Genomic DNA, 56655 nt, shown 5'->3' on the forward strand with positions numbered 1-56655 from the left:
CTCGCCGGAAGCGTGAAGGCGAGGTTGCTGGGCGCGGTCGGCGCCTGGGTGTCGCCGCTCGTCGGCCCGTAAACCTCGAATTCGGAGATCTGCCCGGCCGGCCACACCGTGTTCGCGGTGATGTTGATCCGCACGTAACGGGTCGTGGTCTGGTTGAAATTGATCGTCACGGTCGGCGCGAAGTTGTAGCCGGCCGACGCGACGATCGTCGTGAACGACGACCCGGTGGTGCTGCCCTGAACCGAAAGCGTCTGGGTCCTGGCACCCCAGCCCGACGGGATCTTCAGCACGACCCGGTTGATGGCCACCGCGGCCCCGAGGTCGACCTGCAGCCACTGCGGGAAGGCGTTGTTGGCGCTCTCCCAGTAGCTGGCCTGGTTGCCGTCATTGGCGTTGCTCGCGACATAGACGTCGGCGTGGCTGCTCTCCGACATTGTCTTGCCCTGAGCCAGGTTCCCCGACGAGCTGGCCACACCGTAGATCTCGAATTCGGAGATCTGCGCCGCGGTCCACCCGGTGTTGGCGGTGATTTCCACCCGTACATAACGGGTGGTCGTCGCCGGGAAGTTGATCGTCGCGGTCGGGTTGAACGTGTAGCCGGTCGACCCGACGATCGTGGAGAAGCCCGTTCCGTCGAGACTGCCTTGCACCGCAAGGGTTTGCACCCGGCTCCCCCAGCCCGCCGGCAACTTGAGGATCACCTGGTCGATCGGGGTTGGGCTGCCGAGATCGACGCGCGCCCACTGCGGGAAGGCGTTGTTCACACTCTCCCAATAGCTGCCCTGGTTGCCATCGTTGAGATTGCCGGCGACGAACCCGCCGTTGGTGCTGCTGACGGCAACCGCTTTGCCGGCTGCGAGATTGGGGCCGCCCGCCGCCGAGGCCGTGACAACCGGCCCCGCGGAGATGAGCAGGCCGGTGGCGGCAAGAGCCGCAACCAGCCGCTGGATTACCTGCCTGGTTCTCATTGCGTTCCTATCTGTGGTCTGGAACGAAGGAGGATCCGGCCAGCGGGCCGAGCGGCCGCCCGCGCAGGCCAATCCCGTGCCTAATTCCTGCAGAAGTTGCGGCTCGATGCACGAAATCAAACGTTCTTATGCAAGAATTTTGCACTGTTGTTCGCCAAAGGTTACCGACGTGCTACCCGCACGTCAACGGTCGATGTCGATTGATAACTCAGTCGATGCCTGCTCTTCCGGGCTCTCGCTCCCGCCGGCGGCATGGCGTTGCACGCAAACTTGGCGACTTATGGTTGCTATAGCAGCCATAAGTCGCCAAGAATAACTTTTTGCGCCGGACCGTCGTGGTTGCTCGCCGCATCTCCCGGCGGCAACGCGAGCTGCGTGCTTGGTTGCGCCCGCCGCCTGCGGCGGCGACCCGCACGCCGCGCCCGCGGCGAGATCCTCGCGGGGCGCGGCGGGGGCGTCAGGCGGCTGGGGCCGGCTTGCGGAAGAAGGCGCGAAGCGCCAGATAGGCGACCAAACCGAAGGGGGACAACAGGATCGTCAGGATGAACAGGGGTGCCACGAGGAGCGGGTGGATGCGGCGCTCTCGGCTGTCCAGGTAGATCCAGCGGCCTATGAACAGGTCGAAGGCGATCAGGTGGGCCCAGACCAGGGCTGTGCCGCGGGGGGTGGACAGGATGGATTGGACTCCGGCCAGGTCGGGTTGGAGCATCTCGGCGGCGAACGTGCCGAAGATGGGCGCGACCACGACGAAGTAGATGGCGAGCGGAGCGAGCACGATCAGCGGGGAGCCGATGATGCGCTTGGTCCAGGCCCAGCCCGGTACCAAGATGATGAGCAACCAGAACGGAAGAGCCATCAGAAACGCGAGGTCGAACAGGCGCTCGGTCATGCGGCCACCGCCGTCTCAACGCGGGCCGGGCGGGTGAAGGACAGCACGAGACCGATCATCGCGGCCGCCGCGATGGCGAGCAAGGCCGACAGCGTGAGCGTGTCGGGCTTGAGCAACGGCTGGCCGCGCAGGGCCTGCCAGATCACCAGCAGGGTGATGGCGGCGTGGGCGCCGGCGAAGATGAGCACGACGCGGGTGCGCAGCAGCTCATCACGCAGGCGGGCGAAGCGGCGGGCGGCCAGCACGAGCAGGAAAGCCAGCAGCGGAAGTGCTTGCAGCGCATGCATTCCCACAAAGTGACCGACGCGCAGGTCGCCACCTTCGGTGCTCCAGCCCAGAATCGGCAGCCCGGCTCCCCCGTCGGGCACGCCGACGCTGTGGGCGCCGACGAGCGTGGGCGGGGCGCTGTCCATTTTGGCCAGCTGGTCGGAGGTGGGGTTGGTCATCAGGAATCCGGTGGCCAGGCCGCCCAGCGCGATCACCACCCCGGAGCGGATGGCCAGCGCGGTCGGCCGGTCGCCGATGCGCTGGATCATCAGGAGCACTCCTATCCAGAGGGTGGCCAGCCAGACCACGACGATGGTGACACCCATCGTGGAGAAGAGGGCGGCATCAAGCGCGGTGGCCACGTTGAAGTGGCTTTGCCGGCCGCGCACGACCTGGCCCACGATGATGGCCATCTCTATGAAGGCGGCCACCGCGATGACCGTGCCCAGCCGGGTGGCGGCTTTTCTGCCGCGGGTCAGCAGCGAGATGAGCCACGCCATGGTGACCGTATAGATGGTCAGCGAGATGCTGAACTTCAATGGTTTCAACCAGATCGGCGCACCGACCAGGGTGCGGTCGTCGACGATCAGGCCGACGCCGCTCACCACGGCAAGAACGAGCATGCCAGCGGCGGTGATCATTAGAACGCGGTGGGATCTCATCACGACCAGCCAATCTTGGATAGCGGCACTTTCTACTATCGGTAAGTTACACTATCCACTTCCCGAATGGAAGCCTTACATTCACCTCGTTGAGTCGACATGGGAGCGTCGTTAGCCTGGAACATGCCTCGAATCCGAGCACTGACAACGACTTTGCTGATCGCGGTGACGCTGCTCACCGCGCCTCTCGCCACCGAGGCCGCAGCGGCGCGCGCCTCGCTGGGCCTCCCCCGGGAGGTGAACGGCCACCGCACCAACGTGGGTTTGCTGATCCTCGGGCACAGCACCAGTGACCAGGGTGACTATCCGCAGAAGCTGGCGCAGGCACTCAACGCCAACGCCGCCGACGGCCGGAACTATCAGGTGTTCGAGCTGATCACCGGCGGCGATGGCGGTTTCCTTTGGAGCCAAGCGAAGTTCACGCCCACGGATCTTCAGTTCAACCGGGTGGCGGGCTCTAATGTGCAGCAGTGGTGCACCGACGCCCAGGGCAACCGCTGGTCGGCCCGGCGGGTCAGGGTGGACCGGGCGCTGAGCGGCTCGGCCGACCCGACCGGCGGCGCGTGCGCCAACACCGCCCCGGCCAACATCTCCTGCACCTATTACGACTCCACCGGCGCGCATTCCACCAGCGGATTCCGTACCTGCTGGCAGCGCATGGACGTGACGCTGGCCCTGATCCAGGACACCACCAACCGCAGCTGGCCCATTGACGACTTCTCCGGCGACGGCCAGGTCACCGCCGCCGACCTGTGGCCCGCTTCGCGCATCAACGACGCGGCGGAGCCGTGCACCAACGGCCGCAGCGGGGTCGTCAACGGATCCATCGACTGGACCTGCGACGGCGCAGTCAACGGGGCCGATGCCGCGCACGTGGTCTACGCCGGGTGGCTGGAGCGCTTCTCCCTCGCGCTGCTCAACAACTACGGCGCCGACAGCGTCGACCATGTCTTCGTCACCCAGAAGCCGCTCGAGTTCGGGGCGAACTGCCCCAACTACCCGGTCTCCGAACAGGCCAACTGCCGCCTGCACAACACGCGAACCCCAACGGCGGCAAGGCCTTTCGACCATTTCTACAATCCTTTGGTGTACTGGGAGTGGCGCAGCGTTCAGCAGCTGACCACCCGGGTCGGCCTCGACGCGCGCATCCATCTCGGCGAGATCGACTATCGAAGGATGCATCTGCGTAGCGACGACTGTTACGACGTCGGCATCACCACGTGGTCCATCCCGGCCTCGGTCGGGCGGCCCGCATCGGTCGCGGCCGACGACACCGAGTTCCAGGGCGGGCAGGAGGTCGACGCGGAGAACGTGGGCTGCATGCGGGCCGATCACATCCACCACAACACCAATGGTGGCTGGCTGATGGCCGACGTCTGGTACGAGGGATTGACGCCCTACCTGGCTTGACGGACATCGATGTATGGGAGTACAACGAGCCCATGCGGAAGTTGGCCGCGGCCCTGACAACGTTGTCCACCGTCGCGCTCATGCTCGTGGGGCTGCCGTCCACCTCGTGGGCGGCACCCTACGTGCCACAGGCCTCGAACCGAGCGGTGCTCAATTTCAACACCAACTGGCTGTTCGCCGGCGAGGTTGCCGCGGGCAACGGCCAGGCCGTCGGCCTGAACGAGTCCACCTTCGTTCCGGTCTCGCTGCCCTACTTCCGTACCCACCCGCACAAGGCGTTCCCCAAGGGCGCGTTCGAGGTCCCGGTCTCCTGGTACCGCCGCCACTTCACCCTGCCCGCCGCGTACAGCGGCCGCCGGATCGCCGTCGAGTTCCAGGGCGTGGCCAAGGTCGCCGATGTCTACGTCAACGGCACCTTCGTCGGCCAGCACCGGGGCGCCTACACCTCGTTCACCTTTGACATCACGCCCTTCGTGAGCTTCGGGGGCGGCGACAACGTGATCGCGGTCAAGGTCGACTCGATGACGCGCAACGACATCCCGCCCGAGGGCGGCTCGATCGACTACTTCGTCTGGGGCGGAATCGTCCGCGACGTGAACATGATCGTCGCCGATCCGGTCCGGGTGGACTGGGCCTTCATCACCACACCCTCGGTCAGTGCCACCAGCGCGACGGTCAACGCCCGCACCCGGGTGCGCAACGACAGCACCGTCGCCAAGTCCGTCACCGTGGTGACCAATGTGGTGGACGCGACCAATAACGTTGTTGCCACCGGTACCGCGACCCAGAGCATCGCCGCCAACTCCGCCTTCGAGTTCGCCTACAACACCTCGGCCGTGGCCAACCCGAACCGCTGGCACCCGGACACGCCTTACCTCTACAACGTTTACACGCAGGTGCGCGACGGCTCGACCTTCGTCGACGAGCACCGCACTCGGCTGGGCATCCGCTCGATCCAGTTCAACGCCACCGACGGCCGTTTCTACCTCAACGGCTCGCCGTTCAAGCTGCGCGGCCTGGACCGCCACGAGTCCTTCCCCTACATCGGCCGGGCCGCGCCAAATCGCTTGCAGGCCAAGGATGCCGACATCCTCAAATTCGAGCTGGGCATCAATATCGTGCGCACCTCGCACTATCCCCAGGACCCCGAGTTCCTCGACCGTGCCGACGAGATCGGGCTGATGGTGCTGGAGGAGATCCCGGGCTGGCAGTTCATCGGCAACACCGCCTGGCAGGACCTCGCCGTGGAGAACGTGCGCGAGATGGTGACCCGGGACCGCAACCACCCCGCGATCGTGCTGTGGGGCGTGCGGATCAACGAGTCCGGTGACAACAGCGCCTTCTACACGCGCACCAACAACCTGGCCCGCCAGCTCGACCCGAGCCGGCCGACCGGCGGCATCCGCAACTTCCGCACCAGCCAGTTCCTCGAAGACGTCTACACCTACAACGATTTTTCCGGTGGCGCACAGGACCCGGCGGTGTTGCCGTGGCTCATCACCGAAGCCGTCGGCCATACCGACCCGGACCGCAGCTGGGACCCGGAACGGGTGCTGCTGCAGACCATGCGCACCCACCTCAACGTGCAGAACCAGGCCAACGCGAAGGCCAACATCGCCGGGGCGCTGGACTGGGTCTCCTTCGACTACAACACCACCTTCGACTCACCGTCGTGTTTGGACTTCACCTGCTACCACGGGGTCTCCGACATCTTCCGGATCCCGAAGTTCGCCGCTTCCGTGTTCTCCTCCCAACGCGACCCGGCCCTTTACGGCGCCTACGTGTCCATCAACAGCCACTGGACGGCCGGCTCCTCGCCGACCATCTACGTCGCGGGCAACTGCCAGCAGGTCGAGCTGTTCGCCAACGGCACGTCGCGGGGGCGGATCAGCCCCAACGCGTACACGTCACTGCCGCACCCGTTCTTCCAGTTCAACAACGTGACCCCGGTCGCCGGGAGCCTGCGCGCGGACTGCTATATCGGCGGAACCATCGTCGCGACCGATACCCAGTTCACCCCGGGCGCGGCCACCCGGCTCACCCTCACCGCCGACGACTCCTCGATCCAGGCCGACGGCGCTGACATGACCCGCGTGGTGGTACGGGCTCTGGACGCCAACAACCAGGTCGTGCCCACCAGCAACGCGCCGGTCAGCTTCACGGTCAGCGGCCCCGGCGCCGTGGTCGGCGAGAACCCGCTCACGCTCGAGGCGGGAGTCGGCGCGGTCTATGTGAAGAGCGCCCTCGGCCAGACCGGCACGATCGGTCTCTCCGCCAGCGCACCCGGCCTGACCTCGGCCCCCGCGGTCAACGTCGCCGTCGCCGCGTTCACCGCCGCCATCGTGCCTACCAGCGGCTCCTACTCGTTCGGCTTCCCGATCGACGTCAACGACCGGGTCACCGGTACCGGCAACCATCAGTTCGCCTACGCCGGAACAGGCTGGTCCAACGGGTCGGACAGCATCGTGTTCAACAAGGACAACACCTGGAGCTCCACCGCCAACGACGCCGCCGCGCTCACCTTCACCGGCAACAGAGTCGTGCTCTATGGCGTGCAGGACCCGACCCACGGCTCCGCCGCCATCTCCATCGACGGCGGTGCCGAACAGACGGTCAGCTTCGCCAACGCCACCAGGCGCGGCAACGTCGCCCTGTGGACCAGCGCCACCCTCGCCCAGGGCAGCCACACGCTGCGGGTCAGGGTCACCGGCAACGGCCCGGTCGCGCTTGACCGCGCCACCGTTGTCTCCGCCGCCCCGGCCACGATCGCCGCGCCGGCCGCCGCGCCCGGCTCCCTGATCCCGCAGAGCCAGTGGTCGCTGCGTTTCGTGGACAGCCAGGAACTCGAAGGCGAGGGCCAAAGTCTCAGCGGCCCGGCCATCAGCGCCTTCGACTCCAGCTCGCAGACGTTCTGGCATTCGCGCTGGCAGGAGGCCACCGATCCGCTGCCGCACGAGATCCAGATCGACCTCGGCGCGAGCTACGGCGTCTCCTCTTTCCGTTATCTGCCAAGGCAGGACAACGCCAACGGCCGCATCGGCCAATATGAGTTCTACGTCAGCGCCGACGGCACGACCTGGGGACCGGCCGTCGCCACCGGCACCTTCCCGAACTCCACCGCCGAGCAGACCGTCAACTTCACCGCCAAGACCGGCCGCTACGTGCGCCTGCGCGCGCTGACCTCGGTCACCGGCGCCGCCTTCACTGCCGTGGCCAACCTCCAGGTCGGCACCGCCACCGGCGGTCCCGTGATCACCACGCTCGACGATCGATCACCGCAGTTCGCCTATACCGGCGCCTGGCAGTCGTGCACCAACTGCGGGGCCGACCTCTTCGCGGGCACCAACACCTGGAACAACGTCGCCAACGACTTTGTCACGCTTACTTTTACCGGTACCCAGATAAGGCTTTATGGGGTTCGTGACCCCAGGCACGGCATCGGGGCGGTGTCCATCGACGGCGGCGCGGAAACCTCGGTCAGCTTCAACGCCACCACCCGGGCCGGCAACGTGCTGCTGTGGACAAGCCCCACCCTCTCCCCCGGCACCCACACCTTCCGCCTGCGCGTCGTCGGCCCAGATTTCGTCGTCCCCGACCGCGTCGATATCGTCAGCTGACGTCCCTATGGCAAGATGCGCGGCGTGACGGGTTCCGGTTGGCTCGAGGTCGGTGCGGCGATAGCGGCCGCCCCCTACCCGGTGCAAACCATCCCACCCGACCCGCGGCGCGCCGAAATGTGCCTGGCCACGTTGGGTGTCACCACGCGTTCATGGCTAGGCGCAGTCATCGCCAACACAGGCGGCCTGCTCGTTGACTACCGCTGGCTGCGGGTGCTCGGCAGCGGCGGAGACGGCCTGCCCGACGTGCTGGTCGAGGCCGGACGGCACGGCCTGGTCGTCGGCTACGACGTGCTGGGTGGCCAGTTCGCCTGGCTGCCCGCCGAGCCCGGCAAGCAGCCCACCATCCACTACTTCGGCCCCGACGACCTCAACTGGCTCGACCTGGAGCAGGGCTACGCCGACTGGCTCTACGCGGTGCTTTCGGGCTCGCTGACCGGCTTCTACAACTATCTACGCTGGCCAGGCTGGGAGTCGGAAGTCCTCCGCCTCCGCCTCGACCAGGGCATCCACACCTCCCCACCGCCATCGAGCCGCGAAGGCCGCGACCTTTCCGCGGTCTCCCGCACCCCGATCCCGATGGCCGAGCTGGTGTCGCTGCACCACGAGATGGCAAGGCAGAAGTCCCCGCGCCAGTAATTCTGGACCTTTCGTCGCAGCCGGTTTCCGTGACGTTCGCAACGGCGATGACGCGACGTCGGCTACGGCGTGGCTCAACGGGTGAAGATCGCTGGAAGCCGAGAGGGAAGCGCAGGTGGGGTGTGTGCCGCTGGCGAAAGCACTGTCCCGGGGGGCGGCGGCGCGGTCGAGCTGAGCTGGCGGCCAGGGCTTGAAGGGTGGCCAAGGCTCGGCGGTGGGTGCGGCCGGAGGGGCTAGACGCCGATTTCGCGCATGGCTGCTGTGTAGCGGTCGCGGGCTCTGCGGGCTTCTCCGTGACGGCCGGCTTGGGCGTAGGAGTCTATGAGGTGGCGGTGGCTTTGTTCGTCGTAGGCGTCCATGGCGAGGATGCGGAGCAGGTAGTGGATTGCTTCGTCGGTCTGGCCGAGGTGGCGGGCGCAATCGGCTAGGGTGCGGCCTACGCGCAGGTAGGTGGCGCGTGCTTGCTCGCGGGGGATGGTGCTCCAGTCATCGTATGGTTCGTCTTCCAGGAAGTCTCCAGTGTAGAGGCGCTCGGCGGAGGCGAGGATGGCCCTGCCCTCGTCGAGGTGGCCGTCGCGGCACAGGCGTAGGCCGTGCTCTGCTTGGCGCATAAAGGTTTCCAGGTCGATGACGGTGCGGGTGACGTCGAGGGCGACGCTGCTGCCGTCTGCGAGCACGACGCTGTCTGTGCAGGATTGCTTTGCGCCATCGAGCATGCCGCGGACGATGGACAGGGCCACCGCCAAGCGATGAGCGCGTTTGTCGGGGCCGGAGCCGCGTTCGTCGGCCCAGAGCAGCTCGATCAGCTCCTCTCGCATGGCGGGGCGGCCGCGTCTGGAGACCAAGAGGCGCAACAGGTCACGGGCTTTGCGCGATTGCCAGGCCGAGGGCGGCATCGGCTTTCCGGCGACCAGCACTTCGAAACGGCCCAGGGTGCGGATGGTGGTGGTCGCTGCGGGCGAACCGGTGGACAGGCCTGCGGCGCTGAGCCTTTGCGCGGCAAGGGTGGCGTCGGTGTAGGTCTCGGTGAGCACCATCGGCAGACGGCCGAGGGCCACGGTGACACGGTCGGCGTCGAAGACTGCGCCGATGTCGCGCCAGATGCTGCGTGCCTCGGTCAGGTAGCGGCCGGAGCGTTCCCATTCGTCGCAGCTTTCCGCTTGCAGCTCCAGCGCTCTGGCCACTCCAATGCGATCGCGGTGTGCCCGCGCCGAGCATTGCGCCTCCTCGGCGAGCTCGGCGGCCCTCTCCCGATCCCCTTCGGCTAGGGTCGCACGGGCCATGGCGAGCAGCGCCACCGTGATGAACGGCCCCACCGCCTCGGCACGGGCACGTTTGGCCACGGCCAGCGCGGCCGCGGAGTCGCTGTCGGCCAGCACCATGGCCAGACCGGCCAGGGCTGGAACCAGTACCTGAAGATGGCCATGCTTTTCGGCTATTGGAATGACTTCCTCATAGGCCGCGCGAGCCAGCGCCGGTTGAGCTCGACGGCGATAGACCTCGCCGAGGCTTTGCAGCGGGAAGCAAATCTTGGTCGATCCAGCTTCCTGGCAGATCTGGATGGCGCGGCGGAACCGTTCCGCTGCCTCGTCCAGGCGGCCGGTGGTGGACAGGGCATCGCCCTCGTTGGTGAGCGAAACCGCCAGCAGCACCGAGTTTCCGAGCCGTTCCGCCTCGGCCACGGCGACCGTCAGGTCTTCCAGCGCCTCGTCGACGCATGCCTCGTCCATGAAGTGGCTGGCGCGGTTCATCCGCACCCGGATCACCTGCACGCTGTCCTGCGCCGCCTCGGCGAACCTGAGAGCCTTGGTGTAGTGGGTGGAGTTACCGGGACGGTCGCCGGTCATCATCGCGCGGAAGGCGAGCGCCACATGCGCGGCGGCGAGGGCGCTGCTGTCGGCGGACCGTTCGGCGGCGGCGAAGGCCCGAAGGGCAAGGGACGCACAGGCTTCCACGTCGCCCAGCGCCCATTGCGCCGACGACATCCAGGCCAGCACGAGCGCTTCGTCGGCGGTGTCCTCTTCGGACAGTTCGGCTTGGCTCAGGCAATCCAGGGCATCTCTGGGCGAGCCGCGCAACAGGTAGTGAACGAGACCGAGGCGCCAGGCCAGACCCGGATGGGTGGCCGGCACCTCGGTGGCAAGGTCCCGATAGGCGGCAAGCGAGGCGTCGATGTCACCAGCCGCGGCCAGTGAGTCTGCCTTCGCCCACGCCCCGCTCATAGCTTGAGTTCACCGTGTCGGGCCAGCGTGGGCTGCCGCCATCCCGACAGTGACACCTTTCACTCAGTCGCAGCGCACCGAGGAGGTGCCCTTGAAGAAGAAGGTTCCCCCGTCGATGAACTGTCCCCAGTACCGGAACTTGTCGCCGTCGTTGTAGCGGCTGCCGATGTAGGTGTAGCTGTTGGAGCCGACGGTGTAGCTGATCACGCCGCACTTGGGGTGGTCGCTGGCGGTCAGCGTCTCCTTGGTCAGATCGGTAAAGCCAAGTTGCTCGTTGGCCGAATTGCACCGCACGGCGGCCCCGCCGGTGTAGTGGGTGCCTCCGCCGTTGTTGGACGTGTAGGTGTAGTGCCAAATTCGATAGACGCTGCCTATCCCGCCGTATTGGCCGACGTAGCTCGCGTTGTGCCAGCCGAGGATCTTGATTTGCCCACCGGCCTCGGCGTAGATGTCGGGCACGGAGTAGTCGGCGGTGTTGCAGCCGATGGCGGGGGCGGCCGAAGCCGGAGCTGCGGCTAGCGTGGTGAGGCCGATCGAGGTGACAGCGATGGCGAGAGCGGCTGCGAGTTTGCGCCTCATCGTCGGTTCCCTTCTGGGTCGCGAGTGGATAGTAGGCACCGTATTGACGCGGGTCACAGTGGTCTCAAGGCTGGTTCAGGGCCTGCTCACACCCGCGCGGGCCAGCGCGAACGCGACAGCTGTGGCAAGATCGGCGGCCATGAGCATGCAGGAACGTCACCCGTTCGTCGCCCGGCTGCCCATCGGCCGGAGGATTCCGTTTCCCGCCGAGGGCATCCCGTTCTGGGAGATCTTTCCGTTCGAGGGGGATCTCCAGATCAAGGTGCTGGACGAGCCGGTGCTGCCGGAGCCGCCACGGTTTGGCGAGGACGGGCCGCAGTCGTGCGGTGGCTGCCAGGATCCGCTGAAGAACGCGGTCTGGTCCGACGACAGGTGGCGGGTGATCCACAGCGGCGGGCCGACCGGGCTTCCGGTGATGGTGCTGTTGTGCCCGCTGGCCCACCACGATCTGGCCGACCTGCCCGCCGATCTGTCGGCGGAGCTGGGGCCGATGCTGCAGCGGGTGGAGCGGGCCATCCTTTCCCTGGGCGGGATCGCCCGCGTACACGTCAATAAATGGGGCGATGGCGGGGCGCATCTACACTTCTGGCTGATCGCCCGGCCGGCCGGCATGGTGCAGATGCGTGGCACCTGCCTTCCGATCTGGGATGACGTGATTCCCAAGGCGCCCGAACAGGAGTGGCGGGCGTCGCTGAGCGCGGTCGCGGCGGCTCTCGCCGCCGAGGGAGGAGAGGCCCAGTTATGAGCAGAGACCAGGCGCTGTCCGTGTGCAGCCTTCTATCAGCTCATCGTGCTGACCCTGTGCGTGTGCGGCGGTGTGTTCGCTTTCCTGGCGCTGCCGTTCCTCGTCGTGCCGGAGGGATTTGAGGACATCAGCCCGGTGCGGGAACCCGCCACGCCTTGGCAGCTGGTCGCTTCGGGTGTGTCCTTTGTGGTCATCGGGGTCGCGCTTTTCGCCACCATGGTGCTGCTATTGGTGCCGCCATCGCACCGCTGGCATGTGTCCGCCGCTCGGCGAACGGGCCAGGGCGATGGCGGCACCGTCGGGCTACGGTAGGCAGCGCCAGACCGCGGCACCGAGATAGTCTCTGTTCACCGCCACGTTGCCGGCGACCGTTCGCCCGTCGTCGCTGAGGTGGTAGGCGCCGACGCCGTCGCTTGACGCAATCGCTCCGGCCGGCAGCGGCAGTTTGATCAGTTGGGTACCGGTGGTGATGGCCGGGGTCTGCCCCTGCCCGGATTCGCGAATCAGCCCGGCCACCCAGCCGTGCGCGTTGACGGCCCCGGCCCCGGCGAGGGCGGGAATCGCGGTGTCGATCCCGGTGCGCAGGTCGCGCCGGACGGTGTTGACTTCATGGGGTTGCTTGCCGGGCTGCTGGTAGTAGCCGACCGCGAATCCGCCGCGCACCAGGCGCAGCGCGCCGCCGGGTCCGTACCCGGCTGGTGGGGACGGCTTGGTGAGCTGCCCGTCGGCTTTCCACACCAGCGTCCTCTCGCCTTCGAACCCTTGACCCACAAGGTAACGCCCGACCACCGTGCCGTCCTCGTCGAGGGCGCTGGCGGTCAGCTCACCGAGGTTGCCCGGGTCGGCCAGAGGGCGGAAGGTGCCCTGACCGGCGGCCGTCCAGATTCCGGGACCTCGGTTGGGATCCACGCCGGTGCGGGGGCGGCTGTCGAGGAGGATGTCGCCACCCGAGTTGATGTCGATGACCTGGATGAAGGTCCCGGGTTTGGTGGCCGGCTCACCCAGCGGGCTCACCCTGCCGTCGCGGTAGACCCAATTGATCTGCTCCACCGTGCCGTTGCCGATCTTGTCGGTGGTCCCGGCGACGATGCCGCGGTCATTGACCTCGATGGCGACCAGGTCGCCGCCGGGCGCCGGGATGATGACGGGATTGCCGTTGTCCCACAGCACCGGGCGATGGCCGGAAGTGTCTGTCGCATAGCCCCCGACGAGGTAGCGGCCACTCGGATCGCCACCGCTTATATAACTGCTGATTGTTTTTCCGGGTACCGGTAAGAGCCTCCCGGTGCAAGAGGTCGGAAACGCCGGCGGCGCAGGCCGGGACCCGGTCGCGGGGGAAGGCGCGGTTGACGTCGCGGTCTGCAGCGCGGCGGCCGGCGGCTGGTTCGGCTGAACGAGCAGCGAGCCCCCGATCAGCGCCACCGCCGTGAGCGCGCCGGCGCCGGAAATCCCGGCCCAGCGCCGAACCCGTACCCGGCTGCGGCCCGCGGCCACCAACCGGGAAACCTCCACTTTGGACGGTGGCACCGTCTCGTCGAGCATCGGCCCCAGCAGCGCCCGGGCACCCACATCATCGGTCTTCACTGTCACTCTCCTCGATTGGCAAGGGCGGCGAGGGCATCGGTGCCCAGAAGCCGGCGTAGTCCGGCAAGTCCGTGGTAGGCCTGGCTTTTGACCGTTCCGTCGGAACAGCCAAGCAGCGCGGCCACCTCGGCCACCGGCAGGTCGTAGACGTAGCGCAGCACGAGCACGGCCCGTTGCCGCGGCGGGAGCTGGGTCAGCGCGTGACGCAACATGGTGCGGTCGTCGGGATCGGCTGCGGTGACTGGGATTTCGGGCAGCGTGTCGGTCAGCCACACCCGTCTGGCCCATCCTCGACGGCGTTCGTTGAGGAAAACCTTGACCAGCATGGCGTTCACGTATCTGTCCGGGTCGTAGGCCGTGCTGGCCCTACGCCAGTGCACGAACAGATTGGTACAGGTCTGCTGAACGATGTCGTCGGCACGGTGCGGGTCACCGGCGAGCAGGTAAGCCTGCTTGTGCCAGCGAGCCAACCGCGCCGACACGAAGTCGACGTAGTCGCGTTCCCACTCTGCGCGCACCTGCGCCCCTTTCGGTCCGGCCGGTCCATCCCGAACACGTCACCGGGTTGGTGATCGGTTGTATGGAGGTGAGGTGAAGATGGCGTGAAGGTGCTTGAGCGATCGCTCAAACGTTGCTAGCCTCACCTTAAGCACTCGCTCAAAGCTGGGGTTGCCGCACCTCGGCGCCACGTTTCGCCAGCTCAGACCCGCTCTCCTTATTCGGGGAGGAGAGCGGGTTGGCTGGCGTTACCTGGCGACGGGGTCCGAGGTGCGGCCGGCAACCGACGACCACCACCAAGCGGCAAGAAGACGCGGCATACCATCGGCGGCGGAGGTAATAGATGAGCGCGGACACCAAACAGCGGCTGCTCGACGGCGCGCTGTCAGCCATCCGGGAACACGGCATGGCCGGGGTGTCCGCACGAACGATCGCCGCCGCCGCCGGGGTGAACCAGGCGCTCATCTTCTACCACTACGGAAGTGTCGACGAGCTGCTCGCCGCGGCCTGTGACGCCGCCACGGCGGGCAGGGTCGCCGCTTACGCCGACCAGCTGGCCAAGGTCAAGTCTCTGCGCGAGCTGCTGGATGTGGGACGCTACCTGCACGCCGAGGAACGCAAGCTGGGCAACGTGATGGTGCTGGCGCAGCTGCTCGCGGGCGCGCAGCGCGATCCCAAACTGGCTGAGCCGACGGCGAAAGCCTTGCAGGCGTGGACCCACGAAATCGAGGGCACGCTGAGCCGGCTGCTGGACTCTTCGCCCTTCGCTGAGGTGGCCGACGTGCCGGGCCTGGCCCGCGCGGTCTCCGCCGCTTTCATCGGGCTTGAGCTTTACGAAGGGGTGGACAAGGCCGGCGCCGAGCAGGCGCTCGCCGCCTTGGAACAGCTGGCCGTGCTGCTGGAAGTGGTGGAAGACCTGGGACCGATCGCGCGACGCGCGCTTCGGGCCCGGGTCAGCAAGGTCACCAAGGTCAGCAAGGTCACCAGGGGCGGCCGCTCACGCGGCTAGCTGTCGCTGCGCACCTTGCGCCGCCGCTTGCGCTGGCGGTAGTTGTCGGAGATGACGGTGTTGGTCAGCGCCGCCGCCACAGCCACCCCGATCACCGCGAGCCCGACCTGGATGCCCAGCTCGGCCCAGCTCCAGCTGAGGCTCCAGCCGGCCCAATCCCAGTCCCACCGGGCCGGAGCTTTCTGTTCCACCCCGAGCATCTTGGCCACATAGGTGCCAAGCAACGCGGCCGCGACACCCACGGCCACCGTGGCGATCGCGCCGATGCTCTGCCTGCCGGGCAGGATCAAGCGGCCGAGGGTGCCGACGAGAACGCCGATGAGGATCGCACTCAGAATTCCAGTCGCCGTCATGGACCCGCGTTTACCCCTGGCGCGCCAAGGCAAAACATCAACGCGCGCGGTAAAAGTCGCGCATCAGGGCAATCTCCGCGCCGTGGTGAATGAACTCACGGCTGATGTGGACGATCAGGCCCGCCATCGGGTCCTGGGCGAAGCGCGCCCCTCTAGGCCCGAGCGGCGCGCTCAGACCGGCCTCGTCGAGCGCCGAGATGCCGGCATGCCAAGCCAGGTAATGCTTTTCGAGAAAAGCCACCGCGTCGTCGGCCGTGCCCGGCAGCTGCGCGGGCTCACGCCGGATGTCCCACATGGACACCTCGTCGGGCAGATCCGAGTCGCTGAAAAACGCGCTGGTGCGGGTGGCGAGGCACTCCACCGCGAGATGCATCATCCGCCACGCGATCGTGGTCAGCGTCGGTGGCGGTGCCCCGGGGACCCGGCCGTCCATGAGGAACAGGCCATCACTGCCGGGCCGGACACTCCAGCAGCCCTCGACCGGCTCCCAGAAATATTCCTCGTCGGTCAGCCCCGCCAGCCGTGGCCGCAGGTGGAACTCCCAATAGAACTCCAGCTGATCGACGAGCAGCCTGCCCCAGCTGATCTCCACAGCGTTTCCCCCGCTCAGCGCATAAGGCGCTCCTGACGTTCCTGGCAGCCTACGCAACAGGTGGCGTGCGGCATAGCCTTGAGCCGGGGAGCGGCGATCTGCTCGCCGCACTCCTGGCAAACCCCATAGGTTCCGGCTTCCAGCCGGGCAAGAGCCTCGGTGAGCTGGTCGGCCTGGCGCATCAGCCGGCTCGCCACAAGATCGTCCTGTTCGGACTCCGAGGCCATGGCACCGTCCTCGGCGAAGTCGGTGACGCTGGTCGCATCGGCCCGGATCAGCTGTGCCTCGGCAACGATCTGCCGATGCTCCCGTGAGATCTCGGCAAGGCGCTGCCGAAGTGCGGTTCCTATGCCGGCCACGTCAAACTTCGCCGCAACAGTCATCGTCGTTTCTCCAACCTTGGTGAGAACACGACAGTGCCCGTGCCGAGCGAAGCTAAAACCTAGACTTTGTGGGTAAGGAGAGCGCCATGCCGTTGCTGATCGAGGACTACGCGGTCATCGGGGACACCCAGACCGCGGCTCTGGTGGGCCGGGACGGGTCCATTGACTGGTTGTGCCTGCCTCGGTTCGACTCCGGCGCCGTCTTCGCTGCCCTGCTGGGCGACGAGAGCAACGGCCGGTGGCTGATCGCTCCCGCGGGTGAAGTCCGGGCCACCCGAAGGAGGTACCGGGGAGACACCATGGTGTTGGAGACCGAGTTCGACACCGACGAAGGTACGGTGCGGCTGATCGACTTCATGCCACCGCGCGGGGTGGCGGCCGACGTGGTGCGCATCGTCGAGGGGGTGCGCGGCCGGGTTCAGATGCGCATGGATCTGAGGATGCGGTTCGGCTACGGCAGCATCGTGCCATGGGTGCGCAGAGTGGACGGTGACACCGTCGCGGTGGCCGGGCCCGACGCGGCCTGGTTGCGCACACCCATTGCGGTGCATGGAGAAAACATGACCACCGTCGCCGCGTTCAGCGTCGGCGAAGGCGGCCGCGCCCCGTTCGTGCTGACCTGGCGCGAGTCGCATCTGCCCACCCCGGAGCCGGTGGATCCGGCGGCGGCGCTGGAGGACACGGTCTGCTACTGGGGCGAGTGGGTCGGCCAGTGCACCTACACCGGTCCTTGGCGTGAGGCGGTGGTGCGCTCCCTGCTAACGCTCAAGACGCTGACGTATGCGCCGACCGGCGGGATAGTGGCCGCGGTGACCACTTCGCTGCCTGAAGCGCTTGGCGGCGTTCGCAATTGGGACTACCGCTACTGCTGGCTGCGCGACGCCACCATCACTCTGCAGTCGCTTATGTACGCCGGTTTCGTCGACGAGGCGCGGGCCTGGCGCAGCTGGCTGCTGCGCGCCATCGCAGGCGATCCGGCCCAGATGCAGATCATGTATGGCGTCGCCGGGGAACGCACGCTGAATGAGCGAATCGCTGATTGGCTTCCCGGGTACGGCGGCGCCGAGCCGGTGCGGATAGGAAACGCCGCAGCGAACCAGTTTCAGCTCGACGTCTACGGCGAGGTGATGGATGCCCTGCATCAGGCGCGCAAGGCCGGGCTGGAGCCGGACACCCAGGCCTGGGCCGTGCAGCGGGTGATGATGACCTTCGTCGAGAACAACTGGCGCCGTCCCGACGAGGGCATCTGGGAGGTGCGCGGCGGCCCGCAGCAGTTCACCCATTCCAAACTCATGGCGTGGGTGGCCGCCGACCGCGCGGTCAAAGCGGTCGAACAGTTCGGCCGCGAAGGTCCGGCGCCGCGCTGGCGCGCCCTGCGCGATGAGATCTTCCGCGACATCATGAGCCACGGCTACGATTCGCGCCGCGGGAGTTTCACCCAGTTCTACGGGTCGGCCGAGCTGGACGCCTCCCTGCTGATGATGCCGTTGGTCGGGTTCCTTCCGGCGACCCACGAACGGGTTCGCGGCACGGTCGAGGCGATCGAGCGGGAGCTGATGCGCGACGGGTTCGTGCAGCGATACACCCAGACGCCCGGCGACAGCGTCGACGGGTTGCCCGCCGGTGAGGGCGCCTTCCTCGCCTGCTCGTTCTGGCTGGCGCAGAACTATGCCCTGATGGGCAGGCGCGACAAGGCGCAGGAGAAGTTCGAACACCTGCTTGCCCTGCGCAACGACGTCGGCCTGCTCGCCGAGGAGTACGACCCCATCGCCCGGCGGCAGGTGGGCAACTTTCCGCAGGCGTTCAGCCACGTGCCGCTGATCGACACCGCCCGTAACCTGGCTCCGGGCGAAGGCCCGAAGCATCCGCGAAGGCGCGAGGGCGAGATACCGGCGCAGGAGGCCTCCCCGCCCGACCCGTGCCCGCGTTACTGAGCGAGTTCGTCGGCGGCGTTGCGGCCCGCTTCGGTGGTGCGCCGGATGAAGTCGGCGATGACTTCCAGCTCGGATTCGGTGTAGCTGGAGCAGATCTTTTCCATGGAGCCGTTCATGCCGGCGTAGAGGCGCAGTATTTCCCCGCCACGGTCGCGTAATGCGCGCAGGAGCACGGCTCGCCTGTCCGACGGGTCACGGTCGCGGGCGACCCACCGGCCGCGCTCGAGGCGATCGAGGATGCCGGTGAGGGTCGCGGGGTGAAGCCCGGCCTGGCGGGCGAGCGCGCTCGGGCTCAGCGGGCCGTGCCGCACGATCAGGTCGAGACAGTCGAGGTCGACGTCCTTGAGCTCCAGCCGCGTGCCCACCCGGTGGTTGAGCAGCGACAGCTGCGTTCCCAACTCCCGCAACGAATCGCGGATGGCCGCCTTCAGGGTGCCCTTACGTTGCCCCGAGCCGCCATGTACTATGGAACTCATACGATATCGTCTCCGTATTATATGACGTTGCGCTTAATCTACCAACGACCAGGGGAGAACCCAATGAAGATCACCATCTTCGGGGCGACGGGCCGCATCGCCTGCCTCGCCGCCGAACAGGCCCTCGCCGCCGGTGACCAGGTCACCGCGGTCGTGCGCGATCCCGCGCGGCTGAACCTGCGCCGCCATCCGTCGCTGGAAGTGGTGACCGTGGCCCGGCTGACCGACCCCGCGCCGCTGGTGCCGGCCTTGCGGGGCAGCGATGCCGCGCTGTCGGGCGTCGGGCCGCGCAGCCGCAAAGACGTCACCGTCGCCTCCACCGCGACGCGAGGCATCCTTGCCGCGCTGCAGCAGTCGGGCGTGTCGCGGTTCGCCGCGGTCAGCGCAGTGCCGGTCGGGCCGGTACCCGAAGGAGAAAGCGCGGTAAATCGCTATCTACTCCTGCCCATGGTCAGCTATCTGCTTCGCGGGATCTACGCCGACCTCGCCGTCATGGAGCAGGAGATCCAGTCCAGCCCGCTGGAATGGACCATCGTGCGGCCACCGAGGCTGTTCGACCGGCCGCTGACCGGCAACTACAAGATGACGATCGGGGGCAACGTCCCGCGCGGGAAGTCGCTGTCGCGCGCCGAGGTGGCCCACGCCATGCTGGCCGTGCTGCGCGATCCCAAGACGATCCGCCAGGCGGTTGGCGTGGCCGGCTAGAAGGTCCTGTGGGCCACGAAGATGTCGCGCGGCGCCCTTTCCTCGGTGGTCTCCTCGACCACCACTTCGGCCCGGAATCCCGCTTCGGCCAGCAGCCGCAGCCAGGCCTCGCGGGCGAACAGGCCGGTGTGATGGGTCTCGTGCACCAGCCGGATCTGACCCGGCCCCTCCCGCAGCAGAAAGGCGTACTCGGTGGCCACCCAGGTGTCATCGGGGTCGGGATCCCAGGTCCACTCCAGGAAACGCACCCCGCGCCCGTCCGGGCTGTCGCTTCCGCCGTGATCGGTGCCCGGCTCGAACGTCTCCGCCGTGTCATCGGGCACGAAGACCGCCACCCCACCCGGACGGCAATGCGCGAACGCGGTCTGGATGGCCTGACGCAGGTCGCTCTCGGTGGTCATGTAGTCGACGGCGTCGTGCACGAACACGGCGTCGAACTCGCGGCCCAGCCGAATCGTGCGCATGTCGCCGACATGGTGCTCGCACTCGGGGTTGAGCTGCTGCGACTGGATGATCATCTGTGCCGACAGGTCGACCAGGGTGAGCGCGAACTTCGCCTTCAGATGCACGGCGTTGTGACCGCCACCGCTGCCCAGCTCCAGCACCTCGCGGACCGGGACCGACGCGGAGTTGAGTAGCTTCGCGGCGAACGCCGCTTCCTCCTCGTACTCCTGCGGGGGCGAAATGAGCTGCCACCACGGCGCCAGGTCGACGTAGAAGCGATGCGGCTCGGTCGGATCGGTCATAAGGTCATCATGCCGGGGCGGGCGCGAGCCCGGTGCATTTTGCCGCCTCAGCCAGCCTTTGCTGGGTGGCGGCCAGGGCCGCTCCGGTGACCGGGACGGGCTGGCCGTTCTCGCTGACCACCCCGACGACGAAGTCCTTCTTGGCCACGGTGCCGTCACGGCGCACCGTCAGGTTGAGCAGCAGCGTGTCCTTGCTGCCCGAACGCGCCCATAGGAAGTTTCCGAGTCCATAGTGGACATAAGTTTTGCCGAGGTACCCGTCGCCGTGCGGCACGTGGGAGTGGGTGCCGACCAGGATATGGGCACCCGCGTCGGCCAGCGCCTTGGCGATCATCTTCTGATCGTTGTTGGGGCAGTTGACATCCTCGGTGCCCCAGTGCAGGTAGACCACGACGATGTCCGCCATCGACTTGGCCTTCTTCACCGCGGCCACCGACAGCGCCTTGTCGAAGGCCATCGCTATCCCCGGCTTGGTGGCGGTCGCCTTCCACTGCGCGGCCAGCTCCCACACCTGCGACAGGGCCACCACGCCGACCCGGATCCCGCGGACCGTGGTCACATAGGGCTCGTAGGCCTGGGTCACGTTGAGCCCGGCGCCCACCACCGGCATGTCGGCCAGCTTGGCGAAGTCAAGGGTGTCGATCAGGCCCACCTCGCCGTAGTCGAGGGTGTGGTTGTTGGCGATGGACACCAGGTCGATCCCGGCCGCCTTGACGGCCGCGTAGGCGACCGGCGGGGCACGGAAATGGAACCGCTTCGGGCCCTCTACGCCCCGCTCGGTGATCGCCGTCTCCAGGTTCACCATCGCGAAGTCGGCCGCGCGCAGCAGATCGGCGTAGGCGCCGAACGCGGTCTGCGGGTTGTTCAGGTGCGGCAGGGTCTCGTCGATGAAATGGACGTCGCCGGCGAAGGCGAGCTTGATTTCCGAGGCGGGGCCGGGATCGGCCGACGGCGATGGGGCTGTGGTGGCCGCCGGGGGCGTCGGGGTAGCCTGCTTCGGACCGCCGCTGCTGCAGCCGGAAATGGCCACAGCAAGCGCGATCATCGCGACGAGGGGGGTTCGCACTCGTTGAGGGTAGCGCTAGGTGGCTTCCAACCGGGGTCGGTCTGCCTGTACCCAATCGGCCGACCGGCAAAACATACGGATGCGTGGGGGTATGGGCTTCTTAAACCGCAGACAGCGTCGCTGGACCTGGTTCGGGTTCCTGGCTTTGGCGGCCAACACACCGGTTGCCGCATGGGCGACGTCAGACGCGTCATGGCTGTTCAACATCGTCGTTGCCGGCCTGGTGGCGTTCGTGCTTCTCGTCGACGAGGCCGAGTCGGCACGTTATTCGAGGCGGATGCCGCCAGAGGGCGAGCTTTGATAATCTGATCATCCATATTGGACATCAGGGCAGCCAAACTCGTTGCTGTGCTTGCGGTCACCCAGACCGTTGGCTACGGCGTTCTCTTCTATGCCTTCGCGGTGCTGCTGGCGCCGATGGCGGCCGAGCTGAAGGCGAGCACGGCCACCATCACCGGCGCCTTCACGGTCTCGATTCTCACCTCGGCCGCCGCCGCCATTCCGATCGGACGCTGGCTTGATCGCCATGGCGGCCGCCTGCTGATGACCTGTGGCTCGGTCACCGCCACCGGTGCGGTGCTCGCCTGGTCGCGGGCCACCAGCGTGGCGCAGGTCTACGCCGTGTTCGTCCTCATTGGACTCGCCTCGGCCATGGTCCTCTACGAGACCGCGTTCCCGGTGATCGTCGCCGCCTCGGCCGGGGCCAAACGCGACAGCGCCATCCTCGCCGTCACCATGGTCGCCGGGCTCGCGGGCACCGCCTTCCTCCCGTTGATAGGCGTGCTTCTAGAACGTTATGGCTGGCGCACCGCGCTGGTGATCCTGGCCGCCCTGCTCGCGATCATCACCATTCCGGCGCACTTTTTCGCGGTACCGGGAAAGCGTCAGCACACCGCCCGTAAGACCTCCCAGCACGGGGCCGGGGTCGGCCAAGCCTTGCGCGACAAGGGATTCTGGCTGCTGACGATCGCGTTCGTGCTGCACGGCGCGGCCGTCTACTCGGTCGGCGTGCACCTGGTCGGCTTCCTGCGGCACGCCGGGCACACCACCACCGTCGCGGCCACCCTGGCCGGTCTGCTCGGCCTGCTCTCGGTCACCGGGCGGCTGGCCACCACCGGCTTCGCCCGGCGTCGATCGATGGGCACCGTGACCGCCTTCGTCCTGCTCATCCAGGCCACCGGCGCGGCCGCGCTGACCCGGCTGAGCCACAGCGTCGCGGGCGCGGCGGCCTGCATCATCGCGTTCGGGCTCGGCTTCGGCGTCTCCACCATCGCCCGCCCCGCGATCGTCGCCGACCGCTACGGCACCGTGCGCTATGCGACCATCGCCGCCGCGATGGCATTTCCGATCACCCTGGTCAAGGCGATAGCCCCGCTGGCCGCGGCCACCGTCTCCCCCACCGCTTTCATGGCGTCCACCGCCACGGCCTGCCTGCTGGCCGCCCTCCTTCTGTTCGCCACCTCCCGCCACCCCGCCGCCGCACCCGCCCCCGACGAGCGCGGCTCCTCGGTGATCACCGCACGGGTTGGTACCCAATAGGAAGCTTTATCGGCCCATAGACCGCTTCGGTTGGGGGCAGCCACTCGCCGGGCCCGGTCGGGTGGGGATCGCCCAGCCGGGCGGCCAGCCGGGGCAGCGCCTCCTGCAGCTCGACGCGGGCCAGGGCCGCGCCGAGGCAGTAGTGGATTCCGCCGCCGTAAGTGAGATGGGTGGACCGGCGCCGGCCGATGTCGAGGGTGTCCGCGGCTTCGAAGACCGAAGCGTCGCGGTTGGCCGAGCCGGTGACCGGCAGGATGCATGCGCCCGAAGGAAAGTCGACGCCGTGCAGAGCGAAGGCACTCTTGGCTATCCGGGGCACGCCCAGCAGCGCGGACGGGCAGTAGCGCACCACCTCCTCGGCCGCCTGGATGGCCAGATTTGGCTGGGCGGCAAGCAACTCCCACTGTTGCGGGTGAGCCATGAACGCCGACATCGCGTTGCCCAGCTGGTGTTGCACCGTCCCGTGCCCGGCCGACAGCAACGTGATCACCATCGAGCGCAGCTCCCCGTCGGTGAGCAGCTCCCCGCCTTCCTCCGCCGCGATGAGCGCGCTCAGCAGATCGTTGCGCGGCGCGCAGCGACGAAGCGAAAGCAACTCGTCGATAAAGCCGTGCAGATTGCGCAGAGCGGACTCAATCCGGTCGATGTGCTGGGCGACGTTGAATCCGAACAGCAGCCCCACATCCGCGGTCCATTCGATCACGTCGGCCTGGACGCTGCCGGGGATGCCCACGAACCGGCAGAGCACCCGCAACGCGAACGGTTCGGCGAAGGCACAGACGAAATCGGCCTGCTCGGTCTGCGCCATCTGATCTATGAGCTCGTCGGCGATTTCGGCCACGGTGGACCGGAAGTCCTCCACCCGGCGCACCGTGAACGCCTTACCCACCAAGCGGCGTACCCGGTGATGCGCCTCACCATCAGCGTTGAGCAGAAACCCGCGCATGGTCTCGACCAGCGGGCCGCGGGTGATGCCCTGCATGGCCAGAAACTCTGCGCCCGGGGTGCGCAGCTGGCGCATGGCCAGCAGAGCCTGCACGTCGGAGTACCGCAGCACCGCGGTGCCGATCGCGCAGTCGGCGTGCCAGGTTTGGTGCCGTAACGGAGCTAGGACGCCGTAAGGGTCGCTTCGGAAGTCCGCGCCGTAAAGATCGAGAAATGGCGTCATGGGATTGCCCATCTGACGGCGGCCCGATCTTCGAGCCGGGTCACCAAAGGATAGGACGCCGGGAACGAATCACGCATATTCACGTCAACGGTCCTAAACACGGCGGTTGATCTGGCCAAAGAGCTGACCCCTGGTAACTGAATGACTAGGCCATGACTGATTAGTCTGGATTCGTGGCATCCACCGTGCTCGACAGGTACGCCCACACCAAGGCCCGGATTTTGACCGGGGCCTTTTTGTTACTGTGTACCGCTCTGATCGCCGTCTATCCGTTGCTGTCCCCCACCGGCCGCGATGTCGACTTCCTGCTGTTCAGCTGGGGAGCGCTGGTTCCGGTCGCGGTGGTGGTGAAGCGCACCGAGGTCCGGGCCAGGTTCCCCTGGCAGGTGCTGTTCGTTGCGCTGGCCGTAGGAGCGGTGGCCTCCACCATGCGCAGGATTCCGGCGCTGGCCGAGCAGTCGGCCCACCTCTACCCGATCCTCGACTCGATCAGCAACGCCATGCTGCTCGGGGCGGCGCTGGCGATGGTGGCCCGGCGCGGGCGCAACGACATCGGCGGGCTCATCGACACCACCATCGTTTCGCTGGCTCTGGGCGGCCTGCTGTGGAGCGTGCTGCTGCAGCCACACATGGCGGCCACCGACCGCACCTTCTCGGCCACAGCAACACTGTTCGTCACGGTGATGGCGCTGTCTGGCGCGCTCGGCGCCCTGGTGCGCCTGATGGAAACCGACTCCAAGCAGATCCCGGCGCTGCGATTCCTGCTGGGCGCGCTGATCGTGCACCTGTGCTCGTGTGTGGTGCTGGCGTTGTGGACCACCCCGCAGGCCGCTGTCGCCGGGCGCATGATGTTCATGACCGCCTATCTGTGCCTGGGTGTTTTCGCGCTGGATCGTTCGGCGGCCCGGCTTGCCCAGCCCGGTGCCCCGCCGCGTGACTTGCTTGGCACCGGCCGGCTCGTTTTCCTTGGCGTGGCGCTGGCCGCCGTCCCGCTCGTGGTGGGCGCTCGGGCTCTGCTGGGCTATCAGGTGGATCCCCTCTTTCTCGCCATCGGCAGCGCGGCGATGGCTCCATTGGTGCTGTTGCGCATCGGCCTGCTCTCGGCCGAACGCAACCGGTCCGAGGCGGCGCTGCGCCATCTCGCCGCACACGATCCGCTCACCGGGGTCCTCAACCGCCGCGAGTTCACCGATCGCCTCGCCGCGCAACTGGGCGCAGGCGGTGATTGTGTGCTGATTTTCTGCGATCTCGACGGGTTCAAGGCAATCAATGACCGGTTCGGGCACCCGGCCGGGGACAGGATCCTGGTCGAGGTCGCGCAACGGCTGCTGGGCTGCATTCGCGACGAAGACTTCGTGGGCCGCTTCGGCGGCGACGAGTTCCTGGTGCTGTTCCGGGGCGCGGGCGAGGCCGACCTGCCGCGGCTGTGCCGGCGGATCCGCGACGTGGTGAACAAGCCGTTCCAGGAGAACGCATGCGGCTTGGCGATCAGCGTGGGCGCGGTGGCCAGCGAGGCGGTCAAACGCGAACATCGCGCGGCCGAAGAGCTGATCCGGCACGCGGACAAGGCCATGTACGCAGCGAAGCAACCCCGCTTGGCGATCGCCCCGCCCTCGACCGGGATCGCCGTCCGATAGGCGAATCTTCTAATTGTGGACATCTCTGGCGGTCTGAAAAACGGAAGACTGCAGTCAGATTTCGGACCACAACAAAATCATAAATAGATGACCTTGGTAAGTCCTGAGGTGATGAGCACGGCTAACTACCAGCGCCAACCTTAAGGCGGGTCAAGTCCCCCTTGGTTTCCAGTCCCGGAAGTATGGTGCGCACACATCGCGGCATGTAACGATGTCGTCGCGCCGGGTGCCGGACGGATTGTCCATTGTGGAGAGTGGATGTCCGTGTCATTGCGGCACATCGGCCCCTATCACCCTGAGAAAGGGGTCCGGATGAGACCACCCAGGTGGCTATCAGCTGCGTCCGCGGGGGTTCTGGTCGTGTCAATTGGCGCGATCTCGAGCCCGAGCGCCGCGGCTCAGCAAGCGCCGCCCTTCACCGCGACGACACTCGCGGCGACGAGTCGCGTCTCGGCCGACAAGACGCCGAGCAGCAGGCTCGCGCAAACCGATCCATCGCTTCTCGGGCGAACAGATTCCGAAAAAGTGGCCATTGTGGTCAAGCTTGACGTGGATTCTGTCGCTACCTACGCGGGTGGGGTCAGCGGCTTCGCCGCCACGAGCCCGGCCGTGACAGGTCAGAAGCTGACTGGCGGTGCGGCCGAACAGCGGTACGAGGGTTATCTGGCGCAGAAAGAAGACGCGTTCATCAAGGCGTTGCAGGAGAAGGTGCCTGGCGCCAAGGTGTCCCAGCGTCTCAGGACGGTCTACGGTGGCGTCGCCACTGTGGTACCGGCAAACACGATCGGCGAACTGCTGAAGATCAAGGGCGTCGCGGCCATCCAGAAGGACCAGCTGCGTAAGCCGCTCACCGACTCCAGCAGCGCCTTCATCGGTGCTACCTCGCTCTACCCCGGGCTTGGCGGAACAGCCAACGCGGGCAAGGGCGTCATCGTCGGTGTCATCGACACCGGCGCATGGCCGGAGCACCCTTCCTTCGCCGATCTAGGCAACCTGAACACCCCGCCGGCAAAGGCCGACGGCACACCGCGCGCTTGCAACTTCGGGGACAACCCGTTGACGCCGGCGACGGATGTGTTCGTCTGCACCAAGAAGCTCATCGGTGGCGACAAGTTCCTCGACACCTATGACGCGGTGATCGGTGACGACGTGTACGACTCCGCTCGCGACAGCAACGGACACGGCACGCACACCGCTTCCACCTCGGCGGGCAACGTTCTCAGCACGGCACCGGTGTTCGGCGTCAACCGCGGCCCGCTCAATGGCATCGCCCCCGGTGCCTGGGTCTCGGTCTACAAAGGCCTCGGGCCGCAGGGCGGATTCGACTCCGACCTGACCGCTGCTGTACAGCAGGCTGTGCGAGATGGCGTGTCGGTCATCAACTACTCGATCTCGGGCGGTAGCACTCCGTTTACCGACTCGACCGAGTTGGCCTTCTTGGACGCTTACGCCGCAGGCGTTTTCGTCTCGGCCTCGGCCGGTAACTCCGGCCCGGGCGCGGCCACGACCGACCACGTGGCGCCGTGGGTGACCACGGTGGCCGCATCCACCCAGACGCGTGAGTTCCTCTCCACCCTCACGCTGACGAGTGGGGCCGACACGCTGGTTTTGGCCGGCGCGTCGATCACCGCGGGCGCCGGACCACTGCCGGTGGTGCTGTCTTCGGCAGCGCCGTACAGCAACAACCTGTGCACGGCTCCGGCTCCGCCGGGGACCTTCACGGGCAAGATAGTGGCCTGTCAGCGCGGCGTTAACGCTCGCGTGGAAAAGGGCTTCAACGTTTTGCAGGGCGGGGCGGCAGGCATGATCCTGTACAACGCCACGCTGGCTGACGTCGAGACCGACAACCACTGGCTGCCCGCCGTGCACCTGGCCGACGGAGCGCAGTTCAACGCGTTCGTGGCGGCCCACCCGGCCGGTGTCAACGCCAGCTTCACCGCTGGCCAGAAGCACAACGGCCAGGGCGACGTGATGGCCGCCTTCTCCTCGCGGGGACCGGGCGGATTCGGCATCAAGCCGGACATCACCGCACCCGGCGTACAGATCCTGGCAGGCAACACGCCTACCCCAGACGCGGTTGAGTCTGGGCCTCCGGGCGAGTACTTCCAGGCCATCGCCGGAACGTCGATGTCGGCCCCGCATATCGCGGGTTCGGCGGCTCTGCTCAAGGCGCTGCATCCAGATTGGACGCCTGGGCAGATCAAGTCGGCGATGATGACGACGGCGAAGAAGTCCGTCGTCAAAGAGGACACGGTCACCCCGGCCGACCCGTTCGACTACGGCTCAGGCCGCGTCGATCTCACCAAGGCGGGCACCCCGGGTCTGACGTTCGACGAGTCCGCCGCGCGGATGTTCGCGCTCGGCAACGACCCGATGAACGCCGTGAACCTCAACCTGCCGTCGATCAACATCCCGCTTCTGCCGGGTCGTGTGACGACGACACGCCTCGCGAGGAACGTCACCGGACAGAACCAGAGCTACAAGGTGACCACCTCCGCACCGGCGGGCAGCAAGATCACGGTTAGCCCGAGCTCGTTCAACCTGGCTCCGGGCGACTCCATGAGATTGACCATCACCGTCAGTTCAGACGCGCCCACAGGTCAGTACTTCGGGCAGATCAAGCTGGATCCCGCGCGGAACAGCTTGCCGGACCTGTTCCTGCCAGTGGCATTCGTGCCGCAGCAGGGTAGCGTTTCGCTGGCGCAGAGCTGTGGCGCGGCCAGCGTGCCTCTGCACGGCTCGACCACCTGCACGGTCACCGCGACGAACAACTCGTTCGGTGACGCCACGGCCGACTTCGTGACCACGGTGAACTCGAACCTGAACATCACCGGAGCCACCGGGGCTTCCGTGCAGAACCCGAAGAAGGCGACGAAGACCGCTGTCACCCTCGCCGGCGCATCGCTCGGCGTGCCGTCGATCGCCCCCGGAGCGACCCCAGCGGGCTACCTGCCGCTGGACCTCTTCGGGATCACGCCGATCGCCATTGGTGACGAGGACATCCTCAACTTCTCCGTGCCGTCGTTCAAGTACAACGGCAAGGACTACGCGAGGATCGGCGTCGACTCCAACGGATACATTGTCGTCGGCGGGGGGACTGCCGAGGACAATAATTGCTGTGCCCTGACTCAGATCCCGGATCCAGCGCGGCCGAACAACGTCCTCGCTCCATTCTGGACAGATCTCGACGGCACAGGCACGCCGGGTATCTTCGCGGCGACACTGACCGATGGCGTGGACACGTGGTTGGTCATCGAATGGCGGGTCAATGTCTTCGGTACCACCGACGACAACCACTTCCAGGTCTGGATCGGAGTCAACGGGGTGCAGGACATCTCCTTCACCTACGATCCCACCGATCTTCCTGGCGACCCCAACGGTCAGGATTTCCTCGTCGGAGCCGAAAACGAGAACGGCAGCGGCGGCGCCCAGCTTCCAATGGGGGCCTTGCCGACTGAAGACCTCGTGGTCACCAGCACCGACCCGACACCAGGCGCGTCCGTGTCCTACACGGTCAATGTCCGCGGGGTTTCCTCCGGCAGCGGCCTGGTGACCACCGAGATGACGGCCAGTTCAGTCCCAGGCGTCACGGTGGTCAAGACTGGCGTCCAAGTGCGCCGGAGTGCATCATGTCCCTCCGGCTTCCAAGAGTGACAGCCAGCTAGCACGTTTTCATGGGGGCCGGGGCCTGGTTCGCCAGACCCCGGCCTTTCTTTGCCCGACCGCGGTTTGTCGATATTCGCCCGGGCTGGCGGGCGGCGACACTAGCGTGATCGACATGACTACCGCAAGCAGGCCAGGCAAGGACACCGACGTCGGCGGGGAGATGCGCAAGATCGCCGCGACGATGAAGGCTAAGCCGGGCGACTCCACCAAACCCAAGGGCGGCAAGGCCACCGCGCCCGACGGCGACCAGGCCGCCGGTTTCAGCCTGCCTTTCGGCTTGGGCAAGAAGGACACGCCGGCAGCGAACACCCCGACGCCGCAGGCGCAAGCCGCACCGCCTGCGCCGGCCCGCACCTATACGGTCAAGCCCGGCGACACGCTGTGGGACATCGCGGTCAGCCATTACGGCGACGGACGTCAGTACCGCAAAATAGCCAGTGCCAACAACATCGCGGATCCGAACCGGATCAGCTCCGGCCTGGAGCTGACCATCCCGCAATGAGCCCTGTTCATCGCCAATGCCGTTTGCTGTACACGATCGGCGGTGGCGGCCCGTCATGTCTGGGTGGCGGGGGCTGTGCGGCCCTCGCCACAATCGCTATCAGCACTCCAAAGGCGAAGCCGATGACGTGCGCCAGATAGGCCACTGAGCCACCGTCGGTGACACCGCTCCCGGTGGCGTAGAGGTATTGCAGGACGAACCAGGTCCCGAGCACTATCCAGGCCGGCAACTTCAGCGGTATGAACAGCAGGATGGGCACCAGGCTCCACACCCGCGCCCCCGGGTAGAGGATCAGGTAGGCGCCGAGCACGCCTGAGACCGCGCCGGAGGCCCCCACCAGCGGCACGGTGGCGTCAGGGTTGGCCAACGCGAACCCATAGGCCGCGATGTACCCGGTGATCAGATAGAACGCCAGAAAGCGCAGCTTTCCCCAGCGGTCTTCGATGTTGTTGCCGAACACGAACAGGAACAGCATGTTGCCCAGCAGGTGCAGCCAGCCTCCATGCAGGAACATCGAATACAGGACCGACAGCGCGGGGATCTTCTCGTAGGACGGCGCGCCTATCACGCAGGTCTGGCCGGCGCCCACCTCGCCGGTCGGCACCAACGGCAGCTGGGTGTTGTGCAGCATCTCGTCGGGGATGGCGCCGTAGTGGCCGAAGAATGCCTCCTGCCGGCACAGGTCGCCGAGGCTGAGCTCCTCAATGCCGATCATGGCCGAGGCCGGGGTGCGCAGGAAGATGATGACGTTGGCAGCGATGAGGCCGTAGGTCATCCACGGCACACGCCGCACTGGGTTCACATCGTGGACGGGGATTACCACACCGTCCACTGTGCCCTATCGACAGGGGCGAAAAACACCCCCGGTTTACGACCGGCGCCGCCCGCCGCGGTAACGGGCCGCCTGATCCGCATTGTCGCGGATTGTGGCCATCGTCGTCAGGTAGTCCCGTGACTCCTGAGTGTGGGTCAACAGCATGGCGATCACCGCGAAGACGAGCCCGATCGGGAAAGCCCAGACCATCATGCTCTGGATCAGGTCGGGTACCCGGAGCAGGAGCTCCTTGTCGTCGTCGGTGCTGGCGACGGCCGGGGTGAGCGTGTAGCTCATCAGCGTGCCGCACCCCAACCCGATCGGCAGCAGGATCATGGCGGTCAGCCCCCAGCCGCCCCCGGCGACGCCGCGCCAGCCCTGCCTTATGCCGGTGCCCAGCACCATCGTGATCGCGATCCAGGCCGCGATCGGCAGGGCGGAAAGCCCGAGCACCTCGGAGACGTTGTTCAGCCTTCCGCCCGGATCGCTGGCCATGGCGGTGCCCAGCGCGCCGATGATGAAGACCAGGGCGCAGGTGGCTGCCGCCGCATACATGAACCACATCGAGGCGGCGATGGTGCCCGGCCGTCTGGGCCGCAGATCCCAGAAGGAGGGCTCGGTGGCCACTGGGCGGATCGGCTCGTCGGGCGGCGGCATCTGGACCTTGCCCGTCCCGGGATCGCCCGGATAGAGCAGGTCGGCGGGAAGGTCTGCGCCGCTGTCGAACATGGCGCGGCGCCGGGGGTCGAGTAGAAGGTCGGCCGCGATGTTGATGACGCGGGCGAATTCGCCGTCGCCGTCGACAAGGTCGGGGTGCGCCTGCCGCTGCAGGCGGCGGCGCGCTTCCTTGATCTCGGTGTCGGTCGCGTTGGTCGTCAGGCCAAGCAGCTCATAGGGATTGGCCCCGGCGAGGTCACGCAGCAGCGAGTCGAGGCTCATGACGCGATCGCCGCGCTGCGGCAAGTCAGTTGCCAGGTGCCGAGCGTTTCTGACTCGCCGTGCCGGGTGAAACGCGACCCGGAGACGAAGACGAGGCGGCTGGTGCCAAAGACGTAGGCCCACACCTGGAGCTCTGTCCCCACTGGACGGTCCCAGCGCAGGTAGAAGGAGCCGTAGCGGACCAGCGAGGAACCGTCGTGGTAGGGCGCTTGCAGGTGACGCTGAGCCCGGCCGGGCAGATTGCGCATCAGCAGCTCCATCTGGCCTTCGAACGGCATCGCCGCCTCGGCGGTGGCCGGGCGCGCCTCGCTGTTGCTCTGACCGGTGACCTCGAAGCTGCGGAAGCTTCCCGGCTGCAGATTGACGCCGCTGACCCGATAAACCTCCTTGCCCGCTTCGCCGACCGGTTCCACGGTCACCAGGCCGTGCTCCCCGAGCACGACCGCGGTGGCGGAGCGGCCCTTCTCCCGCGATGCCCACCAGGCGAGGATGGGACCGCTGCGCTCGCGCGCCCGGTGCCGGATCGGCTCGCTGATGGTCATCCACAGCGTGTCGGGATCTTCGGCTTCGGCGGAAAAGTCCATGGGCACGGAGCCGAAAGCACCCGAGCCGCCTGCGGCATAGAGCTCAGGCAATGTCGAGCGCATTGGCACTGGCAGGCTCACAATCGACTCCCCCCGGCGTTCGGACTGGCCACCTACCTTATTTCCACGCACCGAGCGCTGTCCACCCTGGACCTATTCGCCGGTGTCTCCGTCGATCAGCTCGCGGACGACGTCGAGGTGGCCGGCGTGCCGCGCATACTCCTGCAAAACATGGAAAAGTATCCATGACAAAGATGGTGCGACGCCATCCTCCTGGAAGCGGCCACCGATCGCGGCCGGATCCTCCAGCTTCGCCCCGGCGATGATGGCACGGGTCTTTTGCCCGACTTCGTCAAGCGCGGCAAGGAGTTCTGCCAAGGTTTCCTGCGGCCCGACGTGCCAGCGCTCGGTCTGCAGATCGTGATCGCCCCACGGGCTTGGCACCTGTTGCGCGGCGAAACCCCAGACCAGCCAGCGCTGCTCCATGTAGACCAGATGCTTGAGCAGCTCGATCGGGGTCCAGCCGGAAGGCAGGACGGCCGTGCGCAGCTCCTGCTCGGTCAGGCCCGCCAATTTCCGCGCGATCACTGACCTTTCCCAATCGAGGTAGGCCACAAAAAGCTCGGAGGGATCGGAAAGGGACTTAGGCGGCTCAGCCATGGGCTCACTCATCCCATGATTATCACCCGGGTCGTATGCTGCTGCCTGTCATGGCAAAGCATCGGCGCCCACAGGATGATCCGCCCGATCCCGTGCCCGCGGAAGAACCCGCGGCCGGGCACCGGGCGCGGCCCGCGCTGAGCATCAGACGGCATGCCATCGTCGCCGCGGCAGCCGCGAGCCTGTCCCTGATCGGCGCCACCGGCTGGGCGCTGACCCGGCCCGACAGTGGGCCGGGCGATGGTTCGCCGCGTGCCGCCGCACCCGATGCGATGGCCTCGGCCGGCGGCCTGGACGGCTTCGGCCCGGCCAGCCCGGTAGCCTCCAGCGGCGCAGCCAGGCCCAGCCCGCGCCCATCCGTTGCCCAGCCGCCATCCACCCCGCCTCGAACGGAGGCGAGCCCGGCCCGGTCGATCGCCACCACCGTGGATGGGCTGCAGGCCACCTACACGATGCTCACCTGGCAGGGCGGATATCAGGTGACCCTGGTGGTGACCAATCAGACCACCGCGCCGGCGTTGTGGAAGCTGCGCATCGAGTTGCCGGCCAAGGCCATGTTCGGCCACAGCTGGAGCGCGGAGCTGGCCCGCGACGGGGCCGTGCTCACCTTCACCCCGCCCAAATGGGACAACGGCAATCCCAGGCCGCTGGCGCCGGGCGCCACGCACACCTTCGGTTTCATCGCGTTGCAGACCAGCGGCGCGTACAGCCTGGTCTCGTGCGCTGTCGATGGGGTGGCGTGCCGGGCCGTCCAGCCCTAGACCAGTCCAGAACCAGCATCAGACCAGAGGCCCTCCCCATGCTGTGAAAGGTCGCTGCGACACCCATCCAGCGCCCGAGCCGCTCCGAATCGGCTACAGACCATGGGGAAGGGAGCAGCCGATCATGCGGATCCGGATGTTGGGGCCTCTGCGCGTCGACGACGACCAGCGCAGCATGGTGATCACGGCGGGCCAGCGGCGCACCGTGCTCACTATGCTTGCGCTGCACGCAGGTCAAGTCGTGCGCACCGAGCGCCTGATCGACGAGCTGTGGGCGGACTGCGTGCCGCCCAGCGCGATGCGTACGGTCCAGGGATACGTCTTCCGGCTGCGCCGCGTGCTCGGGCCGGGCGTGCTGCAGACCCGCCGCCACGGTTACGAGCTGGCACTACCGGCCGAATCCGTTGACGCGCTTATGTTTGAGCAGCAGCTCGAGCGGGGCCGGCGGGAGCTGGCGCAGCACGAGTGGGACGCCGCCATCCGGACGCTGACCCGGGCCCTGGCCCTGTGGCGGGGCCCGGCTCTGGCCAACGTTCCCGCGGGGACGGCGCTCAATGCCGCCGCAGCCCGGCTGAATGAGGCCCGCCTCCAGGCGTTGGAGGACCGCCTGGAGGCGCTGCGGAGACGGGCACGCGGCAGCGCCATCGTCCACTGTGGACCGACTCCGGCCCAGCTGCCGCCCGACATCGCGGGCTTCGCCGGGCGGGAGGCCGAGCTGGGCCGCCTGGACACCTTGACCTGGCACGGCTCACCCGACATCGTCACCGTCGCCGGTGCGGCCGGGATCGGCAAGACCGCTCTGGCCGTGCACTGGGCGCACCGCAGGCGGGACAGCTTCGCGGATGGCCAGCTCTTCGTCAACCTTCGCGGGCACGCGGCCGGCCCGCCCGTCCAGCCGCTGGACGCGCTGGCAAGGTTCTTGCGCGCCATGGGTTTGCCCGACCACGACATCCCGGACCGGGTCGACGATGCGGCCGGGCTGTATCGCGGTTTGCTGGCCAAGCGGCGCTGCCTGGTGCTGCTGGACAATGCCGGCGACGCCGGCCAGGTGCGGCCGCTGCTGCCCGGCGGCGGGGAAAGCCTGGTCCTGGTGACCAGCCGGGACAGCCTGATCGGGCAGGCGGCCGGCCCTGATCCGGCGACGCTGTGTCTTGACGTGCTGACGTGCGCCGATGCCGGGCTGCTGCTGTCAGCGACGCTGGGCGAGAACCGCCTGCGAACCGAGCCGGGGGCCGGCTCCGAACTGGCCGCGCTCTGCGACCACCTGCCGCTCCCGCTGCGCATCGCGGCCGCCGATCTGGCGGCCCGGCCGTGGGCGAGCATCGGCCAGCTCGCGATGCGGCTACGGCTGCGGCGGATTGCCACCTCCTATGACCGCCATGACGCGCTGGCCGCCGTGCGGCCCATGCTCGATCTTTCCTACCGCGCCCTGAGCGAGCCGGACCGGCTGCTGTTCCGGTGGCTTGGTCTGCCCGCCACCCAGGACTTCTCCGTCTCGTCGGCCGCGGCGCTGGCCGGCACCGACGAGCTTGCCGCGGCCGAGATCCTGCACCGGCTGGCCGCCGCCCGCCTGGTTGACGAGCAGGGCGACGGCCGCTACGCCATGCATGATCTGGTCCGTGCCTACGCCGCCGAGCGGCTCGCCACCACCCAGACCGCGGCCGAGCAGGCGACCGCGATCGGGCGCCTGCACAGCTTCTACCTGGCCCGCGTCGACTACGCGACAAAGCTGATCTATCCGCGGGCTACCGCCGACGTGAGCCGCTAGGGCATCGACATCTGCACGTCGAGGTTGTAGAACTTCGGGCCGCTCGTGCACAGAGCCGCCATCTCCTTGGCGAAGGAGTCGGTCTCGGGCCGCGCGCTGTTTTCCATGGCCACCTCGTAGGAGGGGAACTCCACGATGGTGAAGTAGCGGTTGGGCCGGTCGCGGTCACGCGTCACCGCCATCCGGAACCCTTGCGGCATATCACCTTCGGCCATTCTCGCGTCGCCCAGCGCTTTGATCTCGTCAGGCCGGTCGGTCTCGTACTCGATGATCTGAATAAAGCCCATGGTCCGAAATGTACCATTTCGGGCCTCGTTCATAAACAGTTTTGGGGACATAGACCGGCGACAACTGTTTTTCAGGCTGACCTCCCGCGTTCCTGCGCTTCTACCTTCTGCGCAGCGCCCGGCCCGGGCGCTTTGAGGAGGAGGTCACCTTTGTTGCCACGAGCATCGGCCATCGGCTGTGCACTGCTCGTCGCGTTCGCCGGGGCACTGAGCCTGGGCGCACCGGCGCAAGCGGAACCCGAAGGCGCCATCCTGTACGCGGACAGCCCAACCGCGGTTGCGGGAAGATTCATCGTTGTCCTCAACGACACCGGGGTCAGCGAAGCGACCGCGGTCGCCGCCAAGGCACAGGACCTGGCCGGCCGCTTCGGCGGGCAGACCCGCCACGTCTACACCGCAGGCGTGCGCGGCTTCTCCGTCGCCATGTCGGCCAAGCAGGCCCAGCGGATGGCGGCCGACCCCGCGGTCGCCTACGTGGAACAGGTACAGCAAATGTCCATAACGGACACCCAGAACAACCCACCCAACTGGGGAGACGACCGGATCGACCAGCGCAACCTACCGCTGAACCAGGCGTTCACCTATCCGGCCAACCCGGGTCAAGGGGTGACCGTCTACGTGGCGGACACCGGCATCAACCCCAATCATGTCGACTTCAGCGGCCGGGTCCGCCAGGGCACCGACATCGTCGACGGGGACAGCAATCCCGCCGACTGCCACGGCCACGGCACCCACGTGGCCGGAACCGCGGTCGGCACCAGCTACGGCATCGCCAAGAAGGCCAACGTCGTCGCCGTTCGCGTGCTGAACTGCCAGGGCTCGGGCTTCGACGACGACTTCATCGCGGCCTTCAACTGGATCCGTACCAACGCCGTGAAACCGGCCGTCGTCAACTACAGCATCGGTTGCACCAGCCGCTGCACCAGCCAGGCGCTGGAAACAGCGGTCAGCAACCTGATCTCGTCGGGGATCCAGTTCGTGCAGGCGGCCGGCAACGCTTCCGACGACGCCTGCTTCTACAGCCCGCAGCGGCTGGCCGCGGCCATCACCGTGGGCAACAGCAACAGTTCCGATGCGCGCAACAGCAGCAGCAACTACGGCACATGTCTGGACATCTTCGCGCCCGGAACAAGCATCGTGTCGGCGTCCTACTCGAACAACAACGGCAGCGCCACCATGACCGGAACATCAATGGCCTCACCGCATGTGGCCGGTTCGGTGGCCCTGTATCTGGGGGCCAATCCCAGCGCGACCCCGGCCGAAGTGCGCAACGCGCTGGTGAACAACGGCACCACCGGCAAAATCACCAGCCCGGGCAGCGGCTCGCCAAACGTGTTGCTGTACACCGGATTCATCGGCGGTGGCACCCCCGGCAATCCGTCGGTGAGCAACCCCGGCAACCAGAGCACCGCCGTCGGACAGGCCGTCGATCTGCAGCTGCAGGCCAGCGGGGGCACCACGCCCTACACCTGGAGCGCGAGCGGTCTGCCCGCCGGGCTTTCCATCGCGGCAGCCACCGGCCGGATCACCGGCAGCCCTACGGCCGCAGGCACTTCCAACGTCACGGTGACCGTGACCGATTCGGCCAGCCGGACCGGCACAGCCAATTTCACCTGGACGGTCACCACCGGTCAGCCGGGCTGCAACCCGGTCCAGGTGGTCGGCAACTCCGGATTCGAAAGCGGCTCAACACCTTGGACGGCTTCGCAATACGTCATCGGCACCTGGACCGAGTACCCGGCGCGAAGCGGAACCCGCAATGCCTGGCTTGGCGGCAGGGGCAACGCCCACACCGACACGCTCTCGCAGTCGATCTCCATCCCGTCCGGGTGCACCAGCGTCACCCTTCGCTACTGGCTACAGATTGACACGGACGAGTATGAGAGCGCGGTCTACGACCGGCTGACCGTCACCCTCGGCAGCACCACCGTGGCCAGCTACTCCAACCTCAACCCCAGCACCGGTTACGTGGAACGGGTGGTCAATGTCAGCCAGTTCGCCGGGCAGACCGTCGCGCTGAAGTTCACCGGCGTCGAAGACTGGTCGCTGCAAACAAGTTTCGTGGTCGACGACGTGACCGTCACCGCCAGCTGAACCCGCTCCTCCCGCAAGAAAGGGTGAACGGCCTCGTTTCTGGCGCGGGGCCGCTCACTGCCATTCCCAGCGCATCCCCACCACACCCGGCGGCACGTCGCAGGCGAGCAGATGCGCCCCCTGGGTCGAGCCGATCCAGACCTCGCGCACCCCTTGCTCCGGCGCGCTGATGCTGTGTTTTTCAAACCGATAACATTTTGCGGGTACCGCTTCGGCGTCGAACTGGATCTGCAAAAGGTATTCGCCGATCGGCACCGAGAAACCTCGATAGAAGTGATCGGTGAAGTGCGCTGAGTCCACCCGGAACTCGTACTCCACCACGACCGTCTCGCCCTGCGACAGCACCCGGTCGAAGACGATCTCAGCCGCGATCGCGCCCGTGCCCGGCTCGTCGCGCACCCGGCCGATGCGGCAGTTGCGCAAAGCGCTGATGGTGATGGGCGCCTGCAGATCGTCGCTGTGGAAGATGCCCACCGAGCGGGAGACCCGGTCGATGTTGGCCCGCATCACCTGACGGCAGACCAACCCGATCTCCTGCCGGTTGGCCCCGACCAGATAGACATCGTGCATGCTGACCCGGGTCAGCTCGTGGTACATCCAGCTGTTCAGCTCTTTGATCATGCTGATCACGCTGGTGTTGGCGAAGAGCCGGTCCACATCGAGCATGCCGGGAAGCTGGGCCGGCCATCGCCCGCGGGGCCGGCGCGGGCCCAGCTGGGCCGTCAGCGACTGCGCCGGCAGCGACAGGATGCCCTCCAGCAGATGGACTGCTCTTATCGACTCCGGTCGCTCCGGCTGGCTGCGGCCGCGCCGCCAGTGGTTCAGCATGGTCAGGCTGATCCGCACCCCGGCGATGGCCAGCCGCTCCTGGATTTCCTCCAGGCGCAGGCCCCGATCCTCGATGGCCAGGTGCAGCACGGCGGAGAACGGACCCGTCCGCACCGCGTGCGCCAGGTCCCGGCCTAGCTCCGCGCGGGCCTTGTCCATAGCTGGGAGTATCGCCAAGCACCTCGCCTTGTGCCAGACGCGACTAGGGCGACAGCTTGGATTTTCAGCTGCCGCCCCCGTGCCCGCCTACGCGCCTATGCGGAGTAGCCGCGCAGCGCGATCCAGGTCGCCATCCGCGCGGTGGTCATCCAGTACCAGCCGTAACCGTTGGCGTCAGCCGGGTCGGCCACCTTGACCGTCCAGCCGTCATTGGAATAGCCGGTGATCACCATGTAGTGACCGCCGTTGTAGGTGTGCCAGTCGCCGTCGGTGTCCATGGCGGAACCCACGACGTTGACCACCAGTGGGTAGTTGCGGTCGATGTCGAAGACCACGTCCCACTGCAGACGGTTGATCTCCGCCTGCGTGGCCGTGTTGCCGGGGATCCACTTGGTCTCGTAGAAACCGGTGTAGCCCAGGCTGTTGAGCACCCGGGTGGTGTCCAGCGCCGAGTTCGTGCCGTTGGTGGTGGTGCCCAGCTGTCCCGCGAGGTAGCTCTGGCTGTAGTAGTAGCCGCGTGCCGTCAGCGCTATCCGCACCGCCGCGGGCCCGCAGTAGTAGCCGTTTTGCTGCCACTGGAACTCATAGCTAAGTACCCGTGACGCCGCGGCGTTGGCAGGTGCCGCGGGCAGGGCGATACCGGCGCCCGTGGCGAGCATGGCAGCGGCAGTGACGAGCATCCGGCCCAGCCGCCGTCGGGATACGTTCATGATCCGTCCTCTACATTGCCGTCCGTGAATTGATCGGAGTGTCCAATGTCTCCCGTTCACGAGTGCCCAGCCCAGGACGCAGACCGGCACTTTGGCAGCACTTAAGCAGCACTTGCCGCACTTTCGGGCCAGGTGTTCCTCTGCAAGCATGGGTGGATGTTCGGGGACATGGTGCGCACCTACCGGCGTCGATTAGGCCTGTCCCAGGAGGACCTGGCGGCCAAAGCCGGGGTGAGCGTCCGCACCATCGGAAAGATCGAGGCGAATCGGATAGCCGCGCCCAGGCCCGCCACGGTGCGCCTGCTCGGTGAGGTGTTCGGCCTGCACGGCGAGGCGCGGGAGCGGTTCTGCGCCCAGGCCGCGTCCGCATTGGAGGCTGACCCGGCGCCAGATCCCGCGCCCAACGCGCTTCCCGCCGCGCCACCCGCCTTCACCGGCCGCGACGAGCACCTGACCCAGCTCGACAGCCTGCTTTCCGGCGTTCCACCCACCCCGGTGGCGGCGGTCACCGGCTCGGGCGGCATCGGCAAGACCGCGCTCGCGCTGCACTGGGCCCACCGCTGCCAGCACGAGTTCCCCGACGGACTGTTGTATGTGGACCTTCGCGGCTTCTCCCATCGGCCGCCGCTGCCACCGGTTGAGGCGCTGTGGCGGCTGCTGCACCAGCTCGGCGTGCCGCCGGAGAAGATCCCGATGCACGAGGAGTACGCCGCCGATCTTTACCGCGCCCAGGTTTCCGGCAAGCGGATCCTCGTCCTGCTCGACAACGCGCGCAACAGCGAGCATGTGCGACCGCTGCTGCCCGGTGGCCTCACCTGCCGGGCGCTGGTGACCAGCCGTACCGACCTGTCCGGTCTGGTCGCCCGCGATGGCGCGAAGCCGGTGCGGCTCGACGTGCTCAGCGCGACCGAGGCCCGCCGGCTGCTGGTCACGATCCTGGACACCGACGTCGACATCCCAGACCTCGATGAGCTGGCTCAGCTGTGCGCCTACGTGCCGCTGGCGCTGCGGATAGCCGCGGCAAGCCTGGTCGGCCAGCCCGCGCAGCGGCTGCGCCACTACGTCGAGCAGTTGCGCTCCGCCGACCGGCTGGGCACGCTGCAACTCGACGGCGACGACCACACCGCGATGGGCGCCACCCTCCAGCTCTCCTACGAGCTGCTGGAGCCTGCGGCGCAACGGCTTTTCCGCCTGCTGAGCCTGGTGGAGGGCTCCGACTTCACCCTGGACACCGCCGCCGATCTGGCCGGCGTTCCCGGCTCGCAGGCCCGCGGCATGCTGGCCGCGCTCGCCGGCGCCCACCTTGTGCAAGAGCGCACGCCGGGCCGGTACGGGTTTCACGACCTGCTAAGGCTTTACGCGGCAACGCTGCTCACCACCGAGGAAAGCGAAACCGAGCGCCAGCAAGGCCTGGAAAGGCTTTACGCGCACTATCTGAACCGGGTCGACGCGGCGGCGCGGCTGCTCTATCCGCAGGTGCTCCGCCTTCCGATGGGGCCGCGCGCCGAAGGCGCCATCGAGTACAGCACCGACGCCGAAGCGATCGCCTGGCTCGACTCGGAGCGCAAGAACCTGGTGGCCGCCATATCCGCCGGAGCTGACCGCGGGCAGCGCCAGGCGGTGTGCCACCTGGCCGACGCCATGCGCGGATACTTCTTCCTGCGGATGCTCACCGTCGACTGGCATGCCGTCGCCCACGCGGCGTTCCAGGCGGCCCACGCCTGCGATGACCGCCCGGCACAGGCCGCCGCCCTGCTGAGCCTGGCCGATCTGCATTGGCGTCAAGGCGAATACGATGCCGCTGACGCCGCTTACGGCCACGCCGTCGAGCACGCGGTCGCCGGGGGCTGGATCGCCGGGCACGCCACCGCACTGGGAAACCTGGGCGGGCTAAGGCGAATGCAGGGAAGGCTGATCGAGGCCGCGCAGCTCATCCGGCAAAGCCTGGCGCGCAATGTCGAGGTTGGACGCACCGCGGGCCAGGCTGTCAACCTCGGCAACCTCAGCCTCGTCTACGGCGAGCTGGGCGACTGGGAGCAGGCGCAAATCTATGGCACCCAGGCTTACGAGCTGCATCGTCAGATCGGTTCCCGGACAGCGCAGGCTGTGGCGCTGAGCAACCTCGGCGAAACGTCGCTTCGGCTCGGCCGGTTCGACCTGGCGCGGGAGAGGCTGCAGCGGGCCCTCGACATGCACCGCGAGCTTGGCGACAAGGCGGCCGAGGCCACCACGCTGCGAGACCTGGCCTGGGTCCACCAGGAAACCGGCGAGCCGCGCCGGGCTTTGGAGCTGGCCCGCTCGGCGGTCGCTCTCGCCGAGCACAGCGAAGATCAGCGCGTGGTGGCGCTGTGCCTGCAGACCACCGCCGCCATCGCCCACCTCACCGGCGACGACGAGACAGCGGTGAGGCTGGGTTCGCGAAGCGTCGAGCTGGCCCGCAGCGCGGGTCACCGCATGGTGCAAACCCTTGCGCTGCTTGGGCTTGCCGCCATCCACCGCGGGCGCGGCGAGGACGCGCCAGCGCTCGGCCTGGCCCGGGAGGGCCTTTTGATCGCCGACAGGTCCGGCTATCTCGGTTTGGCCAATCAGGCCGCCAGCACCGTCGCCGAGCTGGAGACCGCGTTACTGGGCCGTGTCCTGTAAGGCGTGCCAGTCCTCGATGTGCCCGTCGTAGGTGGCATCGGCGTCGGTAAGCCGCAGCCGGCCGTTGGGATAGATCGAGAACTCGAACTTCTGCTCGCTCAACGCGACACGAAAGCCCTCCAGGCTGGTGCCTGCGAGGCTGGCGCGCACCTTCTCGCCGGAGTGCGACACCAGGCGCAGCTTGCCGGAGCCACCATCGGGCAGCGATAGCTCCTGGCCGGTACGGACGAAACGAAGATCGCTGCCGCCCCTGGCTATCTGGCGTCCCTCGATCAGCGGGGTGTAAGCCTCGTAAATCTTGCGCGTCTCCCGCTTGGAGTCCCATTCGAGGAGAATGTCAAAAGCCGGACGGTACATGTTGATACGTCCGTAGTGGCCGGCTTTTGCGAGCCCGAGCGCCACGGCGTTGTCCGACGGCTCGCACGCCATCTCCACCCTGGTCCACGCCGGGAACAGCTCGGCCATCCGTTGCGCGACATAGGGAATCTGGCTCATGCCGCCGGAGAGCACCACCACATCGACCTTCTCGGTGAGCTCATCGGTCTCCATGCGCAGGATGTCGGTGACCGAGCCGGAAACCATCTCCGCCAGGTGAGCGGCCCGCAGTGCCGCCGCCACATACTGTTCCGCGCGATCCATCTGCGGCGCGAAGGCCTGGTCAAGGTAGGACCGGCGGTAGACCACCGACGAGATGCCGAACTCGCGGCGGGAGAGCTTGACGTCGACCTCGGTTTCCGTGCTCAGGCCGATCTTCGCCGCCCTTGCGGCATAGGCCAGGCGGGCCCGTGCCCGGCGCGGGCGCTCCAGCGAATCGATGTCGACCCCGGCCGCGGCCAGTACGTACTCCATGTCCTCGGTGATCGCGTCGTCGAGCGTGTCGCCGGCTTCGGCGACACCGATGGCCGCCAGCACGGAGACGTCACGATGCTGGGAGCCGCGTACGTCGAGCACCGCGATGTCGAGGGTGCCACCGCCCATATCGAAGACCACCACGCGCATCGGCGCGGAGCTGTCCGGTTTGCGGCCGGCGAGCCACGCGATGCCCGCCGCCACCGGCTCATCGACGATGTTGGCCAGGGTCACCGGCAGCCCGGCCCGGCGGGCCAGCTCGACGAGTCTTCTGCGCTGCTTGCCGTCCCACATCGCCGGGCAGCCCAGCCGCACCGGATGCGGGCCGGTCATGTCCTGCCCGCTGGCGGCGCTGCGGGTCGCCGCTTCCTGCAGCATCTTCACGATCAGGTCGTCGGCCGGCACATCGCGCAGCCCGGTCGGGGTCTGCAGGCGCACCACGCTGCGCCCGTCGGTGATCAGCCGCTTGATGGAGCGGACCATCTGCTCATCGGGCACATCCTGCGCCAGCTCGCCCACCACGACCTGGCCTTCGTCGTCGTATCCGACCAGGGACGGCATCCAGGCCGACACCTCGCCGATCGGCACGACGCCGCTGGGCGAGGCGACGAGAGTGGTGGAGGTTCCAAAATCAAGCCCGATCGCCGGCCTCACGCTGCTCAACTCGCTCCTATCCGCGACGCCTATTCCTCGACTACCGCTTTGCCGATGAGTAGATCCTTTTCGGGTGCTTTCCAGATGTACCCGGGCCGCACGACAAAGACCGTAGCCCCGTCGCGTATTTGACCATCAACCGGCCTGTGCGTCTTGCGGTCGAACTTGGTTTCCTCGCCCGCCCGCCCGACCGGATCAAGACCACTGCGCTTTACCCAGGCGCGGACCTGGCGAATCATCACGGCCGGCTCGGTCTCGTTGGCCAGCAGCTCCTCGACCTCGCTGGCCAGCTCGGCAAGGAGCTTGACCGCGTCGACCTGGGCCTGCCGCTGGCGGGCGGCCGTCTCCAGATCGGGCTGCGGGGCCGCGGTGAGGGCGGCACGAACGGTCTCGGCGAGCTGGGCTTTGCGCGGCGCGGTCAGCTCCTCGTGGACAAGCACATCCAGAGCCTCCAATGCGGATAGCTCCGGGGCCTGGGCCTGGTACCGGTAGCGGTTGCCCTCAACGACAATGTCTTCGTGGGTCCGGATCCGCTTCTGGACGGCCGGCCACGACTCGTCGGCCGCGGCCTTGGTGACTCCTGAGGCCTGCAGCGCCTTCTTCACCTCGACGGCGGTCAGCGCGGCATCGGCTTCCTGAAGAACCCGGAGCACGCCCGCCACAGGGTCAGCGGCGAACAGGGCGGCCAGAGTCACGTCAGCACTGTAATACTCCCGACCGGCGGATCAAGGACTCGCGCGCGCGAGTTGAGCTGGGCCCGGCCCATACTCATCCATGGTTGCCTTTCGCAGACTAGCTCTAATCCTCGTGACGATCGCCTTGGTGATGCCGGCCCAGGTGGCGAACGCGGCGGTGCCCGACAAGTACGGCTTCGCGGTGTGGAACGGCGTCGCCGCGGTCAAAAGGACTCCGGCCACGACAACGATCGTCGAGGTGCCCGCCGGGTCGGGGCAGTACCGCGTCACCTTTCCGGGTCAGGCGCACGCCAACGGTTATGCCCACGTCACGGCGATCAACGGCGGCGGCCGCTGGTGCCAGCTCAACAACTGGTTCTCCATCGGCGCCGACGCCCGGGTGGATGTCGACTGCTACAACCCGGGCGGATTCAAGCAGAGCACCAATTTCTCCGTCATGTACGCGGGCAGTTCGGGGCCCGGCCCGGTCACCGGCGCTCACGTCTACTACGCCTACAACCTCGGCGGAGTCCCGCACAAGTTCAACTCCACCGGCGCGGTGGACCCGGCCCCGATCGACGAACCCGGTGTCGGCTCCTGGCTGCAGAACTTCAACGGCATCGGCGGGCCGATGATGAAGGGACAGCTTCAGGTGACCGCGCTCAACTTCGCGGAAGGGGCCCGCTGCAAGGCTTCCGCCTGGTTCATCGACGCCGGCTTCCAGCAGGTTCGGGTCAAGTGCTACAACTCGGCGGGCGCGCCGCTGGACACCCGATGGGTGTTGAGCTACCACGAGCGGCGCGAGGTGGTCGGCAAGGCCGGACCCAAGTTCGCCTACGGAACGCTCTGGTGGCCGGGCACTCCACCGCTGCTGAGCGGTTTCGACGTGGCCGAGACCAACTACAGCTCCGTCGGCATGCGCAACACCGTGCTGTACGTTTCGACGGGCCGCTATCTGGTGTCTTTGCCCAACGTGGCCGGCGGCACCGACCATGTCCAGGTCACCGGCTACGGGCACTTGAACAATCGCTGGTGCCAGCTGGAGGATCTCTGGTTCTATGCGGGCAACGGCGTGCAGGTCAAGGTGGCTTGTTTCAACAACGGCCAGCCCGCGGACTCCGGCTTCTTCGTCACCTATTCCACCGTCTAGGCCGTATCTAAGCGACGGCGCGCGGCAGGTAGCCGCGCGCCACCAACTCGACCACATAGGACGCTGTCCGCGGTGCCGTCCATCCGTTCTGCGCATGGTAGGCGCGCAGGTGCACATAGGTCAGCAGCACCATGTTGGTCAGCGCCCCGATCCAGGTTCGCGGCTCCTCCGGCGCGGGAAGCGAACCGTCGGCCACCGCCAGATCGAGGATGCGCAGCCACGGGTCGTAAAAATCGAGCGTCATGTTCGCGGCTTCGAGGTCCTTGGGGTGAAACGCGGTTTCGGTGTGGGCGAGCAGGGGCAGGTTCCGCTCGGCCACCACGCATAGGGCGAGCAACGCCCTGTCCAGACGCTGCGCGCCGTTCCCCGCTTCGGTCAGCGGGGCCCACAGCAGCTCCCGGTAGTCGGCGACGAGCCTGTGCCGCAGCACCTTTTCCACGGCGGCCCGGGTCAGACCGTGCCGCCACACGGTGGCGCGGGAGACCCCGGCCCGCTGGGCGATCGCCTCGAGGCTGAGCGCTTCCCAGCCATCGTCGTGGAGCAATTTGATGGCGACTTCCAGCAGCTGCTCGTTCACGAGGCATCACCGTAGCTGAGACTGACAGTCTCATGCTACGTATACAGCTGTCTCAGGTACCAAGGAGGAGAAATGCTCATCGAGAACGCGCCTGAAGCCGGCTGGAACGACGTCACTTTCCGTTGGCAGGAAACAGATCCGAGCAACGAGTCGCACGCTGTTCTGGTGCGCCTGATCGGCGTGACCGACCACGCCTACGACGACGGCGACGTGCGCGCCTTCCTGATGCAGCGCGGTTCCGGCGGCCAGTGGAGCGTGCGGCTGCGCCTGCCGTCGACTTTGCGCTCCTCGTATCAGATCTGCCCCATCCGCGATGCGCCCTGGGACGGGCATCCCACCGAAGAGCGATGGGCGCGCATTCTGGCCGCGGGTGTGCCTGATCCGCTCAATCCCCTCTTGCTCGCGGCCGGTGTCACCTATGGAAACCCTGATGCGGCTTCCATTCTCGAGCTGCCACAAGCGCCGCCGCAACCGTGGCACGCGCCCAGGCCGGGCGTAGCGCCGGGCACCATGACCCGCCACGAAATCGGCGAAGCCTCCATAGTCCATGTCTATGTCCCCGCGGGATATGAGCCACAGGGAATCCCGCTGCCGCTGGTGGTGCTCTTCGACGGGCTGTGGTGGATGAGGTTGAACATCGCGGCCACCTTCGACAATCTCATCGCCGACGGCGCGGCGCCGCCCATGGTGGTGGCGGCCGTCGAGTCGATTCATGGCGCGCCCCGCTGGCACGCCCTGACCCATCCCCAGGTGTACGAGCCTTTCGTGCTTGACGAGCTGGTGCCCTGGATCGAGAAGCGCTGGAACGTCTCCGGCGATCCGGATAGGACAGTGCTCGCCGGGCAGAGCCTGGGCGGCCTGGTGACCTCCCATCTGGCGCACTCGCATCCAGACCGTTTCGGCTGGGTCATCGGGCTGTCGGTAGCCGCGTGGTGGGGCGGCGACGATGAGGGCGGCCTGTCCGGCAAGCAGATCCTCGACGCGTTCGCCGACACCGAGCCTGTCCCGGTGCGCTTCTTCCTCGATGTCGGCTCGCGCGAAGGCGACCTGCTGGCTTCGGTGCGGCTGATGCGCGACACGTTGCGCTCACGCGGCTACTGGATGCGCTATCGCGAGTACGACGGCGGCCACGATCTTGCCTGCTGGCGCGGCGGGCTGGCCGACGGCCTGGTGGCCGCGCTGAGCGGTCCGCGAGTGGACGAGTCTTGAGGCACGCTAACATTGGCCATGGCGAAGCGACGCTCGGTCGTCCTCAACGGGGACCTTGGCAGCGGCAAGAGCACGGTTTCAATGATGTTGGCCGCACAGCTGGGGATCCGCCGCATCAGCGTGGGAGACCTCTTCCGGACGCTGGCGGCGCAACTGGGCATGACAGCGGTGGAGATCAATCTGCATGCCGAGCTTGACGATAAAATCGATCATTATGTTGATCAGCTTCAGCGTGACATCGCCGCCTCCGGCGAGCAGCTGATCGTCGACAGCCGGTTGGCCTGGCACTTCTTCGCCGACGCGCTGAAGGTGCATCTCATCGCGGAGCCTCTGGTCGCCGCGCAGCGGGCGCTGGGCAGGCCGGCCAACTCGGTGGAAAGCTATGCCGATGTGGAAGAGGCCCGCGATCGGCTCGCTATACGCAGCGAGAGCGAACGGATGCGGTTCGTCACCCGCTATGGCGTAGACAAGACCCGCCTTCGCAATTACGACCTCGTCTGCGACACCACAAGCGCCACCCCGGAACAGGTTGCGGAAAAGATTGTCGAGCATCTCCATTCCCCGATGGAGGACGGGCCTGCCTGCTACCTCGCTCCAAAAAGGATTTACTTCACCGAGGATCCGGACGCCGAGGATGGCGCCGACCCGGATGGGCAGATCACCGTCGGCTACTCCGCGCCGAATTTCTTCGCCGTGCAAGGACATCGGCGCCTGAGCGCCGCGATCCGAGACGGCGAAGGGCTCGTTGCCGTGAAACTGATGGCCGAGGCTCAGGAGACCATCGCCGGGGTCAGCTGCGTGGACTACTTCGAGGCCAACGCTGGCAAATTCGGATGCGAGCAGTCGGCGGGTCTTCAATACTGACCGAATGGATCAGCTCCAGAAGATCGTGCGGTTGGTCGGCGACACGCTTGGCCCAGCCGCTCTAGGAATTTACTTACATGGATCTTCTGTGGATGGCGGGCTCAAGCCCGCCAGCGACGTGGACATCATGGTGGTGTCCGAGCACAGCCTTGACGATCGGGAGCGCCGTGCCCTCGTCGACGGGCTTGCGCCGATCTCCGGCTCACGGGTGGCGGCGCGGCCGGTCGAGCTGACCGTGGTGGTCCAGGCGCAGGTGCGCCCTTGGCGGTATCCGCCGACGTGCGACTTCCTCTACGGCGAGTGGTTGCGCGATCAGATCGCGGCCAGCGGTCCCCCGCAGCCCGAGCCGATGCCCAACCTCGCCATCATGATTCCAATGACGCTGGCGGGCGACCATCCGCTCAGCGGCCCGCCGCCGGCCGAGCTGCTCGACCCCGTCCCGCCCGGGGACATCGCCCGCGGCTGCGTGGACGGCATCCCGGACCTGGTTGGGGACCTGCCCGGGGACACCCGCAACGTGCTGCTGACCTTCGCCCGCATCTGGGCCACGCTGGCCACCGGTGAGATCAAGTCCAAGGACGCGGCCGCCGACTGGGCCCTGGCCCGGCTGCCCGCGCCGGATCGGCCGGTGCTCGAACACGCCAAGCAGCTTTACCTGACCCGCCGTTACAGCGAAGAAGCGGCGTGGAGCGACGAGCTGATGGCTCAGCTTCCCTCCCATGTGGACACTGTTCTCGCCGAAATCGGCCGCCTGGCCAAGGGATGACCCGTCACACGGCGACGGTGAGGCGAATGGTGACCATGTCACCGAGCTCCAGGCCTTCGGCCTTGCGCACCTTGTCCTTCACCGGCACCAGGTAACCCCCGTTCTTGGGGAAAAGCGATGTCGTCCACTTGGTCGACCCGATCCGCGCCGCCACCGGAATCATGCCCCAGCCGTAGGTGACCGAGGCCGAAGCCGCCTCGAGCGCGCCACACTGCTCATCCGGGACGCTGACGAAGTGGTACGGCGACGGGCCTCGCCAAAACCACAGCTCACCGCTGAATTGCAGATCCATCCGAACAGAATAGGAGCTGTTCCGGACGGGTAACGTCCGCATTGACTCCTACGGTGCAGGCATGACCGATAGCGATACCCCGTGGGAACCGCCGCTGGCCGGAACCGAGACGGAACATCTGATCGCCGCGCTCAACCGGCTGCGCACCACCTTCCGCTGGAAGGCCGGCGCGCTCGACGCGGCCGGCTTGCAGACCCGGGTCGGCGCCTCCTCGCTGACCCTCGGCGGCCTGCTCAAGCACATGGCCGCCCAGGAGGACTACGCCTTCACCGTGAAAATGACCGGGGAGCCGATGGGCCCACCGTGGAACTCCAGCGGCTGGGACGGCGATTGGGAGTTCACCTCCGCCGCCGATGACACCCCGGAAGAGCTTTACGCGCTCTGGGACGGCGCGGCCGAGCGCTCCGCGACAAGGCTGGCCAAGGCATTGGCCAATGGCGGGCTTGACCAGCTGGTTCCCGTGTTCTGGCCCGACGGCCGCCAGATTAGCCTGCGCCGCCTACTGTGTGACCTGATCGAGGAGTACGGCCGCCACACCGGCCACGCCGACCTGCTCCGCGAGGCAGTCGATGGGTTGACCGGGGAGGATCCGCCGCCCGGCTGGCGCGCCAACGCGTGACCCGAGCGATGGTCTTGGCGGCGGTTAGAGTCGGACACGGCGAGGCCCAACGCTTGGAGGACATCGTGACGACGCCATCGGAGGAGACCGCCAAGGTCAAGCAGGTCTGGGAGAAGCACGCGCCCGGCTACGACCGGCAGATCGCCTTCCTGGAAAGGGTCCAGTTCGGCGGGGGCCGGCAGTGGCTGGGCGCGCGCGCTCAGGGGCGGGTGCTGGAGATCGCGGTCGGCACCGGCCTGAACCTGCCGCACTACCCCTCCGGAGTCACCATCACCGGCGTGGAGTTGAGCCCGGCGATGCTTGCCATCGCCCGGCGCCGGGCAGCCACCTTGGGCCTGCAGGCCGATCTGCGCGAGGGCGACGCGCAGCAGCTCCCCTTCGGCGACGCGCAATTCGACACGGTGGTCTGCGCGCTGTCGCTGTGCACCATCCCCTCTCCGGCGGCCGCCATCGCCGAGATGAACCGGGTCCTGGTCCCGGGTGGGCGGTTGCTGCTCCTCGATCACATCGGCAGCACCTGGCCGCCGATCTATGCCGTGCAATGGTTGGTAGAGCGTCTCACCATCCGTTCCATGGGCGAGCATCTCACTCGCCGCCAGCTGGCATTGGTACAGGCGGCCGGGTTCGCCGTGGTGGAGCGGGAGCGGCTCAAGGCCGGCACGGTGGAGCGCATCCACGCGGTCAAGCCGGCCTGAGGCGCGCGCCGCCCGATAAATCGACATTGGTCGACATTGACAGCACTGGCTGCCCGTGCGACGGTCGAAGAAGGCGCGCATTTCGGGAGGTACCACCATGTCGACCCGCGACTACTACATCCGTCCCATCGACAGCGACGGCTGGGAGGTGCAGGCGACCGGTGCCGCACGGCTCAGCTGGGAGTACGACGACGGACGGGAGCGGTTGCTTGCCTTGTACCAGAAGGGAAAGGACAAGCAGTGGGACGCGCAGAAGCGGATCGACTGGAGCATCGAGGTCGACCCGTATGACCCGCTCGGCCTGCCCGACGAGGCGATGGCCATCTACGGCACCAGGTATTGGGACCTGTTCGGCCCGAAGGAGCGAGCCGAACTGCGCCGGCATTACGCATCGTGGCAGTTCTCCCAGTTCCTGCACGGCGAGCAGGGGGCGATGGTGTGCGCGGCGCGCATCGTCGAGTCGGTGCCCGACCTCGACGCGAAGTTCTACTCGGCGACACAGACGATGGACGAGGCCCGCCACGCCGAGATGTATGGACGTTTCCTGCAAGAGAAGATCGGCATGATGTACCCGATCAATGATCAATTGCAGAGCCTGCTCAAAGACACCCTCAACGACTCCCGCTGGGACATGCCCTACCTCGGGATGCAGGTCCTCATCGAGGGGCTCGCGCTGGCGGCCTTCGGCCTGTTGCGCGACACCACCAGCAAGCCCCTGCCCAAACAGCTGCTGTCCTACGTGATGCAGGACGAGGCCCGGCACGTGGCCTTCGGCAGGATGGCGCTGCGTGACTATTACAGCCAGCTCACCCAGGCCGAGCTGGCCGAGCGCGAGGAGTTCGTCATCGAGGGCTGCTACCTGATGCGCGACCGGCTGCGCGGGCATGAGGTGATGGAAAACTTCGGCATCAGCGCGCAGGAGGCCTTTGAAATAGCCGAGAACTCCCCATACCTGCACCTGTTCCGGCGTCTGCTGTTCAGCCGGATCGTCCCGTGCGTCAAGGACATCGGGCTGTGGAGTGAGAAGCTTCAGCAGGCCTACGTGGACATGGGCGTGTTCGAGCTCGGCGAGTCCTCCCTCGACGACCTGATGCGCCAGGACGAGGAGCTGGCCGAGCAGCTTGATGCGCAACGCTTCGCCGACGAGGAGGCCGCGCGCCGCGAGGAGGTCGCGGCCGCCATCGCCGACGGCGCCGCCTAACCCGAGATCAGGTCGGCGGCCTTCTCCCCGATCATGTAGGCGGGGGCCTGGGTGTGGCCGCGGTTGATGCGCGGCATCACCGACGCATCGGCCACCCGCAGCCCTTGCACGCCATGGACTTTAAGGTCGAGACCGACCACGGTGTCGTCGCTGGTGCCCATCCGGCAGGTACCCACCGGGTGATAGAGGGTCTCGGCGCGCTCGCGCACGTGGGCGGCGAGACTGTCGTCGTCGACGTTTCCGGTCCACGGCTCCATCGGCGCGCCCGCAAAGGGCCGCAGCGGGCGCGTTTGAAGCAGGCGATGGGCCACCTTGAGCCCGGCCACGAGGCGGCGGACATCGGCCTGCGCGCTCAGATAACCGGGATCGATGACCGGCGGCTCGGCCGGGTCGGCGCTGGAAAGCGTGATCCGCCCTTCGCTTTCGGGCTGCAGCAGCACCACCCCGATCGTGATGCCGTGGCCGGGCGGCGCGGTCTGGCCATGCTCGATGAACGGCACCGGGGCGAAAATGAGCTCGAGGTCCGGCGCGGCGAGGGACTTGTCGCTGCGAATGAACGCTATTCCTTCGGCCACATTGGACGAAAGCATCCCCTTGCGGGCCAAGAGATATCGGAGCACCTGTCGCGGCGATTCGGCGGCGACCATGGTGATCGGCACTGGGCAGTGCACCCCTATCCCGCTGGCCAGATGATCCTGCAGGTGCAGGCCGACCGCGGGCACCTCGTGCCGGGGGGTGATGCCCAGCGCGCTGAGCTGCTCGCCCTCCCCGATGCCGGAAAGCATCAGCAGCTGCGGGGAGTTGACCGCACCCGCGCTGAGAATGACCTCACGGCCGGCCGCGATCTGGTGCACGGCACCGGATGCGTCGCGGTAGGTCACCCCGGTGGCGCGGTCGCCCACCAGGTCGACCCGCTCCACCAGAGCCCCGGTGAGCACGGTCAGGTTGGGCCGGCGCCGGGCTGAACGCAGGTAGGCGTCGGCCGCGCTCCATCTGCGCCCCCTGCGCTGGGTGACCGGGGTCAGCCCGTACCCGGCGTGGGTGGCGCCGTTGATGCTTCCCTCCTGCGGCAGACCTTCCTCGGCGCAGGCGTCGAGAAACGCCATCGTCAGGGCGTGCGGCGTGCGCAGCGGAGAAATCCACATCGGGTGGCTCTCGGCCCGGTTGAAGTAGGGCAGCAGCTCGTCATAGGACCAGCCCGCGCAGCCCCAGCCGTCGTAGTCGGCGCGCTGCCCGCGAAGCCACATCTGCGCATTGATCGAGGTCGAGCCGCCCAGGGTCTTGCCCCGCGGCCAGTAGAGCTCGCGGTCACCGAGCCCGGATTGCTTGCTGGTGCGGTAGTTCCAGTCGTAGGCCGTGGTGAAGAGCTTGCTGAACGCGGCCGGGATGCGGATCTCCTGCGCCTTGTCCGGCCCGCCCGCTTCCAGCAGCGCCACCCGCACCGCCGGGTCCGCCGAAAGCCGATGGGCCAGCACGCAACCGGCCGCTCCCGCACCTACGATCACATAGTCAAAACGCTGCTCGGACACGACGCCTCCTCAACGGCGAGGAATTCGATGGGCGAGATGTCGCGAACCCTACTCCGATGAAAAGCCCGAGGATAGATATCCATCCCCGGGCCTGGTCAGCGGCCTACTTCTCGCACTGATGGATGCAGCTCCATCCGGTGCTGCGGATCCAATCGCAGCAGGCATGGTGAACGCTTTGCACCTTTTCGTCGCGGTCGACGAACATCGTGATGATCTTATTGCCCTCGATGTTCGACACCGCTTTCTGTTTGGCGAAGTCGATGTGGAGCACCTCGGTCTCGAGCGAGATATCCCGCACGGCGTATTTGCGCGCCTCCTCGGGGTACCTGTCGAAGACTTCACCCAGATCTTTGAAGAATGCCGTATCCACCGTAGGCCCGGCCACGGTCTTCGATTTCGTCTTCACGGTCGCCTCCCCAATGCACAGCCCGCGTGAGATTACGTTGGACACTTCTTTTTGCATTTCCATTCGCCGCCCACGAATCCCCACTCGCAGCAGGCGAGGGAGTGCTCGGGGCCTTCCCCGCCATCGTTATCGTGGAACGAGGTGATGATCCGGCTGCCTTCGACCCGTGCCACCGCGTGTTGCTTCGCGAAGTCGATGCCCAGCTTCTCGGCCTCCTGGCGCGCGGTGCCGATGGCATACCTCGTCTTCGCCTGCGGATGCTTGTCGAATACTGCGCCAAGCGCGTCGAAGAATGCGGTATCCGCTTCTGGACCGGCCGTCATTCCCGCTTTCAATCCCACCACTCCCTGATTCAAGTCGTCCCTGTTCAGGGCCGGTATCCGGCTCGGTATCAGGATAGGCAGATGGGCGGCAGCCAGCCCGGCGAGTCGCGAAATATCATTTTGTCTTCACAGTAGGTTGAGGGCGATGGCTCGCCCGGTCCCGTTGTTGTTGCTTGAGTCCGCCACCGCTCTGTCGGGCATCGGCAACGGTGTCGTCATTGTCGCGCTGCCGTGGCTGATCCTTGAGCGCACAGGCAACGCCGCCATCGCCGGGCTCATCGCGGCTTGCACGGCCGTGCCGCTGCTGGCGGCCAGCGTCTTCGCCGGAACCCTGGTCGACATGGTGGGCCGGCGGCGCATCGCGGTGCTGTCCGATGTTCTTTCCGCGCTTGCCGTTCTCGCCATCCCGGTGGCCGATCTGACGGTCGGGCTGAGCGTGGGGCTGCTGCTGGGTCTCGCGGTCATCGGCGCCATGTTCGACCCGGCCGGACTCACCGCGCGCGAAACCATGCTTCCCGCGGCGGCTCAAGCCGCGCGATGGCCGATCGATCGCGTCAACAGCGTGCACGAATCGGTGTGGGGCTTGGCCTATCTGATCGGGCCGGGGCTCGGCGGCGTCCTCATCGCCCGCGTCGGCGCCGTGCACACGCTGTGGGTCACCGGGGTCTGCTTTCTGCTCAGCGCGCTTCTGGTCCGGTTCATCGCCATGGCCGGCGTTGGCCACCCGCCCTCCCGGCCGGCCAACGTGCGGCAGGCGGTGCTGGAGGGACTGCGTTTCGTCTGGCGCGACCGGCTGCTGCGTACCCTCGGCCTGCTCATGATCGCATTGATCGTGCTCTACCTGCCCATCGAGGGCGTCGTGCTGCCGGTGTACTTCCAATCGATCGCGGCTCCGCAGCGGCTCGGCGCGACCGTGATGGCGATGAGCGCCGGCGGCATCGCGGGCAGTCTCTTGTTCGGCGTTTTTGTTTCTCGGGTACCACGCAGAGCCACCTTCATCGGCGGCGTAGTCCTATCCGGACTGGCTCTGCTCGGCATGTCCTTCCTGCCACCCTTCCCCCTGCTGCTGGCGTTCGCCGCGCTCAGCGGCCTGGCCTACGGCCCGGTCAATCCGCTGGCCAACTACGCGATGCAGCAGCGCAGCCCGGAGCGGCTGCGCGGCCGTGTGGTCGGCCTGATGAGCTCGTCGGCCTACGCCGCAGGCCCGGCCGGCTTCCTGCTGGCCGGGCCTTTGGTGCAGGGGATCGGCGTCAAACCGGCCTTCGTCATGCTGGCAGCGGCTTTCCTCGCGATCGCCCTGCTCACCACGGCTCTGCCCGTGCTGCGCGAGCTCGACCGTCCCGCCTAGCTTCAGACCTTGGTGATGCGCACAGCGTCGGCGATCACCAGGCCTGTGCCGTTGGTCCAGCGGCTCACCGCCACCTTGTTCTCGTCCCCGGCGGTCAGCGTGAAGGTGCCGAGCGTGCGCCATCCGCCACCGTTGAATCGCTGATCCACGTTAACGCTCTGATTTCCGGTGGACGTGACGATCACATAGGGCGCCTTGGTGCTGTAGCCGGGCAGCGCCGGCCACCAGGCGTCGACGCGGTAGGTGCCGGTCTGCGGGATCGCGAACCTGTACCAGGCGGCGTCACTGGCCGAAACCGGTGAGGCGAAACGATAGTCCGCGCCGTAGCGCTGGGCCGAGTAGGACGACACGCCCCAGTTGGCGCTCGCGGTGAACCGCTCATCGGTGTTGTCCACGATCTGCGACCAGGCGGTCGGCGGATTGTCCGGGTCACCCGATGGCGGGGTCAGCGGGGTGCCCAGGGCGTAGGGCCGGCCGAAATTCGGTGTGCCATCGGCGTTCCAGCCGATTTTCTGGGCGCGCGTGGTGCGGCCCTCGTACGTGTAGGCCGAGCTGGTTTTGCCGTGATAGACGATCCAGTCCTCGCTGCCGTCCGGCGACTTGAAGAACCCGTTGTGCCCCGGCCCGAAAACCCCGGCCGCGTCGTTGCGCCAGAACACCGGACCCGAGTGCTGCAGCCAGTTGCCCGGCACCAGCGGGTCGGCGCCGTTGGCGATGGACTTCATCCATAGCTGATAGTCGGGCTTGCCGGTGTCACAGGTCGAGTACACCAGGAACAGCCTTGCGGCGCTGTGCAGCCCGACCGGGCCTTCACGCACCTCCGTGCAGCCGCCGCTGGCCGGTAACGCCACCCGGCCACCCACCACCGACCATGGCGTGTCCATGCGCTGCAGGTAGAGCTGCGCGGGGCCGCCCATGCCGCGACCCGGGCCGGTCCAGGCGAAGTACATCTGGCCGTTGTGGACGAAGGGTTCGCCGTCGATGGCGTACTCGCCGTGGTCGGCGATGCGCGCCTTGAAATGGTACGGCCCAAGGGGATCGTCCCCCTCCGACTCGATCACATAGTTGCGGTGATTGGCGTCGACACCGTTGCTGGCCGTGTAGTAGAGATACCAGCGCTGGCCGAAGCGGTACAGGGCCGGTGCCCACATCTGCTGGTTGCGGCTCGCATCGCCGTCGCGCCATACCGTGTTCTCGGGCGCGGAGGCGAGTCCGGCCAATGTGGACGATCGCCAGATCCCTATCCGGTCACCGAGCGTCGTGGCCAGATAGTAGTTTCCATTGGCGTGGGTCAGCGTGGGATCGGCGCTGAAGTTGAGCGGATTGGTGAACGACCCGGCCGCGCTCGCCGCAGCGGTCGGCATCAGCGCGAGCAGCAGCGCGGTCGTGAGGAGCC

At 67.2% G+C, this 56655-nt stretch carries 54 protein-coding genes (1 of these 54 only partly in view); 25 read left to right on the forward strand and 29 right to left on the reverse strand.

Annotation, left to right across the window (positions count from 1 at the left end; all coding sequences use genetic code 11):
- The 3 genes from Rhe02_RS31960 to Rhe02_RS31970 all read right to left on the reverse strand — a co-directional run.
- On the reverse strand, positions 1-968 hold a 968-nt coding region (locus tag Rhe02_RS31960), incomplete at its 3' end, for a discoidin domain-containing protein (protein WP_203912151.1).
- Between the two features lie 457 nt (positions 969-1425).
- Positions 1426-1857 carry an ABA4-like family protein gene (locus tag Rhe02_RS31965; RefSeq protein ID WP_203912152.1) on the reverse strand — a complete coding sequence of 144 codons (432 nt, stop codon included), beginning with the start codon at positions 1855-1857 and terminating at the stop codon, positions 1426-1428.
- Entirely contained in the window at positions 1854-2765 is a 912-nt protein-coding gene (locus Rhe02_RS31970) for a hypothetical protein (protein WP_239124185.1), read from the reverse strand. Before Rhe02_RS31970 ends, Rhe02_RS31965 begins: the two co-directional genes overlap by 4 nt.
- 144 nt (positions 2766-2909) lie before the next feature.
- On the opposite strand from Rhe02_RS31970, the gene Rhe02_RS31975 reads away from it, so the two are divergent.
- Genes Rhe02_RS31975 through Rhe02_RS31985 form a run of 3 tightly spaced genes read left to right on the forward strand, consistent with a single transcriptional unit; the run spans position 2910 to position 8452 of the window.
- Positions 2910-4196: a hypothetical protein gene (locus Rhe02_RS31975; RefSeq protein WP_203912154.1), complete on the forward strand. Its 1287-nt coding sequence runs from the start codon at positions 2910-2912 to the stop codon at positions 4194-4196.
- 32 nt (positions 4197-4228) lie between these two features.
- A complete protein-coding gene (locus Rhe02_RS31980) occupies positions 4229-7813 on the forward strand; it encodes a glycoside hydrolase family 2 TIM barrel-domain containing protein (protein ID WP_203912155.1) in 3585 nt (1194 codons plus the stop codon).
- A 24-nt stretch (positions 7814-7837) separates the two neighbouring features.
- On the forward strand, positions 7838-8452 hold the full coding sequence (locus Rhe02_RS31985) for a DUF2625 family protein (RefSeq protein WP_239124186.1): 615 nt from the start codon (positions 7838-7840) through the stop codon (positions 8450-8452).
- Between the two features lie 233 nt (positions 8453-8685).
- On the opposite strand, the gene Rhe02_RS31990 is transcribed toward Rhe02_RS31985, so the two are convergent.
- Both Rhe02_RS31990 and Rhe02_RS31995 read right to left on the reverse strand, forming a co-directional pair.
- Complete coding sequence (locus Rhe02_RS31990; protein WP_203912157.1) at positions 8686-10674, reverse strand: BTAD domain-containing putative transcriptional regulator; 1989 nt, start codon at positions 10672-10674, stop codon at positions 8686-8688.
- A 63-nt stretch (positions 10675-10737) separates the two neighbouring features.
- The gene (locus tag Rhe02_RS31995; RefSeq protein ID WP_203912158.1) at positions 10738-11253 is read right to left on the reverse strand and encodes a hypothetical protein; all 516 of its coding nucleotides are present in this window, start codon (positions 11251-11253) and stop codon (positions 10738-10740) included.
- Positions 11254-11392: 139 nt separating this feature from the next.
- Between Rhe02_RS31995 and Rhe02_RS32000 the strand changes: the two genes are divergently transcribed.
- Together Rhe02_RS32000 and Rhe02_RS32005 are read left to right on the forward strand one after the other, a co-directional pair.
- Complete coding sequence (locus tag Rhe02_RS32000; protein ID WP_239124187.1) at positions 11393-11998, forward strand: HIT family protein; 606 nt, start codon at positions 11393-11395, stop codon at positions 11996-11998.
- A 45-nt stretch (positions 11999-12043) separates the two neighbouring features.
- On the forward strand, positions 12044-12310 hold the full coding sequence (locus Rhe02_RS32005) for a hypothetical protein (protein ID WP_203912159.1): 267 nt from the start codon (positions 12044-12046) through the stop codon (positions 12308-12310).
- Here Rhe02_RS32005 and Rhe02_RS32010 read toward each other — a convergent pair.
- Both Rhe02_RS32010 and Rhe02_RS32015 read right to left on the reverse strand, forming a co-directional pair.
- Positions 12302-13582, reverse strand: a complete 1281-nt coding sequence (locus Rhe02_RS32010; RefSeq protein ID WP_203912160.1) for a hypothetical protein — start codon at positions 13580-13582, stop codon at positions 12302-12304. The two genes, Rhe02_RS32005 and Rhe02_RS32010, sit on opposite strands and share 9 nt — an antisense overlap.
- A gap of 2 nt (positions 13583-13584) precedes the next feature.
- Entirely contained in the window at positions 13585-14100 is a 516-nt protein-coding gene (locus tag Rhe02_RS32015) for a SigE family RNA polymerase sigma factor (protein WP_203912161.1), read from the reverse strand.
- A 323-nt stretch (positions 14101-14423) separates the two neighbouring features.
- On the opposite strand from Rhe02_RS32015, the gene Rhe02_RS32020 reads away from it, so the two are divergent.
- A complete protein-coding gene (locus Rhe02_RS32020; RefSeq protein WP_203912162.1) occupies positions 14424-15089 on the forward strand; it encodes a TetR/AcrR family transcriptional regulator in 666 nt (221 codons plus the stop codon).
- On the opposite strand, the gene Rhe02_RS32025 is transcribed toward Rhe02_RS32020, so the two are convergent.
- The 3 genes from Rhe02_RS32025 to Rhe02_RS32035 are packed head-to-tail and all read right to left on the reverse strand — an operon-like array spanning position 15086 to position 16417.
- The gene (locus tag Rhe02_RS32025; RefSeq protein ID WP_203912163.1) at positions 15086-15442 is read right to left on the reverse strand and encodes a GlsB/YeaQ/YmgE family stress response membrane protein; all 357 of its coding nucleotides are present in this window, start codon (positions 15440-15442) and stop codon (positions 15086-15088) included. The genes Rhe02_RS32020 and Rhe02_RS32025 overlap by 4 nt on opposite strands.
- Positions 15443-15479: 37 nt before the next feature.
- A complete protein-coding gene (locus tag Rhe02_RS32030) occupies positions 15480-16034 on the reverse strand; it encodes a DinB family protein (protein WP_203912164.1) in 555 nt (184 codons plus the stop codon).
- 14 nt (positions 16035-16048) lie between these two features.
- Positions 16049-16417: a TraR/DksA family transcriptional regulator gene (locus tag Rhe02_RS32035; protein WP_203912165.1), complete on the reverse strand. Its 369-nt coding sequence runs from the start codon at positions 16415-16417 to the stop codon at positions 16049-16051.
- 86 nt (positions 16418-16503) lie between these two features.
- Between Rhe02_RS32035 and Rhe02_RS32040 the strand changes: the two genes are divergently transcribed.
- On the forward strand, positions 16504-18351 hold the full coding sequence (locus Rhe02_RS32040) for a glycoside hydrolase family 15 protein (protein ID WP_203912166.1): 1848 nt from the start codon (positions 16504-16506) through the stop codon (positions 18349-18351).
- Here Rhe02_RS32040 and Rhe02_RS32045 read toward each other — a convergent pair.
- Positions 18345-18827 carry a MarR family transcriptional regulator gene (locus tag Rhe02_RS32045; RefSeq protein WP_203912167.1) on the reverse strand — a complete coding sequence of 161 codons (483 nt, stop codon included), beginning with the start codon at positions 18825-18827 and terminating at the stop codon, positions 18345-18347. The two genes, Rhe02_RS32040 and Rhe02_RS32045, sit on opposite strands and share 7 nt — an antisense overlap.
- A 63-nt stretch (positions 18828-18890) precedes the next feature.
- On the opposite strand from Rhe02_RS32045, the gene Rhe02_RS32050 reads away from it, so the two are divergent.
- A complete protein-coding gene (locus Rhe02_RS32050; protein ID WP_203912168.1) occupies positions 18891-19532 on the forward strand; it encodes an NAD(P)-dependent oxidoreductase in 642 nt (213 codons plus the stop codon).
- Here the strand turns inward: Rhe02_RS32050 and Rhe02_RS32055 are convergent.
- Positions 19529-20278, reverse strand: coding sequence for a class I SAM-dependent methyltransferase (locus Rhe02_RS32055; protein WP_203912169.1), 750 nt, complete (start codon positions 20276-20278; stop codon positions 19529-19531). The two genes, Rhe02_RS32050 and Rhe02_RS32055, sit on opposite strands and share 4 nt — an antisense overlap.
- 7 nt (positions 20279-20285) lie before the next feature.
- Complete coding sequence (locus tag Rhe02_RS32060) at positions 20286-21344, reverse strand: CapA family protein (RefSeq protein WP_239124188.1); 1059 nt, start codon at positions 21342-21344, stop codon at positions 20286-20288.
- A gap of 91 nt (positions 21345-21435) precedes the next feature.
- Here Rhe02_RS32060 and Rhe02_RS32065 point away from each other — a divergent pair, with 91 nt between their 5' ends.
- Positions 21436-21645 (forward strand): hypothetical protein, encoded by a 210-nt coding sequence (locus Rhe02_RS32065; RefSeq protein WP_239124189.1) that lies wholly within the window; start codon positions 21436-21438, stop codon positions 21643-21645.
- Between the two features lie 47 nt (positions 21646-21692).
- Positions 21693-22883: an MFS transporter gene (locus Rhe02_RS32070; RefSeq protein WP_239124190.1), complete on the forward strand. Its 1191-nt coding sequence runs from the start codon at positions 21693-21695 to the stop codon at positions 22881-22883.
- Here the strand turns inward: Rhe02_RS32070 and Rhe02_RS32075 are convergent.
- Complete coding sequence (locus tag Rhe02_RS32075) at positions 22858-24051, reverse strand: cytochrome P450 (protein ID WP_203912171.1); 1194 nt, start codon at positions 24049-24051, stop codon at positions 22858-22860. The two genes, Rhe02_RS32070 and Rhe02_RS32075, sit on opposite strands and share 26 nt — an antisense overlap.
- A gap of 173 nt (positions 24052-24224) precedes the next feature.
- On the opposite strand from Rhe02_RS32075, the gene Rhe02_RS32080 reads away from it, so the two are divergent.
- The 3 genes from Rhe02_RS32080 (at position 24225) to Rhe02_RS32090 (ending at position 29856) form a co-directional block, all read left to right on the forward strand.
- Complete coding sequence (locus Rhe02_RS32080) at positions 24225-25688, forward strand: GGDEF domain-containing protein (protein WP_203912172.1); 1464 nt, start codon at positions 24225-24227, stop codon at positions 25686-25688.
- Positions 25689-26048: 360 nt separating this feature from the next.
- Positions 26049-29342, forward strand: coding sequence for a S8 family serine peptidase (locus Rhe02_RS32085; protein WP_203912173.1), 3294 nt, complete (start codon positions 26049-26051; stop codon positions 29340-29342).
- Between the two features lie 124 nt (positions 29343-29466).
- The gene (locus Rhe02_RS32090; protein ID WP_203912174.1) at positions 29467-29856 is read left to right on the forward strand and encodes a LysM peptidoglycan-binding domain-containing protein; all 390 of its coding nucleotides are present in this window, start codon (positions 29467-29469) and stop codon (positions 29854-29856) included.
- Positions 29857-29863: 7 nt separating this feature from the next.
- Here the strand turns inward: Rhe02_RS32090 and Rhe02_RS32095 are convergent, their stop codons facing one another.
- From Rhe02_RS32095 to Rhe02_RS32110, 4 genes are all read right to left on the reverse strand, one after another.
- Positions 29864-30649 carry a rhomboid family intramembrane serine protease gene (locus Rhe02_RS32095; RefSeq protein ID WP_203912175.1) on the reverse strand — a complete coding sequence of 262 codons (786 nt, stop codon included), beginning with the start codon at positions 30647-30649 and terminating at the stop codon, positions 29864-29866.
- Positions 30650-30724: 75 nt separating this feature from the next.
- Positions 30725-31609, reverse strand: coding sequence for a J domain-containing protein (locus tag Rhe02_RS32100; RefSeq protein ID WP_203912176.1), 885 nt, complete (start codon positions 31607-31609; stop codon positions 30725-30727).
- Positions 31606-32274, reverse strand: a complete 669-nt coding sequence (locus Rhe02_RS32105) for a hypothetical protein (RefSeq protein ID WP_203912177.1) — start codon at positions 32272-32274, stop codon at positions 31606-31608. Before Rhe02_RS32105 ends, Rhe02_RS32100 begins: the two co-directional genes overlap by 4 nt.
- Before the next feature lie 72 nt (positions 32275-32346).
- Positions 32347-32865, reverse strand: a complete 519-nt coding sequence (locus tag Rhe02_RS32110) for a DinB family protein (protein ID WP_203912178.1) — start codon at positions 32863-32865, stop codon at positions 32347-32349.
- A gap of 38 nt (positions 32866-32903) precedes the next feature.
- Between Rhe02_RS32110 and Rhe02_RS32115 the strand changes: the two genes are divergently transcribed.
- Together Rhe02_RS32115 and Rhe02_RS32120 are read left to right on the forward strand one after the other, a co-directional pair.
- Positions 32904-33614 carry a cellulose binding domain-containing protein gene (locus Rhe02_RS32115; RefSeq protein WP_203912179.1) on the forward strand — a complete coding sequence of 237 codons (711 nt, stop codon included), beginning with the start codon at positions 32904-32906 and terminating at the stop codon, positions 33612-33614.
- Positions 33615-33738: 124 nt separating this feature from the next.
- Positions 33739-35382: an AfsR/SARP family transcriptional regulator gene (locus tag Rhe02_RS32120; RefSeq protein ID WP_203912180.1), complete on the forward strand. Its 1644-nt coding sequence runs from the start codon at positions 33739-33741 to the stop codon at positions 35380-35382.
- On the opposite strand, the gene Rhe02_RS32125 is transcribed toward Rhe02_RS32120, so the two are convergent.
- Positions 35379-35669 (reverse strand): hypothetical protein, encoded by a 291-nt coding sequence (locus Rhe02_RS32125; RefSeq protein WP_203912181.1) that lies wholly within the window; start codon positions 35667-35669, stop codon positions 35379-35381. The two genes, Rhe02_RS32120 and Rhe02_RS32125, sit on opposite strands and share 4 nt — an antisense overlap.
- A gap of 150 nt (positions 35670-35819) precedes the next feature.
- Between Rhe02_RS32125 and Rhe02_RS32130 the strand changes: the two genes are divergently transcribed.
- Positions 35820-37763, forward strand: a complete 1944-nt coding sequence (locus Rhe02_RS32130) for a S8 family serine peptidase (protein ID WP_203912182.1) — start codon at positions 35820-35822, stop codon at positions 37761-37763.
- Positions 37764-37817: 54 nt separating this feature from the next.
- Here Rhe02_RS32130 and Rhe02_RS32135 read toward each other — a convergent pair whose 3' ends face one another.
- Positions 37818-38750, reverse strand: coding sequence for a hypothetical protein (locus Rhe02_RS32135; RefSeq protein WP_203912183.1), 933 nt, complete (start codon positions 38748-38750; stop codon positions 37818-37820).
- A gap of 95 nt (positions 38751-38845) precedes the next feature.
- Positions 38846-39460 (reverse strand): C39 family peptidase, encoded by a 615-nt coding sequence (locus Rhe02_RS32140; RefSeq protein ID WP_203912184.1) that lies wholly within the window; start codon positions 39458-39460, stop codon positions 38846-38848.
- Positions 39461-39616: 156 nt separating this feature from the next.
- On the opposite strand from Rhe02_RS32140, the gene Rhe02_RS32145 reads away from it, so the two are divergent.
- A complete protein-coding gene (locus Rhe02_RS32145; RefSeq protein WP_203912185.1) occupies positions 39617-42103 on the forward strand; it encodes an ATP-binding protein in 2487 nt (828 codons plus the stop codon).
- On the opposite strand, the gene Rhe02_RS32150 is transcribed toward Rhe02_RS32145, so the two are convergent.
- Positions 42083-43606, reverse strand: a complete 1524-nt coding sequence (locus Rhe02_RS32150; RefSeq protein ID WP_239124194.1) for an Hsp70 family protein — start codon at positions 43604-43606, stop codon at positions 42083-42085. The two genes, Rhe02_RS32145 and Rhe02_RS32150, sit on opposite strands and share 21 nt — an antisense overlap.
- Before the next feature lie 29 nt (positions 43607-43635).
- The gene (locus Rhe02_RS32155; RefSeq protein ID WP_203912187.1) at positions 43636-44301 is read right to left on the reverse strand and encodes a hypothetical protein; all 666 of its coding nucleotides are present in this window, start codon (positions 44299-44301) and stop codon (positions 43636-43638) included.
- Between the two features lie 112 nt (positions 44302-44413).
- Between Rhe02_RS32155 and Rhe02_RS32160 the strand changes: the two genes are divergently transcribed.
- Positions 44414-45430, forward strand: a complete 1017-nt coding sequence (locus Rhe02_RS32160) for a hypothetical protein (RefSeq protein ID WP_203912188.1) — start codon at positions 44414-44416, stop codon at positions 45428-45430.
- Between the two features lie 7 nt (positions 45431-45437).
- Here Rhe02_RS32160 and Rhe02_RS32165 read toward each other — a convergent pair whose 3' ends face one another.
- Positions 45438-46007 carry a TetR/AcrR family transcriptional regulator gene (locus Rhe02_RS32165; RefSeq protein ID WP_203912189.1) on the reverse strand — a complete coding sequence of 190 codons (570 nt, stop codon included), beginning with the start codon at positions 46005-46007 and terminating at the stop codon, positions 45438-45440.
- A gap of 72 nt (positions 46008-46079) precedes the next feature.
- On the opposite strand from Rhe02_RS32165, the gene Rhe02_RS32170 reads away from it, so the two are divergent.
- From Rhe02_RS32170 to Rhe02_RS32180, 3 genes are read left to right on the forward strand one after another with little or no spacing between them, the layout of a single operon-like run.
- The gene (locus tag Rhe02_RS32170) at positions 46080-47216 is read left to right on the forward strand and encodes an alpha/beta hydrolase (RefSeq protein WP_203912190.1); all 1137 of its coding nucleotides are present in this window, start codon (positions 46080-46082) and stop codon (positions 47214-47216) included.
- Positions 47217-47234: 18 nt separating this feature from the next.
- The gene (locus Rhe02_RS32175; RefSeq protein WP_203912191.1) at positions 47235-48080 is read left to right on the forward strand and encodes an AAA family ATPase; all 846 of its coding nucleotides are present in this window, start codon (positions 47235-47237) and stop codon (positions 48078-48080) included.
- Positions 48081-48084: 4 nt separating this feature from the next.
- On the forward strand, positions 48085-48846 hold the full coding sequence (locus tag Rhe02_RS32180) for an aminoglycoside adenylyltransferase domain-containing protein (protein WP_203912192.1): 762 nt from the start codon (positions 48085-48087) through the stop codon (positions 48844-48846).
- 4 nt (positions 48847-48850) lie between these two features.
- Here the strand turns inward: Rhe02_RS32180 and Rhe02_RS32185 are convergent, their stop codons facing one another.
- Entirely contained in the window at positions 48851-49138 is a 288-nt protein-coding gene (locus Rhe02_RS32185; RefSeq protein ID WP_203912193.1) for a DUF1905 domain-containing protein, read from the reverse strand.
- Positions 49139-49199: 61 nt separating this feature from the next.
- Here Rhe02_RS32185 and Rhe02_RS32190 point away from each other — a divergent pair, with 61 nt between their 5' ends.
- The 3 genes from Rhe02_RS32190 (at position 49200) to Rhe02_RS32200 (ending at position 51653) form a co-directional block, all read left to right on the forward strand.
- Positions 49200-49757: a mycothiol transferase gene (locus Rhe02_RS32190; protein WP_203912194.1), complete on the forward strand. Its 558-nt coding sequence runs from the start codon at positions 49200-49202 to the stop codon at positions 49755-49757.
- A 65-nt stretch (positions 49758-49822) separates the two neighbouring features.
- On the forward strand, positions 49823-50452 hold the full coding sequence (locus Rhe02_RS32195; RefSeq protein ID WP_239124192.1) for a class I SAM-dependent methyltransferase: 630 nt from the start codon (positions 49823-49825) through the stop codon (positions 50450-50452).
- A gap of 97 nt (positions 50453-50549) precedes the next feature.
- A complete protein-coding gene (locus Rhe02_RS32200) occupies positions 50550-51653 on the forward strand; it encodes a ferritin-like domain-containing protein (RefSeq protein ID WP_203912195.1) in 1104 nt (367 codons plus the stop codon).
- Here the strand turns inward: Rhe02_RS32200 and Rhe02_RS32205 are convergent.
- The 3 genes from Rhe02_RS32205 to Rhe02_RS32215 all read right to left on the reverse strand — a co-directional run bounded on the left by Rhe02_RS32205 (position 51650) and on the right by Rhe02_RS32215 (position 53932).
- The gene (locus Rhe02_RS32205) at positions 51650-53182 is read right to left on the reverse strand and encodes a GMC family oxidoreductase (RefSeq protein WP_203912196.1); all 1533 of its coding nucleotides are present in this window, start codon (positions 53180-53182) and stop codon (positions 51650-51652) included. The two genes, Rhe02_RS32200 and Rhe02_RS32205, sit on opposite strands and share 4 nt — an antisense overlap.
- Positions 53183-53285: 103 nt before the next feature.
- Positions 53286-53588: a hypothetical protein gene (locus Rhe02_RS32210; protein ID WP_203912197.1), complete on the reverse strand. Its 303-nt coding sequence runs from the start codon at positions 53586-53588 to the stop codon at positions 53286-53288.
- Between the two features lie 32 nt (positions 53589-53620).
- Positions 53621-53932 (reverse strand): hypothetical protein, encoded by a 312-nt coding sequence (locus tag Rhe02_RS32215; RefSeq protein WP_203912198.1) that lies wholly within the window; start codon positions 53930-53932, stop codon positions 53621-53623.
- Positions 53933-54056: 124 nt separating this feature from the next.
- Here Rhe02_RS32215 and Rhe02_RS32220 point away from each other — a divergent pair, with 124 nt between their 5' ends.
- Entirely contained in the window at positions 54057-55259 is a 1203-nt protein-coding gene (locus tag Rhe02_RS32220; RefSeq protein WP_203912199.1) for an MFS transporter, read from the forward strand.
- 2 nt (positions 55260-55261) lie between these two features.
- Here the strand turns inward: Rhe02_RS32220 and Rhe02_RS32225 are convergent, their stop codons facing one another.
- Positions 55262-56655: the 3' portion of a family 43 glycosylhydrolase gene (locus tag Rhe02_RS32225; protein WP_203912200.1), read on the reverse strand. The gene runs 16 nt beyond the window's last position; the window shows 1394 of its 1410 coding nt (coding positions 17-1410); its start codon lies beyond the right edge, outside the window; its stop codon occupies positions 55262-55264.

The sequence above is a fragment of the Rhizocola hellebori genome (genome assembly GCF_016862955.1).
In the GTDB taxonomy this organism is placed as follows: domain Bacteria; phylum Actinomycetota; class Actinomycetes; order Mycobacteriales; family Micromonosporaceae; genus Rhizocola; species Rhizocola hellebori.

Coding starts and splice junctions, on each gene's coding strand:
- Rhe02_RS31965 (WP_203912152.1), bottom strand. CDS start 1,857: ATGACCGAGCGCCTGTTCGACCTCGCGTTTCTGATGGCTCTTCCGTTC.
- Rhe02_RS31970 (WP_239124185.1), bottom strand. CDS start 2,765: ATGATCACCGCCGCTGGCATGCTCGTTCTTGCCGTGGTGAGCGGCGTC.
- Rhe02_RS31975 (WP_203912154.1), top strand. CDS start 2,910: ATGCCTCGAATCCGAGCACTGACAACGACTTTGCTGATCGCGGTGACG.
- Rhe02_RS31980 (WP_203912155.1), top strand. CDS start 4,229: ATGCGGAAGTTGGCCGCGGCCCTGACAACGTTGTCCACCGTCGCGCTC.
- Rhe02_RS31990 (WP_203912157.1), bottom strand. CDS start 10,674: ATGAGCGGGGCGTGGGCGAAGGCAGACTCACTGGCCGCGGCTGGTGAC.
- Rhe02_RS31995 (WP_203912158.1), bottom strand. CDS start 11,253: ATGAGGCGCAAACTCGCAGCCGCTCTCGCCATCGCTGTCACCTCGATC.
- Rhe02_RS32000 (WP_239124187.1), top strand. CDS start 11,393: ATGAGCATGCAGGAACGTCACCCGTTCGTCGCCCGGCTGCCCATCGGC.
- Rhe02_RS32020 (WP_203912162.1), top strand. CDS start 14,424: ATGAGCGCGGACACCAAACAGCGGCTGCTCGACGGCGCGCTGTCAGCC.
- Rhe02_RS32025 (WP_203912163.1), bottom strand. CDS start 15,442: ATGACGGCGACTGGAATTCTGAGTGCGATCCTCATCGGCGTTCTCGTC.
- Rhe02_RS32035 (WP_203912165.1), bottom strand. CDS start 16,417: ATGACTGTTGCGGCGAAGTTTGACGTGGCCGGCATAGGAACCGCACTT.
- Rhe02_RS32040 (WP_203912166.1), top strand. CDS start 16,504: ATGCCGTTGCTGATCGAGGACTACGCGGTCATCGGGGACACCCAGACC.
- Rhe02_RS32045 (WP_203912167.1), bottom strand. CDS start 18,827: ATGAGTTCCATAGTACATGGCGGCTCGGGGCAACGTAAGGGCACCCTG.
- Rhe02_RS32050 (WP_203912168.1), top strand. CDS start 18,891: ATGAAGATCACCATCTTCGGGGCGACGGGCCGCATCGCCTGCCTCGCC.
- Rhe02_RS32055 (WP_203912169.1), bottom strand. CDS start 20,278: ATGACCGATCCGACCGAGCCGCATCGCTTCTACGTCGACCTGGCGCCG.
- Rhe02_RS32065 (WP_239124189.1), top strand. CDS start 21,436: ATGGGCTTCTTAAACCGCAGACAGCGTCGCTGGACCTGGTTCGGGTTC.
- Rhe02_RS32075 (WP_203912171.1), bottom strand. CDS start 24,051: ATGACGCCATTTCTCGATCTTTACGGCGCGGACTTCCGAAGCGACCCT.
- Rhe02_RS32090 (WP_203912174.1), top strand. CDS start 29,467: ATGACTACCGCAAGCAGGCCAGGCAAGGACACCGACGTCGGCGGGGAG.
- Rhe02_RS32100 (WP_203912176.1), bottom strand. CDS start 31,609: ATGAGCCTCGACTCGCTGCTGCGTGACCTCGCCGGGGCCAATCCCTAT.
- Rhe02_RS32110 (WP_203912178.1), bottom strand. CDS start 32,865: ATGAGTGAGCCCATGGCTGAGCCGCCTAAGTCCCTTTCCGATCCCTCC.
- Rhe02_RS32115 (WP_203912179.1), top strand. CDS start 32,904: ATGGCAAAGCATCGGCGCCCACAGGATGATCCGCCCGATCCCGTGCCC.
- Rhe02_RS32120 (WP_203912180.1), top strand. CDS start 33,739: ATGCGGATCCGGATGTTGGGGCCTCTGCGCGTCGACGACGACCAGCGC.
- Rhe02_RS32125 (WP_203912181.1), bottom strand. CDS start 35,669: ATGGGCTTTATTCAGATCATCGAGTACGAGACCGACCGGCCTGACGAG.
- Rhe02_RS32135 (WP_203912183.1), bottom strand. CDS start 38,750: ATGGACAAGGCCCGCGCGGAGCTAGGCCGGGACCTGGCGCACGCGGTG.
- Rhe02_RS32140 (WP_203912184.1), bottom strand. CDS start 39,460: ATGAACGTATCCCGACGGCGGCTGGGCCGGATGCTCGTCACTGCCGCT.
- Rhe02_RS32145 (WP_203912185.1), top strand. CDS start 39,617: ATGTTCGGGGACATGGTGCGCACCTACCGGCGTCGATTAGGCCTGTCC.
- Rhe02_RS32170 (WP_203912190.1), top strand. CDS start 46,080: ATGCTCATCGAGAACGCGCCTGAAGCCGGCTGGAACGACGTCACTTTC.
- Rhe02_RS32175 (WP_203912191.1), top strand. CDS start 47,235: ATGGCGAAGCGACGCTCGGTCGTCCTCAACGGGGACCTTGGCAGCGGC.
- Rhe02_RS32180 (WP_203912192.1), top strand. CDS start 48,085: ATGGATCAGCTCCAGAAGATCGTGCGGTTGGTCGGCGACACGCTTGGC.
- Rhe02_RS32185 (WP_203912193.1), bottom strand. CDS start 49,138: ATGGATCTGCAATTCAGCGGTGAGCTGTGGTTTTGGCGAGGCCCGTCG.
- Rhe02_RS32190 (WP_203912194.1), top strand. CDS start 49,200: ATGACCGATAGCGATACCCCGTGGGAACCGCCGCTGGCCGGAACCGAG.
- Rhe02_RS32200 (WP_203912195.1), top strand. CDS start 50,550: ATGTCGACCCGCGACTACTACATCCGTCCCATCGACAGCGACGGCTGG.
- Rhe02_RS32220 (WP_203912199.1), top strand. CDS start 54,057: ATGGCTCGCCCGGTCCCGTTGTTGTTGCTTGAGTCCGCCACCGCTCTG.